This is a genomic window from Pseudomonas sp. QL9, assembly GCF_041409665.1.
Taxonomy (GTDB): domain Bacteria; phylum Pseudomonadota; class Gammaproteobacteria; order Pseudomonadales; family Pseudomonadaceae; genus Pseudomonas; species Pseudomonas knackmussii.
The window spans coordinates 1966999-2024669 of record NZ_CP166971.1; the positions used below are offsets into that span (position 1 = coordinate 1966999).

Genomic DNA, 57671 nt, shown 5'->3' on the forward strand with positions numbered 1-57671 from the left:
GCGACCCTGGGACATGGAACGTACGTCGGTAGCGTAGCCAAACATCTCGCCCAGCGGAACTTCGGCGCGAATGACTTTGCCGGAGACGGAGTCTTCCATGCCCTGGATCAGACCACGACGACGGTTCAGGTCACCCATCACGTCGCCCATGTAATCCTCAGGAGTCACTACCTCTACCTTCATGATCGGCTCAAGGACCTTGCCGCCACCCTTCTGGGCCAGCTGCTTGGTAGCCATGGAAGCTGCGATCTTGAACGCCATCTCGTTCGAGTCGACGTCGTGGTAGGAACCATCGAACACCGTTGCCTTCAGGCCGATGAGCGGATAGCCGGCAACAACGCCGTTTTTCATCTGCTCTTCGATACCCTTCTGGATCGCCGGGATGTATTCCTTCGGAACCACACCACCCACGACTTCGTTGGTGAACACCAGGCCTTCGGTGATGTTGCCCTTCTCGTCCACATCGGGAGTGGAGAAGCGAATCCAGCAGTGACCGAACTGGCCACGACCACCGGACTGGCGAACGAACTTGCCTTCGATCTCGACGTTGTCCTTCGAGATGGTTTCGCGGTACGAAACCTGCGGCTTGCCGATGTTGGCCTCTACGCCGAACTCGCGCTTCATGCGGTCGACGAGGATGTCCAGGTGCAGCTCACCCATACCGGAGATGATGGTCTGGCCGGTTTCTTCGTCGGTCTTCACGCGGAACGACGGGTCTTCCTGAGCCAGCTTGCCGAGGGCAATGCCCATCTTCTCCTGGTCAGCCTTGGTCTTCGGCTCAACAGCTACCGAGATTACCGGCTCCGGGAAGTCCATACGCTCGAGGATGATCGGCTTCTCGATGTCGCACAGGGTGTCACCAGTGGTGACGTCCTTCATGCCGATCAGAGCAGCGATGTCACCAGCGCGTACTTCTTTGATCTCGTCACGCTGGTTGGCGTGCATCTGCACCATACGACCAACGCGCTCTTTCTTGCCTTTCACGGAGTTGACGACCGATTGGCCGGACTCCAGAACGCCCGAGTAAACGCGAACGAAGGTCAGAGTACCTACGAACGGGTCGGTAGCGATCTTGAACGCCAGAGCGGAGAACGGAGCAGCGTCGTCAGCCGGACGCTCGTCGTGGATTTCGTTGTCATCAGTGCTGTCCGGATGGACGCCCTGAATCGCCGGAATCTCGGTCGGAGCAGGCAGGAAGTCAATGACGGCGTCGAGAACCAGGGGCACGCCCTTGTTCTTGAACGAGGAGCCGCAGACCGCCGGAACGATTTCGCAGGCGATGGTACGCTGACGCAGGCCGGCCTTGATCTCTTCGATCGACAGCTCACCTTCTTCCAGGTACTTGTTCATCAGCTCTTCGTTGGCCTCGGCAGCAGCCTCGACCATGTTGTTGCGCCACTCGTTCGCCAGGTCCAGCAGCTCAGCAGGAATTTCTTCCTCGCGGTAGCTGGTGCCCTTGTCGTCTTCGTTCCAGTAGACGGCTTTCATCTTCATCAGGTCGATCTGACCCTGGAAGTCGTCTTCTGCACCGATGGCCAGCTGAACAGGAACCGGGGTGTGACCCAGGCGGTTCTTGATCTGGCCGACAACGCGGAGGAAATCAGCGCCGGCGCGGTCCATCTTGTTCACATAAACGATACGCGGAACGCCGTACTTGTTGGCTTGACGCCATACGGTTTCGGACTGCGGCTCAACGCCGGAAGTGCCGCAGAACACAACGACAGCGCCGTCCAGTACGCGCAGGGAGCGCTCAACTTCAATGGTGAAGTCTACGTGGCCGGGGGTGTCGATGACGTTTACGCGGTACTTGTCGTACTGGCCGCGCGAACCTTCCCAGAAGGTCGTGATCGCAGCAGAGGTGATGGTGATACCACGCTCTTGCTCCTGCACCATCCAGTCGGTGGTAGCAGCGCCGTCGTGTACCTCACCCATCTTGTGGCTGAGACCTGTGTAGAACAGGATCCGCTCGGTAGTGGTGGTCTTGCCCGCGTCAACGTGGGCACAGATACCAATGTTCCGGTAGCGGTTAATTGCTGTAGTACGAGCCATAAAGCCCTCGCAAAAATTTGGAAGCCGCGATTAGAAGCGGTAGTGGGAGAAGGCCTTGTTGGCTTCAGCCATACGGTGCACGTCTTCACGCTTCTTGACGGCGGCGCCTTTGCCTTCAGCGGCATCGAGCAGTTCGCCAGCCAGGCGCAGGGCCATGGACTTCTCGCCACGCTTGCGGGCGTAGTCCACCAGCCAACGCATGGCGAGGGCATTACGACGGGACGGACGTACTTCGACCGGAACCTGGTAGGTAGCACCGCCTACACGGCGCGACTTCACTTCGACCAGCGGAGCGATGGCGTCGAGAGCTTTCTCGAAGAGTTCCAGGGGGTCACCTTTACTGCGCTCTTTGACCTTGTCCAGAGCACCGTAAACGATACGCTCGGCAACGGCTTTCTTGCCGCTTTCCATCACGTGGTTCATGAACTTCGCCAGAATCTGGCTTCCGTATTTCGGATCGGCCAGGATCTCACGTTTGGCCGCTACACGACGTCTTGGCATTGATAAGCCCTCAAACGGTCTTCAGGTTAGCCCGGGACTGTTACAGCCCGACCTTACTCTTATCGACTCAGCAAAAAGAAAAATGGATTACTTCGGACGCTTCGCGCCGTACTTCGAACGACCCTGCTTACGGTCTTTAACGCCGGAGGTATCCAGCGAACCGCGCACGGTGTGGTAACGCACACCCGGAAGGTCTTTTACACGACCGCCACGGATCAGCACTACGCTGTGCTCTTGCAGGTTGTGACCTTCACCACCGATGTACGAAGTCACTTCGTAGCCGTTGGTCAGACGTACACGGCAAACCTTACGGAGTGCAGAGTTCGGCTTTTTCGGCGTGGTGGTGTAAACGCGGGTGCAAACGCCGCGACGCTGCGGGCAGTTTTGCAGCGCAGGCACGTCGCTCTTGTCGACCATGCGCTTGCGCGGCTTACGCACCAGCTGGTTGATAGTTGCCATCTATAGCTCCACTGATTGTCTTACGACACTTAAACGAAATGGCAGAGCAAGCGCCCTGCCAATTTTCGGGGTACAAAATACTAAAGAGCTTCCAGCACCCCGTCAAGACAAAGCCCCGGCTGTCAAGACAGCCGGGGCTTTTATCAAGGCTTAGTTGCCACTCAGGTTGAGCGCTTCTGCCAGCGCTGCTTCGGCTTCGCTGGCGCTCACACGCTGCGGTTTGCCGAGTTCGCGCTGACGCTTGCGCTCGCTGTGATAGGCCAGGCCGGTACCAGCCGGGATCAGACGACCCACGACCACGTTTTCCTTCAGGCCGCGCAGGAAGTCGCGCTTGCCGGTGACCGCCGCCTCGGTGAGGACGCGGGTGGTCTCCTGGAAGGACGCCGCGGAGATGAACGACTCGGTCGACAGCGATGCCTTGGTGATACCCAGCAGCACGCGCTCGTACTTGGCCGGGAACTTGTCCACGGTGGCCAGCACTTCGTTCTCTTCCAGTACGTGTACCAGTTCGACCTGATCGCCCTTGATGAAGGAAGAATCGCCCGACTCGGCCACTTCGACCTTGCGCAGCATCTGACGCAGGATGGTCTCGATGTGCTTGTCGTTGATCTTCACGCCCTGCAGGCGGTAAACGTCCTGGATCTCGTTGACGATGTACTTGGCCAGCGAGCTGACGCCCAGCAGACGCAAGATGTCGTGCGGGTTGCTCGGGCCGTCGGAGATCACTTCGCCACGGCTTACCTGTTCACCTTCGAACACGTTCAGGTGACGCCACTTCGGAATCAGCTCCTCGTACGGATCGCTACCGTCGGTGGGAGTGATGACCAGGCGGCGCTTGCCCTTGGTTTCCTTGCCGAAGGAGATGGTGCCGCTGATTTCCGCAAGGATCGAAGGCTCTTTCGGACGACGAGCTTCGAACAGGTCGGCAACGCGTGGCAGACCACCGGTGATGTCGCGGGTCTTCGACGTTTCTTGCGGGATACGCGCGATAACGTCACCGACACGCACCTTGGCGCCGTCGTTCAGGTTGACCAGCGCGTTTGCCGGCAGGAAGTACTGCGCCGGTACGTCGGTACCCGGCAGCAGCAGGTCCTTGCCTGCAGCGTCGATCAGCTTCACGGCCGGACGGATGTCCTTGCCGGCAGCCGGACGGTCTTTCGGATCCATCACTTCGATGTTGGTCAGACCGGTCAGTTCGTCGGTCTGGCGCTTGACGGTGATGTTCTCTTCCATGCCGGCGAAGGCAACGGTACCGTCCATCTCGGTCACGATCGGGTGGGTGTGCGGGTCCCACTTGGCGACGATGGCGCCCGGATCGACCTTGTCACCTTCCTTCACCGAAATGACCGCACCGTACGGCAGCTTGTAGCGCTCGCGCTCGCGACCGAAGTCGTCGGCTACGGCCAGCTCGCCGGAACGGGAAACCGCCACCAGCGCGCCATCGGCACGCTCTACGTGCTTCAGGTTGTGCAGGCGGATGGTACCGCCGTTCTTGACCTGTACGTTGTCCACGGCGGAGGTCCGGCTGGCCGCACCACCGATGTGGAAGGTACGCATGGTCAGCTGGGTACCCGGCTCACCGATCGACTGTGCAGCGATAACGCCGACAGCTTCACCGATGTTCACCTGGTGACCACGGGCCAGATCGCGGCCGTAGCACTTGGAGCAGATGCCATGACGGGTTTCGCAGGTGATCGGCGAACGAACCAGAACTTCGTCGACGCTCATTTGCTCGAGGAAGTCGACCCACTTCTCGTCGATCAGGGTACCGGCCGGAACGATGACGTCATCGGTACCCGGCTTGAACACTTCACGTGCAACCACACGGCCGAGCACGCGCTCACCCAGCGGTTCAACCACGTCGCCGCCTTCGATGTGCGGGGACATCAGCAGGCCGTGTTCGGTGCCGCAATCGATCTCGGTCACTACCAGGTCCTGGGCCACGTCGACGAGACGACGAGTCAGGTAACCGGAGTTCGCGGTCTTCAGCGCGGTATCCGCCAGACCCTTACGAGCACCGTGAGTGGAGATGAAGTACTGGAGTACGTTCAGGCCTTCACGGAAGTTCGCAGTGATCGGGGTCTCGATGATGGAGCCGTCCGGCTTGGCCATCAGGCCACGCATACCGGCCAGCTGACGGATCTGGGCCGCGGAACCCCGCGCACCGGAGTCCGCCATCATGTACATGGAGTTGAAGGACTCCTGGTCGACTTCCTTGCCCTCGCGGTCGATGACCTTCTCTTTCGAGAGGTTGGCCATCATCGCCTTGGACACTTCGTCGTTGGCCTTCGACCACAGGTCGATCACCTTGTTGTACTTCTCGCCCTGGGTTACCAGGCCGGACGCGTACTGGCTCTCGATCTCCTTCACTTCTTCAGTGGCGGAGTTGATGATGCGCGCCTTCTCATCCGGGATGACGAAGTCGTTCACGCCGATCGACACACCGGAGATGGTCGAGTAGGCGAAGCCGGTGTACATCAACTGGTCGGCGAAGATGACGGTGTCCTTCAGACCTACCACGCGATAGCAGTGGTTGATCAGCTTGGAGATCGCCTTTTTCTTCATCGACTGGTTGACCACGTCGAACGGCAGACCGGCCGGCACAACCTGGAACAGCAGCGCACGGCCGACAGTCGAGTCGACGATACGGGTGTTGGCGGTCAGGCTGCCGTCTTCGTTCTTGATCTTCTCGTTGATGCGCACTTTCACGCGGGCGTGCAGGGACACTTGGCCGCTGCGGTACGCGCGGTCAACTTCCTGCAGGTCAGCGAAGGCCATGCCCTCGCCTTTCGCGTTGATGGCTTCACGGGTCATGTAGTACAGACCCATTACCACGTCCTGCGACGGCACGATGATCGGCTCGCCGTTGGCGGGCGAGAGGATGTTGTTGGTCGACATCATCAGCGCGCGAGCTTCCAGCTGAGCCTCGAGGGTCAGCGGAACGTGCACGGCCATCTGGTCACCGTCGAAGTCGGCGTTGTACGCGGCGCAGACCAGCGGGTGCAGCTGGATGGCTTTACCTTCGATCAGGACCGGCTCGAACGCCTGGATGCCCAGACGGTGGAGGGTCGGCGCACGGTTCAGCAGCACGGGGTGTTCGCGGATGACTTCGGCGAGAACGTCCCATACCTCGGGCAGCTCGCGCTCGACCATCTTCTTGGCCGCCTTGATGGTGGTGGCCATGCCGCGGGCCTCGAGCTTGCCGAAGATGAACGGCTTGAACAGCTCGAGGGCCATCTTCTTCGGCAGACCGCACTGGTGCAGGCGCAGGGTCGGACCTACGGTAATTACCGAACGGCCGGAGTAGTCAACGCGCTTACCGAGCAGGTTCTGACGGAAGCGACCTTGCTTACCCTTGATCATGTCGGCCAGGGACTTCAGCGGACGCTTGTTCGAGCCAGTGATGGCGCGACCGCGACGGCCGTTGTCCAGCAGGGCGTCGACAGCTTCCTGCAGCATGCGCTTTTCGTTGCGCACGATGATGTCCGGAGCAGCCAGGTCGAGCAGGCGCTTCAGACGGTTGTTACGGTTGATCACGCGACGGTACAGATCGTTCAGATCGGAAGTCGCGAAGCGGCCGCCATCCAGCGGAACCAGCGGACGCAGGTCCGGCGGCAGCACCGGAAGGACGGTCAGCACCATCCACTCCGGATGGTTGCCGGAGCCCTGGAAGGCTTCCATCAGCTTCAGGCGCTTGGACAACTTCTTGATCTTGGTTTCCGAGTTGGTCTGCGGAATCTCTTCGCGCAGGCGGCCGATCTCGTGCTCCAGGTCGATCTGGTTGAGCAGTTCGCGAACGGCTTCGGCGCCCATGCGCGCGTCGAAGTCATCACCGAACTCTTCGAGGGCTTCGAAGTACTGCTCATCGTTCAGCAGCTGGCCCTTCTCCAGGGTAGTCATGCCCGGGTCGATAACGACGTAGCTCTCGAAATAGAGCACGCGCTCGATATCGCGCAGGGTCATGTCCAGCAGCAGACCGATACGGGACGGCAGGGACTTCAGGAACCAGATGTGGGCGACCGGCGAAGCCAGCTCGATGTGGCCCATGCGCTCACGGCGCACCTTGGCCAGTGCGACTTCAACGCCGCACTTCTCGCAGATCACACCACGGTGTTTCAGGCGCTTGTACTTACCGCACAGGCACTCGTAGTCCTTCACCGGGCCGAAGATCTTGGCGCAGAACAGGCCATCGCGCTCCGGCTTGAAGGTACGGTAGTTGATGGTCTCCGGCTTCTTAACTTCGCCGAAGGACCAGGAACGAATCATCTCGGGGGACGCCAGACCAATACGGATGGCATCGAACTCCTCGATTTGACCCTGGTTTTTCAACAGATTGAGCAAGTCTTTCAAGGCCTTTCCTCCTCACGGACCCGGTGCGACGGCCTCGGCCGCCGCACCGTTCTAGCGTCGCGTGTTATTCGGTTTCCAGTTCGATGTCGATGCCGAGCGAACGGATCTCTTTGATCAACACGTTGAAGGACTCGGGCATGCCGGCCTCCATGCGGTGATCGCCGTCCACGATGTTCTTGTACATCTTGGTCCGGCCGTTCACGTCGTCCGACTTCACGGTCAGCATTTCCTGCAGGGTGTAGGCGGCGCCGTAGGCTTCCAGTGCCCAGACCTCCATCTCCCCGAAGCGCTGGCCACCGAACTGCGCCTTACCACCCAGCGGCTGCTGGGTAACCAGGCTGTAGGAGCCGGTGGAACGTGCGTGCATCTTGTCATCGACCAGGTGGTTCAGTTTGAGCATGTACATGTAACCAACGGTGGTCTCACGCTCGAACTGATTGCCGGTGCGGCCATCGAACAGGCGCATCTGGCCGCTCTCCGGCAGATCGGCCAGCTTCAGCATGGCCTTGATCTCGCGTTCCTTGGCACCGTCGAAGACCGGGGTAGCCATGGGCACGCCGCCCTTGAGGTTGTTGGCCAGAGCGATGATCTCGTTATCGTTCAGCTCGTCCAGGTTCTCCTGGCGGCCACCGATCTCGTTGTAGATCTCGTTCATGAACTGGCGCAGTTCGGCGATCTTGCGCTGCTCTTCGAGCATGCGGTTGATCTTCTCGCCCAGCCCCTTGGCCGCGAGGCCCAGATGGGTTTCGAGGATCTGACCGACGTTCATACGCGACGGTACACCCAGCGGGTTGAGAACGATGTCCACCGGAGTGCCATTGGCATCGTGCGGCATGTCTTCGACCGGCATGATCACCGAGACCACACCCTTGTTACCGTGACGGCCGGCCATCTTGTCGCCCGGCTGGATGCGGCGCTTGATGGCGAGGTAGACCTTGACGATCTTCAGCACGCCCGGAGCCAGGTCGTCGCCCTGCTGGAGCTTGCGCTTCTTGTCCTCGAACTTGTCGTCGAGCATCTGACGGCGATCGCTGATGTAGGCCTGAGCCTTCTCCAGCTGCTCGTTCAGCGCGTCTTCAGCCATGCGCAGCTTGAACCACTGGCCGCGCTCGAGACCGTCGAGGTACTCGTGGGTGATCTCGGTGCCTTTCTTCAGCGCCGGGCCGCCATCGGCAATGGAACCGACCAGGGCGGAACGCAGACGCTCGAAGGTGGCACCTTCGACGATGCGGAACTCTTCGTTGAGGTCCTTGCGGATCTCGTCCAGCTGCATCTTCTCGATGGACAGGGCACGGCTATCGCGCTCGACGCCATCGCGAGTGAAGACCTGAACGTCGATCACGGTGCCCTTGGTGCCAGTCGGCACGCGCAGGGAGGTGTCCTTCACGTCGGACGCCTTCTCACCGAAGATCGCGCGCAGCAGCTTCTCTTCCGGAGTCAGCTGGGTCTCTCCTTTCGGGGTGACCTTGCCGACCAGGATGTCGCCAGCCTGCACTTCGGCGCCGACATAGACGATACCTGCCTCGTCCAGCTTGTTCAGCGCAGCCTCACCCACGTTCGGGATGTCCGCGGTGATTTCTTCTGGGCCGAGCTTGGTGTCACGGGCAACGCAGGTCAGTTCCTGGATGTGGATCGTGGTGAAACGATCTTCCTGGACCACGCGCTCGGACAGGCAGATGGAGTCTTCGAAGTTGAAGCCGTTCCAGGGCATGAACGCAACGCGCATGTTCTGACCCAGGGCCAGTTCACCCATATCGGTGGACGGACCGTCGGCGAGGATGTCACCGCGAGCGATCACGTCACCCTTGCTCACCAGCGGACGCTGGTTGATGCAGGTGTTCTGGTTGGAGCGGGTGTACTTGGTCAGGTTGTAGATGTCGACACCGGCTTCGCCAGTCTCGACTTCGTCGTCCGCCACGCGCACCACGATACGGCTGGCGTCGACCGAGTCGATCACGCCGCCACGACGGGCAACCACGCAGACACCGGAGTCACGGGCGACGTTGCGCTCCATGCCGGTACCTACCAGCGGCTTGTCGGCGCGCAGGGTCGGTACAGCCTGACGCTGCATGTTCGAACCCATGAGTGCACGGTTGGCGTCGTCGTGCTCGAGGAACGGAATCAGCGAGGCAGCAACGGAAACGACCTGCTTCGGCGAAACGTCCATGAGGGTGACGTCTTCCGGCGCCTTCACGGTGAATTCGTTCAGGTGACGTACGGCTACCAGCTCGTCGACCAGACGGCCTTGCTCGTCCAGGGTCGCGGAGGCCTGGGCGATCACGTGATCGGCCTCTTCGATCGCGGAGAGGAAGACGATGTCGTCGCTGACCTGACCTTCCTTGACCACGCGGTACGGGCTTTCCAGGAAGCCGTACTTGTTGGTGCGGGCGTAGGTCGCCAGGGAGTTGATCAGACCGATGTTCGGACCTTCAGGGGTTTCGATCGGGCACACGCGGCCGTAGTGGGTCGGGTGTACGTCACGAACCTCGAAGCCCGCACGCTCGCGAGTCAGACCGCCCGGGCCGAGTGCGGAGACGCGGCGCTTGTGGGTGATCTCGGAGAGCGGGTTGTTCTGGTCCATGAACTGCGACAGCTGGCTGGAACCGAAGAACTCCTTGATCGCGGCAGCCACCGGCTTGGCGTTGATCAGGTCCTGCGGCATCAGGCCTTCGCTTTCGGCCATCGACAGACGTTCCTTGACCGCGCGCTCTACGCGCACCAGGCCAACGCGGAACTGGTTCTCGGCCATCTCGCCGACGCAACGAACGCGACGGTTACCCAGGTGGTCGATGTCGTCGACGATGCCTTTGCCGTTACGGATAGCGACGAGGGTCTTCAGAACCTCGACGATGTCTTCCTTGCTCAGCACGCCCGGACCTTCGATCTCGGTGCGGCCGATACGGCGGTTGAACTTCATACGACCGACGGCAGACAAGTCGTAACGCTCGGCGCTGAAGAACAGGTTGCCGAACAGGGTCTCTGCGGCTTCCTTGGTCGGCGGCTCGCCCGGACGCATCATGCGGTAGATCTCGACCAGTGCTTCCAGCTGGTTGCTGGTGGAGTCGATCTTCAGGGTGTCCGAGATGAACGGGCCGCAGTCGATGTCGTTGGTGTACAAGGTCTCCAGGCGCACGACCTGGGCCTTGGCGATCTTCGCCAGAACGTCGACCGACAGCTCAGTGTTGCACTCGGCGATGATCTCGCCGGTAGCCGGGTGCACGACAGCCTTGGCCACGGTACGGCCAATGAGGTAGTCGAAGGGCACTTCCAGCTCTTTGATGCCGGCCTTCTCGAGCTGATTGATGTGGCGCGCGGTGATACGGCGGCCCTGCTCGACGATGACCTTGCCGGAAGCGTCCTTGATATCGAACGCGGCGATTTCCCCACGCAGACGTTGCGGCACCAGCTCCAGATTGAGGGTCTCGCCCTTCACCTGGAACAGGTTGGTGTCATAGAAGGCGTTGAGCACTTCTTCAGTGCTGTAACCCAGCGCGCGCAGCAGGACAGACGCCGGCAGCTTGCGGCGACGGTCGATACGCACGAACACGCAGTCCTTCGGATCGAACTCGAAGTCCAGCCAGGAACCGCGGTAAGGAATAATGCGCGCGGAGTACAGCAGCTTGCCGGAGCTGTGGGTCTTGCCACGGTCGTGGTCGAAGAACACACCCGGGGAACGGTGCAGCTGGGAGACGATGACGCGTTCGGTACCGTTGATGATGAAGGTACCGTTCTCGGTCATCAGGGGGATTTCCCCCATGTAGACTTCCTGTTCCTTGATGTCCTTGATCGCTTTGCTCGACGATTCTTTGTCGAAAATGATCAGGCGCACTTTCACACGCAGCGGGACAGCGAATGTCACGCCGCGCAGCACGCACTCCTTGACGTCAAATGCCGGCTCGCCCAGGCGATAACCGACGTATTCCAGGGCAGCATTGCCGGAATAGCTGATAATCGGGAAAACGGACTTGAAGGCCGCATGCAGACCGATGTCACGGATCTGATCCTTGCTTGCACCTGCCTGCAGGAATTCGCGATAGGAATCCAGCTGGATGGCCAGCAAATACGGCACATCCATGACGTCCGGCAACTTGCTAAAGTCCTTGCGGATACGTTTTTTCTCAGTGTATGAGTAAGCCATCAGCGTTCCCCAGCTTGGTCACCTGCTTGTTTGGCCTCTCCCACGGGAGCAGCCGAAAAATCGTGCAAACCTGACGTTTGCGCCACCGCGCGCGGTGGGACTTTCGCGTTAAGGGAGGGGGCCAATCGGCACCCTTCCCATAACGGAAAAAGGCCGGTGGCAAAAGCCACCAGCCATCAGCCTGTCGCTTAACGCTCGGGCTGTAGACGCAAGGCGCGAACTTACTTGAGTTCGACCTTGGCGCCAGCTTCTTCCAGAGCCTTCTTGGCAGCTTCGGCTTCTTCTTTCGAAGCGCCTTCCTTGACCACGCCCGGGGCGCCGTCAACGACAGCCTTGGCTTCTTTCAGGCCCAGGCCGGTCAGCTCGCGGACGACCTTGATCACGTTCACTTTCTTCTCGCCAGCTTCGGCCAGAACGATGGTGAACTCGGTTTGCTCTTCAACAGCAGCAGCGGCAACAGCCGGGCCAGCAGCAACAGCAGCGGCAGCGGTTACACCGAATTTCTCTTCCATTGCCTTGATCAGTTCCACCACTTGCATGACGGACATTTCGGCTACGGCGTTGATGATGTCTTCGTTGGTCAGAGCCATGACTCTAATTCCTGTATTGGGCGACGGCGCTCGCGCCATCTATTAAACAAAAAAGGTTGAAAGCGAACCGGATGCCTTAGGCAGCGGCTGCTTCTTTCTGGTCACGAATTGCCGCCAGAGTACGAGCCAGCTTGCTGGTAGCGCCTTGGATCACGCTCATCAGCTGTGCAACGGCTTCGTTGTAGGTCGGCAGGGTTGCCAGAACGTCGATCTGATTGGCTGCGAGGAATTGACCCTCGAACGCGGCCGCCTTGATCTCGAACTTGTCCTGACCCTTGGCGAACTCCTTGAAGATACGAGCGGCAGCGCCCGGATGTTCGTTGGAGAAAGCGATCAGGGTCGGGCCCTTGAACGTGTCGTTGAGCACTTCAAATTGAGTGCCTTCAACGGCGCGCTTGAGCAGGGTGTTACGTACGACTTTCACGTACACACCAGCTGCGCGGGCCTCTTTACGGAGTCCGGTCATTGCGCCGACAGTCACGCCACGGGCATCAGCCACGACAGCGGACAGACCGGCTTTGGCAGCCTCGTTGACTTCAGCGACGATGGCCTTCTTGTCTTCGAGTTTGATTGCCACGGGTTTACTCCTGGATGTTACCGATTCGTCCAGCCGGAGCCGGACGGCGTTTTGGTGTCTGATTCGGTAAACGAATCGGGAGCACCATCTGCGTAGGCTTGAGGTTTAAGGCTTGCGCCGCCTACGGTCTTGGATAGCCCCCGCCAGGCAGGGACCCCAATACCTGCGGGTGATGGGCCAGGCCCACCACCCGACTTTGTCTTATCAGCCTTCCAGAGAAGCCTGATCGATCTGCAGACCCGGGCCCATGGTGGTGCTCAGGGTCACGCGCTGAACGTACACGCCTTTCGAGGAGGCGGGCTTCAGGCGCTTCAGGTCAGCCAGCAGAGCTTCGACGTTCTGCTTCAGCTTGACCGGCTCGAAATCGATCTTGCCAACGGAGGCGTGGATGATGCCGTTCTTGTCGGTACGGAAACGAACCTGACCAGCCTTGGCGTTCTTGACGGCAGTGGCTACGTCCGGGGTAACGGTACCCACTTTCGGGTTCGGCATCAGACCGCGCGGGCCCAGCACCTGACCGAGTTGACCAACGACACGCATCGCGTCCGGGGAAGCGATGACCACGTCGTAGTTCAGGTCGCCTGCTTTCATCTCGGCAGCCAGTTCATCCATACCGACCTTGTCAGCGCCAGCAGCCAGAGCGGCTTCGGCACCCGGGCCTTGGGTGAACACGGCAACGCGGACAGACTTGCCAGTGCCGTTCGGCAGAACGGTGGCACCGCGAACGACCTGGTCGGATTTACGCGGGTCAACGCCGAGGTTGATGGCGATGTCCACGGATTCCTTGAACTTGATGGTCGACAGCTCGGCCAGCAGTTTGGCGGCATCTTCGAAGCCGTACTGTTTGCCAGCTTCGACTTTCTCGGCGATAGCCTTTTGACGCTTGGTCAGCTTAGCCATTACACACCCTCCACGTTGAGGCCCATGCTACGAGCGGAACCGGCGATGGTGCGCACGGCCGCTTCCATGTCAGCTGCAGTCAGATCAGCCTGTTTAGCTTTGGCGATATCTTCCAGCTGAGCACGGGTAACGGTGCCTACTTTCTGGCTGTTCGGGCGGCTGGAACCGCTGGTGATGCCAGCAGCTTTCTTCAGCAGCACGGAGGCCGGGGTGCTCTTGGTTTCAAAGGTGAAGCTGCGGTCGCTGTAAACGGTGATGATCACAGGAGTCGGCAGACCAGGCTCCATGCCCTGGGTCTTGGCGTTGAACGCCTTGCAGAATTCCATGATGTTCACGCCGTGCTGACCCAGAGCGGGACCAACCGGCGGCGACGGGTTGGCTTGACCAGCCTTTACCTGCAGCTTGATGTAAGCCTGAATTTTCTTAGCCATTTGCTACTCCAGTTACGGGTTCTAACGCCCCGAAGGGCTCCCCGGTTGCTTTCGCGTTTATCCCAAGGACGACAAAACCCCGCAGCCTAGGGCTGCGGGGTGTGGGATGAATTTTGCCAGTCAGACTTTCTCGACTTGGCTGAACTCCAGCTCCACCGGAGTGGAGCGACCGAAAATGAGCACTGCGACCTGGATCCGGCTCTTTTCGTAGTTGACCTCTTCAACCACGCCATTGAAGTCCGCAAAGGGACCATCGATGACGCGAACGGTTTCGCCCGGCTCGAAGAGCGTCTTCGGCTTGGGCTTGTCGCCGCTATCTGCGACGCGACGAAGGATGGCCTCAGCCTCCTTGTCAGTAATCGGAGCCGGCTTATCAGCAGTACCGCCGATGAAACCCATGACACGAGGAGTGTCCTTGACCAAGTGCCAAGTACCCTCGTTCATGTCCATCTGGACCAGCACGTAGCCAGGGAAGAACTTGCGCTCACTCTTGCGCTTCTGGCCACCACGCATTTCCACGACTTCTTCCGTGGGAACCAGAATCTCGCCGAAGCCATCTTCCATGCCGGCCAGTTTGACCCGCTCGATCAGCGAGCGCATGACATGCTTCTCGTAGCCCGAGTAGGCATGCACAACGTACCAACGCTTAGCCACGGAACACCCTTAACCTACAATCATGGAAACGAGCCAACCCAGCAGGGAATCGAGCCCCCACAGCAGCAGCGCCATCAGCAGCACTACAGCGACCACGATCATGGTGGTCTGAGTGGTTTCTTGGCGAGTCGGCCATACGACCTTGCGAATCTCGGCACGCGCTTCTTTCGCCAGGGTAAAGAAGGCGCGACCCTTGACGGTCTGCAGAGCAACGAAGCCAGCAACACCCGCCAGAACCAGAATGCCGAGCACGCGATAGAAGAGCGGCTGCGCGGAGTAGTACTGATTGGCGACAACACCAACCACAACAACAACTGCAACCAAGAGCCACTTCACGACATCGAGCCGCGAGTCTTTGGCTTCTGCCTTCGCATTCATCTGCTAGGAATCCCGTTGAAGAAATGCCAGATCCATTTTTGAGAATCTGGCAGGCCAGGAGGGAATCGAACCCCCAACCTGCGGTTTTGGAGACCGCCGCTCTGCCAATTGAGCTACTGGCCTAGAACAAAGTCAGGCCGACCATTATGCCGGCCTGATAGGGAAAGATCAATCGATTATTCGAAGATCTTGGCAACCACGCCGGCACCAACGGTACGACCGCCTTCGCGGATCGCGAAGCGCAGGCCATCTTCCATGGCGATCGGAGCGATCAGGGTGACAACCATTTTCACGTTGTCGCCCGGCATTACCATCTCAACGCCTTCCGGCAATTCGCAGTTGCCGGTTACGTCGGTGGTACGGAAGTAGAACTGCGGACGGTAGCCCTTGAAGAACGGGGTGTGACGACCACCTTCCTCTTTGGACAGCACGTACACTTCGCACTCGAACTTGGTGTGCGGCTTGATGGTGCCCGGCTTGGCCAGAACCTGGCCACGCTCTACGTCTTCACGCTTGGTGCCGCGCAGCAGGGCGCCGATGTTCTCGCCAGCACGACCTTCGTCGAGCAGCTTACGGAACATTTCAACGCCGGTGCAGGTGGTCTTGGTGGTCGGACGGATACCGACGATTTCGATTTCCTCGCCCACTTTGACGATGCCGCGCTCAACACGACCGGTCACCACGGTGCCACGACCCGAGATCGAGAACACGTCTTCGATCGGCATCAGGAACGGCTGGTCAACAGCGCGAACCGGCTCAGGGATGTAGGCGTCCAGGGTTTCTACCAGCTTACGCACGGCGGAAACGCCCATCTCGTTGTCGTCCTGGCCGTTCAGGGCCATCAGAGCGGAACCGATAACGATCGGGGTGTCATCACCCGGGAAGTCGTAGGTGCTCAGCAGGTCGCGAACTTCCATCTCGACCAGTTCCAGCAGCTCGGCGTCGTCAACCATGTCGGCCTTGTTCAGGAACACGACGATGTAAGGAACGCCTACCTGACGGGACAGCAGGATGTGCTCACGGGTTTGCGGCATGGGGCCGTCAGCAGCCGAGCAGACCAGGATCGCGCCGTCCATCTGGGCAGCACCGGTGATCATGTTCTTCACGTAGTCGGCGTGGCCGGGGCAGTCAACGTGCGCGTAGTGGCGAACAGCCGAGTCGTACTCTACGTGCGAGGTGTTGATGGTGATGCCGCGAGCTTTTTCTTCCGGAGCGTTGTCGATCTGGTCGAAAGCGCGAGCGGAACCGCCCCAGGTCTCGGAGCAGACTTTGGTCAGAGCAGCGGTCAGAGTGGTTTTACCGTGGTCAACGTGACCGATGGTGCCAACGTTGACGTGCGGTTTGTTACGTTCAAACTTCTCTTTAGCCATTTTGACCATCTCCCACTAGGAATTGAGAAAGCCACATCACCGATAAAACAAAGGCAGATACTTTCATATCTGCCTTTGTGAAGTGGAGCTCATGAGCGGATTTGAACCGCTGACCTCACCCTTACCAAGGGTGTGCTCTACCAGCTGAGCTACATGAGCAAGACATCAGCAACAAACTTGGAGCGGGTAGCGGGAATCGAACCCGCATCATCAGCTTGGAAGGCTGAGGTTCTACCACTGAACTATACCCGCGGAGCTTGCGGCTCACGCTTGAAACTGGTGGAGGGGGAAGGATTCGAACCTTCGAAGTCTGAGACGTCAGATTTACAGTCTGATCCCTTTGGCCGCTCGGGAACCCCTCCGAGTGAGGCGGCATTCTACAGTCTGCCACCGCGCTGTCAAGAGTTTTTCTTTAAAAAACTTGAGCTTAGCTCCTTAACAGCGACTTCGAGAAAATCCCCTTTCGGGTCCCCCCTGCGAAGCGGGCGCCATTCTATCAAACTAATTTCCCGATGCAACACTTTTGCACGGCATTGTTTGCTGTTGCACTTCAGGGAAGTCGGAGACCAGCTGATGGACCAGTCCATCATCGGCAAGACGACGGCTCTCGGGGGATATCTGGATCCAGATATCGTGCTGGTTGCGCGCCATTTCCCGGACTTGCGCCTCGTAGCCCACCCCCTTCAATCGCTCCACCACGGCACCAGCCGAATCCTGGCTTTGGAAGAAGCCAAGAGAGATCCCGTCAGTCAGATCACCTTCGGTAATGATGTAGCTGTCGATTTTGCGCGCTTGCAACTCGCGTAATTGAAGGAGGGAGGCCTGGCGCGATGCGAGGGGAGGCAGATACACCCAGTAATCCGCACCCACCCCGCTATCGACCTTCTGCCTGCTGGCCTGGATGTCCAGGCTGGTCAGGCGCTGCTCCAGAGCCTTGGCGCGACTTTCGTCATAGAACGGCCCGAAGTACAGGCATGCGCCCGCCTGCGGCGCGCCGACCTGCGCCTGCGGCGCTGACGGCCGCTTAGGCGCAGATTCAGGCGACTCGCTTAGCAGACGAATATTCTTCTGCTCGCTTCGATAAAGGGCGAGTGGCGCGATTTCTTTCGCGCGCAACGGTGTCTGCTGCTGGTGCCAGACGAAATAGAAGACGTTCAGCACCAGGAGGAACAGGAAGAACCAACGCATCTGAGGCACTACTCCAGCGGGCAGGCGAGCGCCAACCCGGCAAATACCAGATCGGAGAGAACCTGCGCTTGCGGCAACTCATCCTTGACCAACTCAGCATCCCCACCAGTCAAAAAGACAGCGCACTCGCCTCCTAACAAGTCCCGTGCAAGCAAGTACTGCTCACGAACGAAGCCACGCAACATCAGCAGGCAGCCACGTTCGACCGCCTCAGCAGTCTCCCGCCCGGGAGAAAGCTCCTGGGCTGCCACTTGAGCCGTTGCATCGTCATAGCGAATTCGTCGGGTATGAGTGCGCAGTTGGCTGCGCATCAGCGGCACGCCGGGACAGATATAGCCACCAAGGTGCCGCCCCGCGGCATCCACCAGATCGGATGTCACCGCCGTCCCCAGGTCGAGCACCAGGCAAGCCCCACCGGCGATGCGGTAACCTGCAACCAGAGCCAGCCAGCGATCAAGGCCAAGCCTCTGGTAGTCGCGATAGCCGTTGCGTACGCCAGCCAGCTCTTCCGCCGACTCTGCAACGCGAACGTCGATGGCAAAAGCCTGATTCAAGCTCGAGACCAGGGACTGGGTCTCCTGCTCACTGCGCACGCTGACCATCCGCCCGCGCGCCAATGCAAGACCGGCTTGCCCCTGCAGCTGCTCAAGCAGAGCAGCATCAGAATCAGCCACCCCCGCAGCCAAAGACTTCTGATCGCGCGCATCAATGACACGCCACTTGATCAGGCTATTGCCACAGTCCAGTTCAAGAATCATCAGACAACCTCAGGCTCAACTCACCACCGCTGAAGCGGCTCTCGACACCGTCGACTTCCAGACGCAACGCGCCCTGTTCATCAATCCCGAGGGCACGACCGACAATCTGCTTGGAAGCAGTGGACAGACAAACTTCACGCCCTTGCCAGAGATGGAAACACTCCCACTCAGCCTGGCTGGCTGCGAAACCCTGCGCGCGATGACGAGCCAGATGCCGTTCGAGCTCCCGGCTCAGCGCCGACAGCAGCAGATTGCGATCCACAACCATACCGGACGATGCCCGCAAGGATGTCCAGGGCTGGTCAATGGCGTCGGCCGCACGCATGTTCACATTGATACCAATGCCTATGGCGACACTGCATAGATCAGCGGGATCACCCGTAAGCTCAAGCAGAATTCCGGCAAGCTTTCGCCCATCGAGCAGAATGTCGTTGGGCCACTTGAGCCCTACCCCACCGATACCGAGCGACTGAATAGCGCGCACGACGGCTAGACCGACAACCAGGCTCAAACCTTCGAGCTCTTTAGGCCCACCCCGCACCGAAATACCCAGCGTGCAATACAGATTGGCGCCGAAGGGGCTAACCCAGGCGCGACCTCGCCGACCTCGGCCAGCCGTTTGCCGCTCAGCAACTACAGCGAACGGCGTGGACGCCCCCGCATCCAGACGCCGCATCACCTCGGCATTGGTGGAGTCGACCGAGAACTGCACCTCTATCGGCCAGGGCGCTTGCACCTGCTGCGGGTCAATGGGGATTAACGGCTCAGCCAGACGATAGCCGCGTCCGCGCACCGACTGCACAACCACGCCGTATTCGCGCTCCAGGTTCTGCAGCCGCTTCCAAACCGCGCTGCGACTGACCTGCAAGGCCGCCCCCAGCTCCTCGCCGGAATGGAACCTTCCATCGCCCAGCAATTTCAGCAATGTCTGCATGTCATGCCCCATTACAACCAGGCGCAAATAATATAGAGGTGCTACCGCCTTGCCTATGCACAAGACAGGGAGGTATTCGTGCCGTTCCGTCGCCGCATTCCAGCAATGCAAACACGAGCTCGCGCCTTGCGCTTCGACACTCGAAATTTTTCCGCGCGCAAAAGCAAAACCCCCGACCAGCTTTCGCTGATCAGGGGCCTTGGGATAGGTGCTTGACGATGACCTACTCTCACATGGAGAAACTCCACACTACCATCGGCGATGCATCGTTTCACTTCTGAGTTCGGGATGGGATCAGGTGGTTCCAACGCTCTATGGTCGTCAAGCAATTCTTTCGGATACTCGTGGCTTGCGCACACGCTCATCCCGATTCGGGTATGTGACAGGTAATTTGCGGTTCTCACGAACTTTCGGTTCGTCGACTTCACCGTCTAACACACAAATTGTTTGGGTGTTATATGGTCAAGCCTCACGGGCAATTAGTATTGGTTAGCTCAACGCCTCACAGCGCTTACACACCCAACCTATCAACGTCGTAGTCTTCGACGGCCCTTTAGGGGAATCAAGTTCCCAGTGAGATCTCATCTTGAGGCTAGTTTCCCGCTTAGATGCTTTCAGCGGTTATCTATTCCGAACATAGCTACCCGGCAATGCCACTGGCGTGACAACCGGAACACCAGAGGTTCGTCCACTCCGGTCCTCTCGTACTAGGAGCAGCCCCTCTCAAATCTCAAACGTCCACGGCAGATAGGGACCGAACTGTCTCACGACGTTCTAAACCCAGCTCGCGTACCACTTTAAATGGCGAACAGCCATACCCTTGGGACCGGCTTCAGCCCCAGGATGTGATGAGCCGACATCGAGGTGCCAAACACCGCCGTCGATATGAACTCTTGGGCGGTATCAGCCTGTTATCCCCGGAGTACCTTTTATCCGTTGAGCGATGGCCCTTCCATACAGAACCACCGGATCACTAAGACCTACTTTCGTACCTGCTCGACGTGTCTGTCTCGCAGTCAAGCGCGCTTTTGCCTTTATACTCTACGACCGATTTCCGACCGGTCTGAGCGCACCTTCGTACTCCTCCGTTACTCTTTAGGAGGAGACCGCCCCAGTCAAACTGCCCACCATACACTGTCCTCGATCCGGATAACGGACCAGAGTTAGAACCTCAAGCATGCCAGGGTGGTATTTCAAGGATGGCTCCACGCGAACTGGCGTCCACGCTTCAAAGCCTCCCACCTATCCTACACAAGCAGGCTCAAAGTCCAGTGCAAAGCTACAGTAAAGGTTCACGGGGTCTTTCCGTCTAGCCGCGGATACACTGCATCTTCACAGCGATTTCAATTTCACTGAGTCTCGGGTGGAGACAGCGCCGCCATCGTTACGCCATTCGTGCAGGTCGGAACTTACCCGACAAGGAATTTCGCTACCTTAGGACCGTTATAGTTACGGCCGCCGTTTACCGGGGCTTCGATCAAGAGCTTCGCTTTCGCTAACCCCATCAATTAACCTTCCGGCACCGGGCAGGCGTCACACCCTATACGTCCACTTTCGTGTTTGCAGAGTGCTGTGTTTTTAATAAACAGTCGCAGCGGCCTGGTATCTTCGACCGGCATGGGCTTACGTAGTAAATACTTCACCCTCACCGGCGCACCTTCTCCCGAAGTTACGGTGCCATTTTGCCTAGTTCCTTCACCCGAGTTCTCTCAAGCGCCTTGGTATTCTCTACCCAACCACCTGTGTCGGTTTGGGGTACGGTTCCTAGTTACCTGAAGCTTAGAAGCTTTTCCTGGAAGCATGGCATCAACCACTTCACGTTCTAAAAGAACGCTCGTCATCAGCTCTCGGCATTAAGATCCCGGATTTACCTAAGATCTCTGCCTACCACCTTAAACTTGGACAACCAACGCCAAGCTGGCCTAGCCTTCTCCGTCCCTCCATCGCAGTAACTAGAAGTACAGGAATATTAACCTGTTTCCCATCGACTACGCTCTTCAGCCTCGCCTTAGGGACCGACTAACCCTGCGTCGATTAACGTTGCGCAGGAACCCTTGGTCTTTCGGCGTGGGAGTTTTTCACTCCCATTGTCGTTACTCATGTCAGCATTCGCACTTCTGATACCTCCAGCAAGCTTCTCAACTCACCTTCACAGGCTTACAGAACGCTCCTCTACCGCACATCTTGCGATGCACCCGTAGCTTCGGTGTATGGTTTGAGCCCCGTTACATCTTCCGCGCAGGCCGACTCGACTAGTGAGCTATTACGCTTTCTTTAAAGGGTGGCTGCTTCTAAGCCAACCTCCTAGCTGTCTAAGCCTTCCCACATCGTTTACCACTTAACCATAACTTTGGGACCTTAGCTGACGGTCTGGGTTGTTTCCCTTTTCACGACGGACGTTAGCACCCGCCGTGTGTCTCCCACGCTGACACTTCCAGGTATTCGGAGTTTGCATCGGTTTGGTAAGTCGGGATGACCCCCTAGCCGAAACAGTGCTCTACCCCCTGGAGTGATACGTGAGGCGCTACCTAAATAGCTTTCGAGGAGAACCAGCTATCTCCGAGCTTGATTAGCCTTTCACTCCGATCCACAAGTCATCCCCTACCTTTTCAACGGGAGTGGGTTCGGTCCTCCAGTCAGTGTTACCTAACCTTCAACCTGCTCATGGATAGATCGCCCGGTTTCGGGTCTATACCCAGCGACTAAACGCCCTATTAAGACTCGCTTTCGCTACGCCTTCCCTATTCGGTTAAGCTCGCCACTGAATATAAGTCGCTGACCCATTATACAAAAGGTACGCAGTCACCTAACAAAGTAGGCTCCCACTGCTTGTACGCATACGGTTTCAGGTTCTATTTCACTCCCCTCTCCGGGGTTCTTTTCGCCTTTCCCTCACGGTACTGGTTCACTATCGGTCAGTCAGTAGTATTTAGCCTTGGAGGATGGTCCCCCCATATTCAGACAAAGTTTCTCGTGCTCCGTCCTACTCGATTTCACTTCCAAGAACCTTTCACATACGGGGCTATCACCCACTATGGCCGCACTTTCCAGAGCGTTCTGTTAGATTCAAAGAAGCTTAAGGGCTAGTCCCCGTTCGCTCGCCACTACTAAGGGAATCTCGGTTGATTTCTTTTCCTCAGGGTACTTAGATGTTTCAGTTCCCCTGGTTCGCCTCTTACACCTATGTATTCAGTGCAAGATACCCAGCTTATGCTGGGTGGGTTCCCCCATTCAGAGATCTCCGGATCAAAGTCTGTTTGCCGACTCCCCGAAGCTTATCGCAGGCTACCACGTCTTTCATCGCCTCTGACTGCCAAGGCATCCACCGTATGCGCTTCTTCACTTGACCATATAACCCCAAGCAATCTGGTTATACGTCTCGAACGTGAAGACGACATTCGCCGAAAATTCGCGCTTGAACTCGCAAATTTTACCTTGACTTGAATAATCACCAGTGAAAGAGATTATTCAGTCTACTTCTATCACATACCCAAATTTTTAAAGAACGGTTCCGGTACAAAGACCAGACATCAATGTTCCATTACCCTGAACATTCATGTCTGAACTTTCGCGACGTGGATGGTGGAGCCAAGGAGGATCGAACTCCTGACCTCCTGCGTGCAAAGCAGGCGCTCTCCCAGCTGAGCTATGGCCCCCTCTTTTCCAACGATTGGTGGGTCTGGGCAGATTCGAACTGCCGACCTCACCCTTATCAGGGGTGCGCTCTAACCGACTGAGCTACAGACCCATATAGGGTTGCCTAACCGTCGCTTTACCAGTGAATCAAGCAATTCGTGTGGGAGCTTATGAGAAAGCCGGGATCTTCGATTAAGGAGGTGATCCAGCCGCAGGTTCCCCTACGGCTACCTTGTTACGACTTCACCCCAGTCATGAATCACTCCGTGGTAACCGTCCCCCTTGCGGTTAGACTAGCTACTTCTGGAGCAACCCACTCCCATGGTGTGACGGGCGGTGTGTACAAGGCCCGGGAACGTATTCACCGTGACATTCTGATTCACGATTACTAGCGATTCCGACTTCACGCAGTCGAGTTGCAGACTGCGATCCGGACTACGATCGGTTTTATGGGATTAGCTCCACCTCGCGGCTTGGCAACCCTCTGTACCGACCATTGTAGCACGTGTGTAGCCCTGGCCGTAAGGGCCATGATGACTTGACGTCATCCCCACCTTCCTCCGGTTTGTCACCGGCAGTCTCCTTAGAGTGCCCACCATAACGTGCTGGTAACTAAGGACAAGGGTTGCGCTCGTTACGGGACTTAACCCAACATCTCACGACACGAGCTGACGACAGCCATGCAGCACCTGTGTTCCGATTCCCGAAGGCACTCTCGCATCTCTGCAAGATTCCGGACATGTCAAGGCCAGGTAAGGTTCTTCGCGTTGCTTCGAATTAAACCACATGCTCCACCGCTTGTGCGGGCCCCCGTCAATTCATTTGAGTTTTAACCTTGCGGCCGTACTCCCCAGGCGGTCGACTTATCGCGTTAGCTGCGCCACTAAAATCTCAAGGATTCCAACGGCTAGTCGACATCGTTTACGGCGTGGACTACCAGGGTATCTAATCCTGTTTGCTCCCCACGCTTTCGCACCTCAGTGTCAGTATCAGTCCAGGTGGTCGCCTTCGCCACTGGTGTTCCTTCCTATATCTACGCATTTCACCGCTACACAGGAAATTCCACCACCCTCTACCGTACTCTAGTCAGGCAGTTATGGATGCAGTTCCCAGGTTGAGCCCGGGGATTTCACATCCATCTTACCAAACCACCTACGCGCGCTTTACGCCCAGTAATTCCGATTAACGCTTGCACCCTTCGTATTACCGCGGCTGCTGGCACGAAGTTAGCCGGTGCTTATTCTGTTGGTAACGTCAAAACAGCAAGGTATTAACTTACTGCCCTTCCTCCCAACTTAAAGTGCTTTACAATCCGAAGACCTTCTTCACACACGCGGCATGGCTGGATCAGGCTTTCGCCCATTGTCCAATATTCCCCACTGCTGCCTCCCGTAGGAGTCTGGACCGTGTCTCAGTTCCAGTGTGACTGATCATCCTCTCAGACCAGTTACGGATCGTCGCCTAGGTGAGCCGTTACCTCACCTACTAGCTAATCCGACCTAGGCTCATCTGATAGCGTGAGGTCCGAAGATCCCCCACTTTCTCCCGTAGGACGTATGCGGTATTAGCGTTCCTTTCGAAACGTTGTCCCCCACTACCAGGCAGATTCCTAGGCATTACTCACCCGTCCGCCGCTGAATCAGAGAGCAAGCTCCCTTCATCCGCTCGACTTGCATGTGTTAGGCCTGCCGCCAGCGTTCAATCTGAGCCATGATCAAACTCTTCAGTTCAATACTGATTGGGTTTTGAGAAAACCCTAAACTTGGCTCAGCAATCGCAAAAAACTCTCGAATTCACGAGTGTTACTTGTGATGCTGATAATCTTGCGACCACCAGTCTTAACTCACAAGCACCCACACGAATTGCTTGATTCAACTTGTTAAAGAGCGTTTCGGCGAAGTCTTTCGTCTCAACCGAGGCCGCGCATTCTACAGCAGCCTTTCTTACTGTCAAGCTGTTTTTCGAAAATCTCTTTTCTACTCAACCGCTTGCGCTTTCGAGTAGCAGCGCTTCTCGTCAGCGGGAGGCGCATATTACAGCGTTGAATTTCGCTGTCAAGCACCTCGATGATCTTCTTTCACCGAGCCCACCGAAGCGAACAAGAGAAAGCAGCAAGCGAGTCGCCTGCCGGACCACCACTCTCAGCTTCGATAATCTGTAAGTGCTTGATTTTCAAGCTCTTTCAGCGCCTCGTCGCTGGGAGTGGTGCGCATTATAGGGACTTAAAAATGCCCGTCAACGACTTTCTGACACTTTTCTTACTCAGCCACCAGGGTGACCTTGGCGAAAGCCTTCTTACCAGCCTGGATAACGTGGGTAGCGCCCAGCTTGCATATATAGCTGCGGTCCACGACCTGACCATCCACACGCACCCCACCGGAGCCCAGCAAGTCACGAGCGACTGCCGAGTTCCTCACCAGGCCCGCACGGTTCAGCACAGCGCTGATGGGCAGATCTTCGCCAGCGGCCACTTCCACTTCCGGCAGATCTTCCGGCAGCTCGCCTTCCTTAAGGCGATTGCCAGCTGATTTGTGAGCATTGGCCGCGGCCTCTTCGCCATGGAAGCGTGCAACGATCTCTTCGGCCAACTTGATCTTGATATCCCGCGGGTTCGCACCTGCCTCGACATCCTTCTTGAAGGATTCGATCTCATCCATCGAGCGGAAGCTGAGCAGCTCGAAGTAACGCCACATCAGCGTATCCGGAATGGAAACGAGCTTGCTGTACATGACGCCCGGCGCTTCCTGGATACCGATGTAGTTACCCAGGGACTTGGACATCTTCTTCACCCCATCCAGACCCTCCAGCAGCGGCATGGTCAGGATGCACTGGGGTTCTTGCTCATAGGCGCGCTGCAGCTCGCGCCCCATCAGCAGGTTGAATTTCTGATCGGTACCACCCAGCTCGACGTCCGCACGTAGCGCCACCGAGTCATAGCCCTGCACCAGCGGATAAAGGAACTCGTGGATGGCGATCGACTGGTTGCTGGCATAGCGCTTGCTGAAGTCATCGCGCTCGAGCATGCGCGCCACGGTGTACTGGGAAGCCAGACGAATGAAGTCGGCCGGCGTCAGCTTGTCCATCCAGGTGGAGTTGAAGGCGACCTCGGTCTTGGCCGGGTCGAGGATCTTGAATACCTGGGTCTTGTAGGTTTCGGCGTTATCCAGCACCTGCTCGCGGGTCAGCGGCGGGCGCGTGGCGCTCTTGCCGCTGGGGTCGCCGATCATGCCGGTGAAGTCACCGATGAGGAAGATGACGTGATGACCGAGCTCCTGGAACTGACGCAGCTTATTAATAAGCACTGTATGCCCAAGGTGGAGATCCGGCGCGGTCGGGTCGAAACCAGCCTTGATCCGCAGCGGCTGACCACGCTCGAGCTTGGCGACCAGCTCGGCCTCCACGAGAAGTTCATCCGCCCCACGCTTGATCAGCGCCAGCTGTTCTTCGACCGACTTCATCACAGTTCCCGTTCCGTTTTTCGGTATTCAAAAAAGGGAACCAACCATACAAGATCGGGCACTAAAAACAAGTTTTGCCCGGCGTACGGGGGCTTGACGTCAAAGCCTGGGCGACAGGCTTGATTCGAAGGAAATTTGGTTATATTTTAGGCAGTTATTTCACATTCCAAAAACACCACTCACGCCATGACGCAATCGAATCAGAAAGCGCCCTACTACCCGAAGAGCCATCTGCTGGCCGCAAGCGGTGTAGCAGCGCTCCTCAGCCTGGCTCTGCTGGTGTTCCCCTCGAGTGAAGTCGAGGCGAAGAAGACCACGCTCAATCTGGAGCTGGAGAACGGTGCCGATCGCATCGTTCAGGAAAAAGACGACCTGCGAAGCACGCCGGTCACCGAGAACACCGACTCGCCCTTCGCGCAGATCGAAGGCCAGTCCGATAAAGACAGCGCCGGAAAAGACGCGGAAAAAGAAGAAAACAAAGCACTCACCGCCACCAACGAACAGAAACCTGCCACTCCCGCCGAGCCGGCCTGGAAGGGCGTGACCGTGGGCAAAGGCGACACGCTGTCTACCGTTTTCGCCAAGGCAGGCCTGCCGGCTGGCGTCGTGCATGACGTCCTGGCGAGCAGCAAGGACGCCAAGCAGTTCACTCGCCTGGACGTCGGCCATGAAGTCGAGTTCCTGGTTTCGCACAAGGGTGAGCTGGAAGGTCTGCGCATCAAGCAGAGCGATCTGGAAACCATCAGCCTGAACAAGACCGCCAAGGGCTACGTCTTCAAGCGTGACCTGGTCAAACCGGACCTGCAGACCGCCTACGCGCACGGCCGCATCGACAGCTCGCTGTTCACGGCGGGCAAGGAAGCCGGGCTGTCGCACGACCTGATCATGGCCATGGCGAACATCTTCGGTTACGACATCGACTTCGCCCTCGACCTGCGCGAAGGCGACCAGTTCGACGTGATCTACGAAAAGAAAGTGGTCAACGGCCGCCAGGTGGACACCGGCAACATCCTCGCCGCTCGCTTCATCAACCGTGGCAAGGAATACACCGCCGTCCGCTTCACCAACAAGACCGGCAACACCAGCTACTACCGTGCCGATGGCACCAGCATGCGAAAAGCCTTCATTCGCACGCCGGTGGACTTCGCTCGGATCAGCTCGCGCTTCTCCATGGGGCGTCTGCACCCGATCCTGAACAAGATTCGTGCACACAAGGGTGTCGACTACGCCGCGCCCATCGGCACGCCGATCAAGGCGACTGGCGACGGCAAGGTGGTCGAAGCTGGCCGCAAGGGCGGGTACGGTAACGCGGTGGTCATCCAGCACGGCTCGACCTACCAGACTGTCTACGGCCATATGAGCCGCTTCGCCAACGGCATTCGCTCCGGCGTTCCGGTCAAGCAGGGTCAGATCATCGGCTACGTCGGCATGACCGGCCTGGCCACCGGCCCGCACCTGCACTACGAGTTCCACGTCAACGGCCAGTATGTCGACCCGCTCAGCGCCAAGCTGCCCATGGCCGACCCGCTGGCAGGCCCCGAGCGCAAGCGCTTCATGGCGCAGACCCAGCCGCTCATGGCTCGCATGGAACAGGAGAAGTCCACTCTCCTGGCCATGAACAAGCAACAACAGCAGCAGCGCTAAGCCATGCCGCTGTATCTGGGAGTGATGTCCGGCACCAGCCTAGATGGTCTGGACATCGCCCTGGTCGAGCAGGGTGACCACACCACTCTGCTCGCTTCCCACTACATCCCCATGCCCGAAGGCCTACGCGCCGATCTCCTGGCTCTATGCGCCAGCGGTCCCAACGAGATTGCCCAGAGCGCCTGCGCAGAGAACGACTGGGTTCGCCTGGCCGCCCAGGGCATCAAGGAGCTGCTGACGAATCAGCAGCTCTCTCCCGCACAGATCCGCGCCATTGGCAGCCACGGGCAAACCGTGCGCCATGAGCCGCAGCGTGGATTCACGGTGCAGATCGACAACCCCGCCCTGCTGGCCGAACTGACCGGTATCGACGTGGTTGCCGACTTCCGCCGCCGCGACGTCGCCGCCGGCGGCCAGGGCGCCCCGCTGGTGCCAGCGTTCCACGCAGCCCTGTTCGGTGATCAGCGCCAGCGCGCGGTGCTCAATATCGGCGGGTTCAGCAATGTCTCCCTGCTCGCCCCCGGGCAACCTGTACGCGGTTTTGACTGCGGCCCCGGCAACGTGCTGCTGGATAGCTGGATCCATGACCAGCGCGGCGACGCCTATGACCGCGACGGAACCTGGGCGGCCAGCGGCAAGGTGAATGACGAGCTCCTGCGCCGCTTCCTGCGCGACGACTTCTTCGCCGCTCGCGGACCGAAGAGCACCGGCCGCGAGCGCTTCAATCTGCTCTGGCTGAAGGCCAAGCTGGCCGAAGGCCCTGCCCTGCCGGCCGAAGACGTACAGGCGACGCTACTCGAGCTGAGCGCCAGCAGCATCGCCGAATCGCTGTTGCATGCGCAGCCGGACTGCGAAGAAGTGCTGGTTTGCGGTGGCGGTGCCTTCAACCCCGAGCTGATGGCACGTCTGGCTGCACACCTTCCGCGGGCCCGCGTGGGCAGTACGGCCGATTACGGCGTACCGCCGGAGTGGATGGAGGCCATGGCGTTCGCCTGGCTGGCGCATCGATTCCTCGAACGTCTGCCCGGCAACTGCCCCGAGGTGACCGGCGCCTCCGGGCCACGCATTCTCGGCGCGCTCTACCCCGCCTGAGGCAGAAACAAAAACGCCGCGCAGATCAGACTGTGTGAAAACCTAGCCGTCTGAGCACAAGCCAAAGACAATGCCCGTATCGATCGATACGGGCATTGTCGTTCATGGGCTATATCCGCGGTGAAGGCCGTGATCAGGGCAGCTTGTTTCCAGTGTCGCTGGATGAGTGGGTTCCCGAAGAACATCTGGTCCGCGTGATCGAGGCCTATGTGGCGCGGTTGGATCTGCAGCGACTGGGCTTCAGCAAGGCGCAGGCGAGCAGGGTCGGACGCCCGGCCTATGATCCGGCCGACTTGCTCAAGCTGTACCTGTATGGCTACTTCCAGCGAATTCGCTCCTCGCGCCGACTGGAAGCCGAATGCCAGCGTAATGTCGAAGTGATGTGGCTGCTGGGCCGCCTGGCGCCGGACTTCAAGACCATTGCCGACTTCCGCAAGGACAATGGCGCGGCGCTTCAGGCGAGCTGTCGTGCCTTCGTACAGTTCTGCCGCCAGGTCGGGTTGCTCGGTGGTCAGTTGGTGGCCATCGATGGCAGCAAATTCCAGACGTGCAAGGATGCGGGCATCACGGCGTATGTACCGCCGAACCGTGGTGTCAACAATCACGGCAATGGCACGGCACTGTTCGACCGCAGCGCCTTCAACTACGACGCGGAGCACGACCGCTATCAGTGCCCGGCAGGCCAGTGGCTCCCATTCAAGCAGGCACGAGGCACAGAGAGGCTTTATGCGATCGCCGGCGACTGCCGCGCTTGCCCTTTGAAGGCGCGTTGCACGAATAGCCAGCGTCGCCCTCTCAGCCGTCATTCCCATGAGTCAGCGTTCGAGCGCATGCAGCAACGCCTGAAGGCCCGGCCGGAGATGATGGCCAGGCGCCGATCCATCGTCGAGCACCCTTTCGGCAACTTGAAACAGTGGATATTCGGCAACTGCCGCTTCCTGCTGCGGCAGTTAGCGGGTGCCAGGACAGAGATGGCCCTGGCCGTGCAGGCCTACAACCTCAAGCGCGCGATCCAAGTGCTCGGCGCTCGGCGCCTGATCGAACTGATGGCCTGAGGCTCCCCAGAAACACCAACGCCCCGAATCGGTCGGGGCGTTGGTATGGCCTCGCTCTCAGCGTGTTCTCACACAGTCTGATTCGCGGGCCTTTTTATTTTCGCGTGACTCAGTCCGGGTCGGCGCCCAGTACTACGCCACGGCGCTCGGGGAAGAACAGGCGGCGCAGCTCGGTGCCCGGCTCATCGGCGCGCATGAAGGCCTCGCCTACCAGGAACGAGTAGACCTCGCTGACTTCCATCAGCTCGACATCGGCGCGGTTGAGGATGCCGCTCTCGGTCACCACCAGGCGATCGCGCGGGATTTCCGGCAGCAAGTCGAGGGTGGTGTCCAGGCTCACTTCGAAGGTGTGCAGGTTGCGGTTGTTGATGCCGATCAGGCGGGTGTCCAGGGTCTTGAGCGCGCGCTCCAGCTCCTCGCCGTCGTGCACCTCGACCAGTACGTCGAGGTTCTGCTCCTTGGCCACCGCGGCCAGTTCGGCCATGCGCACGTCATCCAGCGCCGAGACGATCAGCAGGATGCAGTCGGCGCCGATGGCACGGGCCTCGACCACCTGGTAGGGGTCGATCATGAAGTCCTTGCGGATCACCGGCAGCGAACAGGCCGCACGCGCCTGCTGCAGGTAGGCGTCGGCACCCTGGAAGAAATCGATATCGGTGAGCACCGACAGGCAGGTCGCCCCACCCTCTTCGTAGCTGCGGGCAATCTCCGCTGGCTGGAAGTTCTCGCGCAGGACGCCCTTGCTCGGCGAAGCCTTCTTCACTTCGGCGATCACCGCCGGTTGCTTGCGTGCAGCCTGCGCCAGCAGGGCCGCGGCGAAACCGCGCGGGGCATCGGCGGCGCGCGCCTGCTGCTCCAGCTCGGCGAAGGAAACACGGGTGCGACGCTCGGCGACTTCCTCGGCCTTGCGGGCCAGAATCTTCTGCAGAACCGTAGGCACAGTCACTGTGCATTCTCCTCTCGGTAAACGGCGGTGAAGGCCGCCAGTTCGTCCATCTTTTCCCGGGCCAAGCCGGTGTGCAGGGCATCATGGGCCAGCTGCATGCCTTCGTGCAGCGAGGTCGCCAGGTCCGCCGCGTACAGCGCAGCGCCAGCATTGAGCACGATCAGCTCGGCGGCTTTCTGCCCGGCCTCGGTCTTGCGACGGCCAAGGGCATCGCGGATCAGCTCCAGCGATTGCTGCGGGCTGTCCACGGTCAGGCCGATCAGGGTCTGGCTGCGGATGCCGAAGTCTTCCGGCTTCACTTCGTACTCGCGCACTTCGCCGTCCTTGAGTTCGGCAACGTGCGTAGCGGCGGCCAGGCTGAACTCGTCCAGGCCGTCACGCGAATGCACCACCAGCACGTGCTTGCTGCCCAGGCGGTTGAGCACCTCGGCCAGCGGGCGGCACAGCGCCTGGTTGAACACACCGACCACCTGGTGCTTCACGTCGGCCGGGTTGGTCAGCGGGCCGAGCATGTTGAACAGGGTGCGCAGGCCCAGCTCACGGCGCGGGCCCGCGGCATAGCGCATGGCCTTGTGGTGGACCTGGGCGAACATGAAACCCACGCCGACGCTCTCGATGCAGCGCGCGACCTGTTCGGATTTCAGGTCCAGGTAGATGCCGGCAGCCTCCAGCAGATCGGCGCTGCCGCTCTTGCCGGATACCGCGCGGTTGCCATGCTTGGCCACCTTGCCTCCGGCAGCGGCGACCACGAAGGCCGATGCCGAGGAGACGTTGAAGATGTTCGCGCCGTCGCCACCGGTGCCGACCACGTCGACCACATTGTCCAGGCTCTTCAGCTTCACGCCGTCGGCGAGCTCGCGCATGACCGACACGGCACCGACGATCTCGTCGATGGTCTCGCTCTTCATGCGCATACCCATGAGGAAGGCACCGATCTGCGCGTCGGTGCAGCCACCGGTCATGATCTCGCGCATGACCGCCTGCATTTCCTCGGTGGAAAGATCGAGCTGGTTGACTACCCGATCGAGGGCTTCCTTGATGTTCATGCGCGCACCCCGCCCTGCTGCTTGAGGAAGTTGGCCAGCATCTCGTGGCCCTGCTCGGAGAGTATGGATTCGGGATGGAACTGTACGCCCTCGACGTTCAGGGTCTTGTGGCGCAGGCCCATGATCTCGTCGATCGAACCGTCTTCGTGGGCGGTCCAGGCGGTGATTTCCAGGCAATCCGGCAGAGTTTCGCGCTTCACCACCAGCGAGTGGTAGCGGGTCTGGGTCAGCGGGTTGTTGAGGCCGGTGAAGACGCCCTGGTCGAGGTGGTAAACCGGGCTGGTCTTGCCGTGCATGACCTGGCGCGCACGCACCACATCACCGCCGAAAGCCTGGCCGATGGACTGGTGGCCCAGGCAAACGCCCAGGAGCGGCAGCTTGCCGGAGAAGCGCTCGATCACCTCAAGGGACACACCGGCTTCGTTGGGCGTGCACGGACCGGGCGAAAGGACGATGCGCTCGGGCTTCAGCGCGGCGATCTCGTCGACGCTGAGCTCGTCATTGCGAATGACGTGGATGTCGGCCTTCAGCTCGGCGAAGTACTGCACCAGGTTGTAGGTAAAGGAGTCGTAGTTGTCGATCATCAGCAGCATTTTAGCTTTAACCTATTGATTTCTTTAGCTTTCACCGCAACTCGCCCTTTTTGATACCCGCACATATACCCACTTTTTCTCGCACTGGGGAACACGGGCTAGGCATTACGCCAATGGCAGGGCGGAACAGCATTAAGACCCGACCGAAGCCGGCAGGAGATGAGTCAGGCGCGCCAGCGCCAACGGGCGAAAGCCTTGATCAGGGAGGTGATGATGCTGCGGAGGTGGATCAAAGTAGCCGTCTCTCTTAGCTATGGGCGGAACAGTAGCCCACCACAGAGGCACGGTGCAATATCACTATATCGAGTAGACGCGGCCTGCATGCCCGTTTGGCACACCTCTCGACCCGCCGCGGAACCACACCTAGCAACTTGCCACGCCCTCGATATACTGTATATAAAAACAGTATTCCATTGACACATGCCTCACCCTGCTCTCATCGCCTGGCGTCGAACTCTCGACGACCATCGCCTGCGCCTGACCTCGCCGACAGGCTACTTGGAAGCCACAAGTGCGCTCGTCCGCCAGGCCGTTGCCGCTGGAGCAGTTGGCGAGGCTGAAGCGGTGGAGATGTACGAGGCAGCAGAGGCCGCACACATGGCAGCGTTAGAGCAGCTTGCGCATCAGCATTACCACCTGGCCAGCGTATACGACATGGCAGCAGAAGACGGGGCAGAGCCACCAGGCTTTGTCTCGCGCGGGACACTCCTGTCGCAAGAGAATGAGCACAGCAGAATCATCGGGCGGATTACCTATCACGATGATGGAAGGCTGGCGATGTACAGCCATACACCAGCCACCTTCCTTGGCTACATCGACGGCCTTGTATGGACTGACCTGCAGGGGCATCAGGTGAAGCTGGTAGAGAGAGGGCGATACGTCGAGGGGAAGTTGGTCGAGTCGATCAGCGATGCGGACACATTTCGGCTTGCGCTTGATGCATTCGCCGTTGCGCGGGAAGCGGGGGATCAGGCACGGATGCGAATCCTAGCCCTTCGGATAAGGCTGGCAAGGTTCCGAATATGCCCGGCGTGCGGGGATAGTTTTGCGATTCGGGAGGACTGCACGCAGTGCGCAGGCCTTGGATTCAGGACAACTGAAGAATGGAGCAGATGATGACGGAGAACATCGTAGATATTCAGAAAGTTCGACAACAGCGAGTACGAGCGATCATGACCGCGATGATGCGGTCGGACGACTTCCCCCTCAGCTTCTCGGCGGAGCACTGCGCTCCAGCCAGGGCAATGCTTGGCTGGAGCATCGAGGCGTTGGCGTTCAAGTCTGGAGTATCGCCTACGGCGATCCGAGATCTGGAGCAGAGGGCGCGACCTCTGCGAAGGGTGACCATGCAGGCCCTGTCCTACGCCTTCGAGCGCGAACAGCTGGTGTTCCTACCTGGACAACCGCCACTGAAGGGAGCCAACTGCGGAGGCGCCACCCTCGACCCAAGGACGCGCCCCGACTATCACCTCATCGAGTGATTGATAGCAAAAACCTCAGCCTTCCCTATCGTCTGATGCAGCGAGCGAGGGAATAGCGAGCGCGCCGCAAGCAGCCAACAAGTCGTCGTAACTGTTGGGCATTTTCCCGCTCGCTAGCATCGCCTTGAAAACCTCGTAGACATCGCGTCGATCACCATCACGCCGGATACAGGTCTCGTCATTTATCCATGCGTAGATGATCGTTTTCGGCGCCTGCGACATGAACTGGAAAAACAGCCGGTAGCGATTCGGCAAGCTGTGCCTTTTCACACGGAACCAATGCTGATACTTCCGCCCCAAGGTGCTGCCTTGCCTGAAAGAGGGATGCGCCGGGTTTGCAGGCACGTTCACCCTGATATTGCTCACAATCGCTTCAAAGAATTTGAAGTCCTGGTGATGATGAAATCCAGTGGGATCGCTCTCAATCAGCTTCCGTACCGCTTTGACGATATCGACTAGCCGCGTCAAAAAGAAAGGGTGGGCATAAAGGGCCCACCCGTTCTCAACCATTACCGCGCGTTCCGTCAACGATTAGCCCTCAAGCAATTCACGCTGACGATTCGCTTCCGCGAGCTTCTGGATCTCATCGATCTCATCGAAAATGCTACGAGGGATCGGCTGAATACGCCCAGGATTGGTCTTGATATCAGCGTCAAGCATCTCGAAGAAAGCGCCTTTGGCGTTGATATCGTGTCGACGGGCAGCAAACGCCTCAAAGCTCACGACTTTTGCCTTCGACATATTTTTTCTCCTCAGGCTCTGCCTGTCATCTTAGGTCCGGTACCACCGAACCCCACCCCAGACTGAATCGTTTATTTAGGGCGCAAAAAACCACGCAGCGCGTGGTGAGTACGTACAGTTTCAATGCCCAGCCTGGGAATCCGCATGCTTGCGAGCCAGCTAGCCCTTACATGCGAACGCTACAAATGGAATGTAGCTGTTACTGATTTAAACACCAACGCGCGACATAGGTTCATTGAAAAAATCAATTGCGAGGTGCCACTAGGCTGCACCTGATCCCCAGCACAGCGTTTGCTCCGCAAACGCTGTGCTGGGGATCTGTTGCAGCGTGTGTGCATTGGGGAAAGGCATTCTAGCAAAGCCAGTCAAGAGCCTCCAGAGCTAAATCAGCTAATTTTTATTACCCAGCGCCCTGAACCATGCCTGTAAGCTACTCAGCCTTATGGCGCAGGCATCTGCGTCGGCAGCGAGACGGGCAAGATCCGCTGCAGCCGCTGGCTGAAGTTCGGCGTACTGGGCTCCATCATCCAAGCCGGTGCCGCTGCCGGCGGTGGACATTCCGCCGCCGGCACAACTACCGGCAACGACTGGGACCCGCATCCGCTGCTGAGCAGCAGCAAGCTGAGCAGACAGCCGGTCATTAACTTCCTGCGCATGGCGTAACTCTCCGTACCGCTGTTGATCGATGCCGTCGAACTGCAGCTGCAGCTCCTGGCGTTGCTTCTCGCGCTTGGCCAATTCGACAGCCACCTCCTGGCTGATCTGGCCGCGCTCTTTCTCGAACTGCAGCTGAACCGCCGCAATATCCGCTGCGGCAGTGCTGCCACGCCACGACCAGGCCAACCAGTAGCCGCATCCGAACGCGATCAGCACGGATAGCGCGCCCGCAGCTAGGGTGGCTCGGCTCATGCCATCACCCCGCCAGCCGCGCGATACACACGAATGCAGTCATCGAGCGAGCGCATGCGCTGATCCTTCTGATTCGAGCCTGGGAGGCTGGCCCACAGCGGCGCGCATCGCGCGATGGCCTGCCGGATGCGACCGGCTTTCACGTCGTCCAGCGCACGGAACTCGCGGATCAGCTGGATTGCCCAGCGATCCTGCGAACCCGGGCCAAAGTCGGGCAGGCCAAGCTGCCCCTTGTAGTGCGCCCAGTCCTTGAGCATGAACTGATAACGCCCCGAGGCGTTCGAGGTCAGGCCCTTGCGGTTGATCTGCTTGCTCGGGCGCCCCTTAGCGAACGGGTGGTCGCTGTAATCGGTAAAGACCTCCGGCAGACCGTTTACGCCGGTCACGATCACGTCGTAACCGTCATTCTTCGTCGCCGGGCTAATGCTCGTCCCTTCACACCAGGCGAGCATGTCGAGGAAGGCGCGCACATTCTGGCCGCCTGCAGCGGCCGCAGAGAGCATCGGCATAGTGCTATCTCCTGAAAGCAAAAGGCCCGCGCTAGGCGGGCCGGGTGGCTGAAATTTGCTATCCTTCGGCCGCCAACAGGAGGGCGACCGATGAAGGAACAACGGAAGCTGCGCGGGCTGCGCGCACACGTCGACGATCTACTGAGCCAGGGCTGGCGGATCACAGCCCGCGAGCCGCTGGCCCTGAAGCGAGGCCAGCAGCGCCTGCACTACCGACACGGGATGCTGATCAGCGTCGCCTGATCAAACCTCGAAGTCGTACTGCGGCAAGTCCGGCGCCTGCCCCATCACCTGGCCGTCGACCAGGAAGGCGATCTGCCCGGCCGCCACGCTGGTGCCACGCGCGACGACCTGGCTGCCCGTGCGCAGCTGCAACACGCTGGTGCCGGCGGCGGTGTCGACGCTGACCACCTCCCCGACCGTCTTGGCGCCGCCCGGCAGCAGGCCGATGAAGCGTTTCCAGGGGTTCACCGTAGCCATCAGTTGCTCCCGTAGTGGCGTTCGATTTTCAGCGTCTGCCAGACCTTGCTTGCCCCGACGCCCTCAGCGGTGATATCGCAGCCCAGGCATAGGCCGCGCCAGGTGGCGTCGGGGTCGCGAAACTCCACCAGCATGCCCGGCTGTACCAGCCCCGGTGCGCTGCCGCCCAGTTCGAAGAGCGGGATGCGCCGCGTCTCGATGGCCTGGCTGCCGCCCTTGGACAGCTCGCAGATCCCACGCGAGCGGCCCACGTCGGTCCCGGTCATCCAGTCATCCATGACATCGGGCGCCGGCTCTTCACCGGCCGTACCGGCGCGGCGCACCTGCACGCTGACCCCGTAGTTGGTGCCGCTGACGTAGACGAAATTCCACTGCGGCTGTGGGCTCCACTCGCTGCCCCACTCCGCGACGATCTCCGCCGGCACGATGCAGTCAGGCACCGCCGTGCTCCAGAACCAGGTCGCCTCCCGGTAGCGCGGCAGGATAGTCAGGGAGTCGTCGGCAAGTCCCGGCCGCACGATGCCGCCCGCCACCTCGGCCAGGCGGTGGATCACCTCCATGGCCGTCATGTCGGTGTAGCTGAAGGCGCCGGCCGGCAGCGTCCAGTCCGGCGGCCCCATGGCCACCGTGTCCCAGCTGGCGGAAAACCCGGTGTACTCCAGCTGGTCGTCGACCACGTTGCGCGCGTTCACCTGCGAGGCGTTCATCCCGCTGCGCTTCGGCGCGTAGGGCGTTGCCAGCAGCTGCGTGCGGCTGCCGCCGCTGATCGAGTAGCGCTCGCTCGGGTGCTTGCCGCTGCCGCTGTAGCGCTCCATCAGGAAGCGCCACACCCAGCCATTGATTGTCAGCTCCAGGGTCTTCGGGCCGTCCGCATCCGGCAGCACCAGATTCAGCGAGGTGCGGCCGAAGAGATCCGCAGAGAAGGTCCAGGCGAAGCTGTCGATGTCCAGGCCGATGCGGATGTTGGTGGCATCCAGGGGCGTGCCGCTGGGCAGCACCGTGAGCGTCACGGTGTTGGCGATCATGTAGGTCTCCAGAATGTCGGGCTCTTGCGGCGGATCGATCACCACCACAGGCCCCGGGTAGTCCGGGTAAACGATGCCGGTCGGCTTCGGGTCGGTCGGCGTGCCCCAGCCCCACGGCATGGTGCGCATCTGGTCGATGATCCGCGCCGGGGTGAAGCGCACCACCGTGCCGCTGTCCACCGGCTGGATGGCATGCGGCCGTGCGGTGTAGCGGAAGTCGAAGAACACTGCAGCCGTGGTACTGGGGATGTAGCGCTCTCCCGAGAAGGAGAACTCCACCACTCCGGCCTTCGGGATGTAGAGGCTGGCGGCTCGCTCGGCTGCCGCATCGAAGCGCTGACCCAGCTCATCGCTGCGGAACCAGGCCTGCCCACTGGCGGTGTCCTTGCGCGCCGGCTTCGGGTTGTAGATCAGCCGTAGGCGGACGTCCTGCCGCTTGATCGAGTGATCCCAACCCAGGCGCTGGGCCAGGTCCTTCAGCGCGACGGTGCCCCAGCTGCAGCCGCCGGCCGCGTCGAGGCCGCTTCCCTCATCCCAGCTTGATCCATGCCCTTGATCGGCCGCAGCCACGGTGTCCCAGCGGGCAGCCAGAGAGGCGCTCCGCTCCTCGCCCTGGCCCCAGGGTGCTGCGGGGGCCACTTCCTTCGCGGCTACCGTCCCCCACATCGAGCGGCGCTCAGGATCGAACTGGCGGCGGGCCTTGCTCCAGCCCGCCACTGCGTCATGGGTCAGCATTAGGTGAACTCCACAGGAATGGGGCCGCGCCCTTGCGGCGGGTAGTAGCGGTGAACCTCGGCGCGCGCCGTACCCAGCGGCTGCGGCCCCAGCAGGCTGTCATCCCACCAGGATGGCTCCGCAGCGGGCAGTTGCCCGACCTGGGTGATCCGATAGATCCAGCCCATGAAGACCGTGGGCCGAATCAGGTCGCCCTCGGCGACGTTCAGCGACGGCTGGAACACGGTCCCCCAGGCATCCATCGCCACGACGTACACCTGGCCGGAGCCAGCAACGCGCAGATCCATGTCTAGATCGCCGGCCACCGTGGCGCCAAACCCCGCCACCCGCCACTCGCCACTGGGCACTCGCTCAAGCGCCACGATGTCCCGGTTAGCCGGCACACCGTCTACTTTCACCGTCGCCAACAGTCCTGCCGGAGTCCCGCCACCGCTACCCGATCCGTCGTTGAGGTCCATTGTCAGCACAACGTCCTCACTGATCACGGGATAGCGAGCGGCAGCACGCGCCGGCGCGACCTCGTCCTTGGCCAGCAGCAAATGGGGAATATCGACAGCTGTCGACAGGAACTTCTGCGATGCCGACGCCACATCCCGGCAGATGAAGAGTGCCCGGACCGTCAGAGTGTCAGGCGACAGCAGCATCGCCAGCTTCGGCGTAGCGGTCGCCTCTCCATCGCGCGTCAGCCGCACCGAGAGCGTGCGCAGAGCCAACGTCAGCGGATAGGGGATAATTACAGGGTCAACGTAGATCATGACTCACCCCCAGTCCGCCGCATCTAGGCTCGCGAAGAAGCCCAGGTCCTGGGTATACCCGAAAATCGGCAGCCACTGCCGCCCGCCCGGAATGTTGATAGGCCTTACTCGGCCCTGCCAGGTATTGGTCAACCCCAGCGTCACAAGCACTTCAGACAGTGGCGAGATCGACAGGCAGGGTTCGGTGATGAGCCCGCGCAGATACCCCGCAATCGCGGCCTGGCTGCTGGTTGTCGCCCCATTCAACCCCGACCCGAAGCACGCCAGAGCAGCGCGAACAGGCTGCAATCGAGCCGGATACACCTTGGCGCGGAGATTCTGATAGAAGCCTGCAATACGCGAGTCGCCGAAGTTCGCCCCCGGAGCAAAGTAGCGTGGTGCAGCCCCCTGGTCGACAACCCCAGTGAAGGGATTCCGAAGGCAGCAGCCATAGGCCTGTGTGAACCAGCCATTGCCCGAAGTGTTGTAGCCGTTGCCGACTGAACAGAACTCCGCGGGACCGCTCAGCCCCATCGCATTGATGTATCGCCCGAAATACTGCGCCGAATAGGTGATGGCCGAAATGGCATTGGCGGACGTGGTGCTGGTCACGTACCCCGCTTGATAGATGCAGGTTTTCTCGTCGGCGACGACCATCCAGTGGTTGATCAACGAATTCTGCAGATAGTGAAATCCGCGGGTGGTCTCAGAGGAACCGTCGTACCAGTAGGCGGAACGACGGTTCACCCCACCCGCCAGGCCTGTCGTGCCATCGGTGACCGACTCCATGATGTAGATGCCGACGAACTCTGCAGAGCTATTGCGGACATAGTTGACGAAGCCATCACCGTTGCCGAGGCTGAAGCCGGCGGGGATGTCGTGCCCAACCGTCCATCCAGCACCTGGCTTGCCGCCATAGCCCGTCACCAGGCAGGCCATCAGGATCGTGCGGATCTTGTCGAAGTGGTCGCCGGTCAGCGCCGGCGCCCCCGTGTCCAAGCTCGTATAAACACGAACAGTCATCAGTCAGCATCCCCTCGAATCTGCAGGCGGAACTGGTCGTCATCGACCGTGCCCTGACCGCTCAGCACCGTGCGCGCCAGCCACACGGGCCCCAGCGCCGAGTCGGTGTCGAAGCGCACCGCATTGGCCGCCGCCCAGCCGATCCCCCACCCTTCTTTCTTGATGGTGAAGTACGGCGTATTGGTCTGCGGGTTGATCGGCGCGCAGTCCGCCGCCGTGTTGCCGGTGGTGATTACGCCTAGCTTTTCCTCGACCACCTGGAACTGCGACGCGCTGGTGAACACCAGAGCCCACTTCGCGTCGATCGCCCCCATGTTGGTGATGATCGGCGGATAGCTGAGCTGGTCGTAATTGGCCGTGGTGGTCTCACCGATAGGCGCGGACGTCCAGTTCGGTGCACCGGTGTTCCACGCCTTCTGGGTAAACCAGTGGTGATAGCGTGACTGCAGGTCGCCCCAGCTCAGCGCGCTCGACACCGTCGTCTCGTTCGCCGGCAGGCTCCACGGCACCGGCGAAGCCAGGCCGAGATCACCGCTGATCTGCACCTCGGTGCACATGGTCATGTGCTCCACCCGGTCCTGAATCACCAGCGGCAGGGTCAGTGGGTTGCCCGACTCATCCTGCAGCACCAGAGGATTGGCCCAGGTCACCCGCCCCTGAACACGGTCCACGCCGTAGCTCGCGGCGCGCAGGGCCAGGCCGTTGGCATCCACGACCTCGATGGCCGCCTGCTGCTGCCGCGCCAGGTTCACCGTTCCGCCGGCCGATGGGCTGGTCACAGTCGTCTCGGCGACATGGCGAATCACCAGCACGTCGGCCTCACGGAACTGCGGCACCCGCCCATCCGCTGGCAGGCGCACCGGGTCCAGGCCGATCAGGTTGGCGTCCAGCGGCAAGGTCGAATAGACCACACCGTTGTAGCGCAACAGGATCGGGATCACCGGGATGTCGCTGGCCCCGGTCTGGTCGTTCAGGTTCGAAGTGAAGCGCAGCCGCACGATGCCGGTAGCGATGTCGACGGTGCCCTTGATCACCGCGCCGTTGAACACCCCGTTGGCATCCGCCGTCGCCGTCTCCACTGCCGCGGTGTCCACGCGCACCGCCGTGACCTGCAGGCTTCCCGCGCGCAGCGGCGCCCCCGGCGTGCGGAAGGTCATCGCGTTGACGCTGAAGCCGGCGTTGGTGGTCAGGCAAGCCAGCAGCGTGACCGCCGACGCGGCACCGGCGCCGTAGGTACTCAACGTCGCGGTGCGCCCGGCGTAGTCCACCGAGCCCACCGCCACCCCGGCGTTCGTCGTGCTGCTGATGTTCTTGTACAACACACCGGAGCGGTCGACGTAGGTCTCACCGGCGAAGGTGAACAGCAACGAGCCCGGCAGGATGCTCTCCGCGATACCCGGCAGCAGATCGAGCGTCACCGGCGCCAGGGTCTGCACGTCGGTCTGCGCGCCGTAGCTCTGGCCGTTGGCCTGCGCGCGGATGGTCAGCGTGCCGCCGAACGACTCGCGCATGCTGGTGTTGGTGGTGACCAGCTGCAGCGTGTCTGCCTTGAAGCCGTTCTTCTTGGTGGCGTAGGTGTACTCCTTGAAGGTGTAGAGGTTGGCGACCTGCAGGCTGAAGGCGCCGGTGGAGTAGTTGATGCTCCCGGCACGACCGCCCGACCAGGCCCCGGAGCCGTTATCGGTGACGGTGTTGCTCACCTGCACCTGCGAATCGTAGACCGGCAGCGTGTTGCCGCTGTTGGTGACGCCCTTGTCGATGGCCGGCACCGACTGCCGCTGCGTGGTGAGCCAACTGATCTGCACGCTGCCCGGTTTCAGCGGGGCGCCGGGGATGGTGCCCGAGCACATGCCGCCGCTGTCCGAGGTCACCGCCAGCGGGCTGTCGGTGAACGTGCCTTGCTGGTAGGCATGGGTGATCGCGGTGCCGGCATCCGGCGTCGCGCTCAGCTCCATGCTCACCGTGCCGGCGGCGTAGTTGATCACCCCCGAACCACCCGAACCGCTCAGCGTGCCGTTGCCGGCATCGGTGATGGTCTTTGTCACCCCACCGACCTTGAAGGTCGCCGAGTAGGAGCCCGGCAGCAGGCCCTGGTGCGGCAGCGTGCGGTTGATCTTCGCCTTGGCCTGCACGCTGACGCCGGTGCGCTGGGTGAAGGCCGCGCTGTTCTGGCCGACGTAGGCCCAAATCACCGAGCTGCCGACATCCGGCAGCGCGTTCAGGGTCAGCGACACCGAACCGGTGGCGAAGGTCACCGTACCCGTGCCCTCCCCGGTCAGCTCGCCGTTGCCCGGATCGCGCAGGGTCTGCCACTTGCCGAGGGCCATATAGCTGACCTCCAGCGTGCCCGGCAGCGGCGGCGCATCGGACAGGCTCAGGGTGTACACGTAGCCGCGGTTGGACAGGTCAATCGGGATCTCCCCGGTAACCGTTTCGCCGGTCGCCGCGGCGCCCGGCTGATGGGTCGCACTGGCCGCGCCGGTATAGCCGGTGCCCGTGCGCACTAGGTTGATTTCGCCCGTCTCGTAGTCGATGGTCCCGCTGACGATCCAGTTGCTGCCGGAGACGAAGCGCAGGCCACCTTTGCTGTCGTCGGCGAAGGTGCCGCTGTTCACCGTCAGCGACAGCGAGCCAGGCGCACAGCCAGTGCCCAGGAAGGCGCGCGACTGGCCGCCAGTGACCAGAGCGAAGGTCAGGCTGAGCGTCCGGGCCGGGCCGGTGGCCAGCACCAAGCGCCGCTGATAGCCGCCCAGTTGATCGATCAGGGCGTTTTCGCGGGTGCTGCTCGGCACGAGCTGGGCATACACCGACTTGACCTTGACGTTCAGCGCGCCCGCGCTGATCGCTTCCGCGAGCGGGCTGATGCCGTAATAGTGCGCCGCGTCCGCCACCTGAGTGGTCAGCACCTGGGTCTTGGTAACGTTCGCCGCGACCACGGTGCCGGCCGGGGTTGGCGTACCACCGGCGAAGGTGCTGCTCAGTGGCGAGCTGATCTCCAGATCGAGCCGGCGGCGGGTGAAGTTGACGAAGTTGCCATTGCCGTAGTCGTAGGTGAAGGACTCCAGGCGGTACTCCACCGACGTGAGGCGCACGTACTGCGACAGCGAGCCATTCACCAGCTGATAGACCTCGCCGATCTCCGGCAGCTTCTGCTCCTCGCGCTGGATGCAGGCAATCGCGCGCTGGCCCTGCAGCTGGTTGCCCAGCAGCTCGAACGCCGCTGGCACCGCCGGCACCACGAACGACTCGATGGCGTTGCGGGCATCGGCACGCTCGTCGGTCTGAGTGCCGCCGAACAGCAACACCGACACGCGCGGGTCGGCCGGGGCCTTGGTCAGGATGACGTGTGCGCCCAGGTACTGATCGGCATTGCTCGACACTACGCCGGCAAAGGCCTTGCGCAGGTTGATCCGGCCGATGGTGCGATCCAGGCGCGAGATGTCCGGGAAGAGGTTGTTGACCTCGCTGTCGACCACGGCAGTGCCGGTGGCACGGCCACCGCCGTCTTCCTCGTCGGTCAGGCGTTGGGACTTGAGCAGCTTGATGTCGCTGTTGCTGATTGCCATGAGCACTCCAGCCAGAAATGAAAAACCCCGCCTAGGCGGGGTCTGTGGGTCAGGTGACGGTCGGTGCGACCGTGATTAAGCGAAGGGTGATCTCATAGTCCCAGTCGGAATCGGGATTCACCTTGCGCCAGAGAGGCTTGGCATCGAGCGGTGCCTGGCCGTCTGCGCGGTTGAACATCACCGAGAACTCCCGGCCGTCCGGCAGCACCAGCTGCATCACCTTCAGCCGCTCCTCGCGCAAGGCCTCCAGCTGGCGAACCACCAACAGCGGCGTCCAGGCGCCGCCGCCGGATTCCAGGGTGATCGGGCGCCCGTACAACTTGACGCCCTCCTGCACCAACAGCGCCCCGGTGATGGAGCGCTCCTGATCCTGGGACACGGGGTCCCAAGCGAACTCATCGGTCCATTCGATCTGGTCGTCCAGCTCGATGGTGTCGAGCGTCAGTGGCATCAGCTGGTCCTCTTTCCTGCCTGTTCAAGAATCCCCAGCAGCCCAGTGGCGTTCTGGTCGCTGTCCACCGCGACCCGCACCGGCCCGCTCGCCGTCCGCAGTTCGATGATCTGCGTCGGCACGAAGGGCGGCGCCTGAGGCGTGGCGGCCGGTACTGCTGCACCAGCCGACGTTCCGTTCTGCGCGTCGACCCGCTTCTGCTGGTCGGCCTGCTGCCGCTGGAAGTTGGTAACTTCCTCGATCTGCTTGAGCGTCCCGAGGGCCTCCATAAGGTTCTGCACCGCATTCAGGTCCCCGCCAGCCTGCGCGTCCGCGAGCTGCTGCTGCAGATCCCGCTGCCGGCTGGCGAACTTACTGCGGTCGACCGCGTCCTGCTCGCCGCGCAGGCCGGCCAGCTCCTCCTGCAGGCTCACCAGGGTGTCGCGCGAGCCCTTGGACAGCTGCTCCATGCGCTGCTTAGCCGAGTCGATGGTGCTTTCCAGCTGTCGCAGGTCGGAGTCGTTCAGCAGGTTCATGCCGTTGCGGGCCGCCTTGGCCTGCTCTACGAATGAGGCAGCACTGATCTCGCCCTTGTCGTACCCATCGAGCAGACTGAGCAGATCCCGCTTCTGCTCCAGGAACGACACCGCCACCGCATCGCTGTCGGCCTTCATCGTCAGCGCCCACTTGCCGAGCGACGACACCCCCGGCAGCGAGGCGGCGCCTTGCAGCCGCCCCATCTCCTCGCGCATACGCTCCAGCGACTGCGTCGTGCTCTCGACCGAGCTGGTGTCGATCTTCAGGTCAGCCGAGGACAGCCCGCGCATCGTGTCGAAGGCCGCCAGGGCCTCCTGACTGAGCTGCGCCAGGGGCTGCCGGGCCGAAGTCATCACGCTGGCGAAGAAGCCCGCGAAGGCGGTCATGTCTTCCTTCACGAAGCCGGACGCCTGGCGCTGCGCCTCCATGGAGTCACCGATAGCCTTGCGCTGCTCCTCCAGCGAGTCGGTCGCCTTGTCGGTCGACTCGCTGAGGGCATCCATTCCCTCGGCGCCCTGGACGCCGGCCGCCTTCATTTCGGCGATCTTGTCGCTGAGCGCCTTCTGCGACTGATTGAACTCGTCCGCCTTGATCTTGCCGTCGTTGTACAGCTTGTTCAGGGCGGTGCGGATGTTCTGGATGTCGGCGGAGGTCTTCGCGCTGGCGATGGCATTCTGCACATCCTTCAGCGACTCCAGGCCATCGCTGAGATCAGACACCCCAAGGGCAGCGCCGCCGGCCGCCTTGCCCATGTCCTTCAGCTTGGCATTGAGCACGCTGGTCGCGTTGGCGTAGTCATCCTGCGAGAGCTTGCCGGCCTGGAAGGCCTTCAGCAGCACGGTGCGGAACTGCTCCAGCTGCTCCCGCGTCTTCGCCGTACTGATCAGGTCGAGCGCCTGCGCCATGTCGGCGAGGCCCACCTTGCCCTCGCTGATCAGCCGCATCAGCGCATCGTTTGCCGTCTCGACTCCCTTCGCCGCGCCAGTCCCTGCCGCCTGTACCGATGCCGCAGCCTGCGTGCCCACCTCCTTCAAGCGCGAACCGAGCAGGCCGGTGGCCTGGCTGAACTGTTCCTGCGTGAGCGCACCGTCCTGGTAGGCCTTCAGCAGGGCGCCGCGCAGGGCCTCGACTTGCTGCGTGGTCTTCGCCGAGGCGATCAGCTCCATCGCCGAGGACAGGCTACCGATCCGCAGCTTGCCCTCCTCCGCGAGCTTGAGCAGTGCCTGATTCACCGCCTCGGCGGCATCCACTGCGGCGGCGGCCGACTTCTCGGCGCCCGACTTCGCCGCCTCGGCCTGCTTCTCCGCCGAAGACGCAACATCGCCGGACAGCTTGTCCCAGGTGTTTTTCAGGTCTTCCGCGTCCTGCTTGACCTGGTCGACTGCGCCCGAGGCGATGCCGGCAAGTTTCTGGCTGGCCGTATCGAAGGCCTTCGTGAGCTTGTCCCCGCCCAGCGCATCCGGCACCGCCTTGGCCATCGAAGCGATGACCTTGAAGGTCTTGGAGAAGATCCCCGTCATCGCCGCCGCGACGCCCGAAGCGGCCAGCGTCAGTACGTTGAACGCCACCCGCACCGGCGTGGTGACCAGCTGGATCTGCCGGACAGCCTTGTCGACGTTGTCGCCGAAGTTGCTCAGCCAGGTGGCGCTGTCGTCGGTCAGTTTCTTGAAGTCGACCTCGCCCAGCTTCTTGATGAACTGCTCGACCTTCTCCACCCCCTGGACGAAGGCATCCGACAGGCCCTTGGCCAATCGATCAAGGCTGCCGTCCTTGTCCATCTCGGCGATGGTGTCGGCAAGCTCCTCCAGCTTGCCCTTCACGAAGTCCAGCGCGCCCGACTTGGCGATCCGGTTGAGGAAGTTGGTGGCGGTGTCCTGCAGGTTGCTGATCAGGCCGCTCAGGCGGCTCATGTTCGCCGCCGCAGCGCCGGCCGACGAGCGCTCCATCTCGCCGATCAGTTCCTTGATCACGTCGCGGCCGAGCTTGCCCTTGCTCGCCAGGTCCTGCAGCTGCACCACGTTCTTGCCGGTGACCTGGGACAGCATGTCCCACACTGGCACCCCGCGCTCGACCAGCTGCAGGATCTCCTCGGTCTGCAGCTTCTGCTTGGCCCAGGCCTGGCCGACCGCCGTAGCGATGCCAGTCAGGCGATCCATACCGCCGCCCAGCTTCTCCGACTGATCCTCCAGGGCCTTGAACGTCCCGTCCATAGGATCGAGGCCGTAGGCCTTCATCAGCGCGAAGGCATCGGTGACCTCGGACAGCTGCAGTGGCGTGTCCTTGGCAAACTTGGTGATCCAGGCCGTCGCCTGCTCGCCAGCCTCGACCGACCCCATCAGCGCAGTCAGGCGCGTCTGCAGGCCCTCGAACTCGTCGCCGGTCTGCAGCATCGAGACGATGCCACCCTTGATCGCGTCGAAGCCCCGACCGAGCAGCCCCAGCGCGGCATTCACCCCGACGAAGGCGGCGGCATAGGCGACGATCTGGCGCACACCGGAGGCCATGGCGCCACGCACACCGTCGACGCGCTGCCGGTGCTCCTCGGCCGCCTTCGCTGCGGCCTTCTCTTCCGCAGCAACGCGGCGCATCTCGGCGCGGGCCTCTGCCAGCGCCGTCTTGCCCTGGTCGACCGCCGCACCAAGGCGCTGCTCTTCGGCGCTCAGGCTCTTCGTGTCGACGCCCAGCGACTTCAGCTCGCCGGAGAGATTGCGCAGCGCGGTCTGGTTCCGCTTGTAGGCGCGCTCGGCATCCTCGGCCGTCTTGCGCGCCTCGCGCAGGGCGATCCGCTGGCCGGCAGTGGCCGTCTCGTTTTCGCCGATCTCACTGGTCAGATCGGCCAGGTTCGCCTCGGCGGTGCGCCAGGCGCGCTCTAGGTCATCGGTGGCGGCGCGCGTATCGCGCAGGTTGCGAGCCAAGGACCGGGCGCGGCTGTCGTCCTCCAGGGACTTCTTCAGCCGGTCGGCCTCCGAGCGGAGTTCGCTCAGGGCGGCACTGCTGCGCTCTACCTCGCCGCTGAACAGGTCGCGCGCCTTGAGGGTCAGCTGGATCAGGCGTTCCTTGATGGCCATGGCGTACTCACAAACGAAAAGACCCCGCCGAGGCGAGGTCTAGGGAATGGTGGGGTGGGCCGTCCCTGGCCCTGCCAGTCAGACGGGGTCCGGCTGGCGGATGGTGTAGAACTGCGACAGATCGCTGGCGACGCGGGTGAAGTCAGCCAGCGCCTCGAAGGTGATCGCCAAGGGCTGGTAATCGGTGCCGGATACCGGCAGCTCCTGCACCACGTCGAACTTCGCGCGCCAGATGGTGACGTCGTAGACGGCGCCATCCTGCACATCGTTCAGGCCCGCGAAGTGCAGCGAATGGAATCCGCTGGTGCCCGCCAACACCTCCATGGCGCTGGCCTTGATCTTGGAGTAGGTGGCCTTGATGCCGGTGTCGTCGATCTTGCCGCCGCCAATAACCTGGATGCCGTAGGGCGTCAGCAGGTAGTCGACACCCGCAGCGCAAGCAACATCCCCGGCGGTCTTGATGGTGACGGGCTGCGTCACGTCCGGCAGGTCGTCGAACACGATGAGTTCGCCAGCGGTGCCAGCAGTCGGTTGCACCTCATCGGTGACGGTCCCGGCCGCCACACCACGGACCTTGGACGAGAGCGCCAGGGCCAGGGTGGACGGGGTCCAGTCGTAGAGGGTGAAGCTGCCAGTGATGCCGGTAACCCGGGTGCGGCTGTTGTTGTTGCCGACGCCGGTACGGTAGTTCGGCAGGGTCTTCTTCTCGGTCGCGTGCTGAATCTTCAGCTCGTTGCTGTTGCCAGTTTCGAGGAAGCCGGACTGGGCCTGGTAGGCCCGCATGCCGATCATGCCGTAACCGATCAGCGAGCGATCAGGAGCGAGGATCATAGGGGTGGTTCTCCTGTGGGAGTGTGTGGGTTACTTGGTGCGCTTGCGTTCGGCCTGGCCGGCTTCGGCAGGCGCCTCGACTTCCGGCTTAGCCTGCGGCTCTACGACGGCCGAGGCCGGTTCAGCCACAGCGCCAATGCGCTGGGCGTGCTCGGCGCAGGCCTGACTCAGGCACTGCTCGCCGGCCTCGACGATTCGGGACTCGCCGCCCTCGCGGAACGCGAACGGCTTGGTGGTAGTGACTTCCGGCATGACTGCCTCCAAAAGAAAGACCGCCCGATGGCGGCCTGATGGTTGATGCAGCGACTACTTGAACTGCTCGACGTAGCCGACCTGGATAACGAGCTGCAGGGCGCCCAAGGAATGGGCGGGCGTGGGATAGTTGAACTCGGCATCCCCGACCGAGAGGCTGAACGCCTTGCCGCCGAGGGATCGGCCATGGATGAAACCGCCCACGGCCTTACACACCGACCACTCCGCGAGGTCGAACACCACATCGCGCTCGATGCCCGGGTACTCGGCGAAGTCCAGCACCAGCTCCAGCACCAGCTGCCGCTCGCGCCGCCCCGGTGCCGTAGGCGCCGAGTTCTGCGACATCGCTTGCCCGCTCCTCGCCGGCATGACCGACACCACTGGCAGCGGGACCTCGTCATCCAAGTCCTCCATGGACTTGCCGCGGAGCACCGTGCGGATCTCGATGGGGTAGCCGTTCGCCAAGGTGATGCTCTGCAGTCGCGCCACCAATTCGTCGGTGACAATGGTCGAAACGATGGTTGGGGGCATCAGAACAGCACCTTATCTAGGTCGATGTTGAACTCCTCCGCGAGGATGTCCGCCGCCTGCGCCTGCCGGCCGTCGTCCATCATCACGCCCATCAGCGCGGCAGCCGACGGCGCCTGCGCGTTCTGTGGCACCGCCCCCCACGAATAGCGGTAGCGCTTGATGTGGGGGTTACGGGTGCCCGCCCGAACGGCCCGTGCTTTCTCGCTGCGCGTGGCCAGCGGCAGTCGCCGCTTGCTGAGCGGGTTGATGAAGCCGGCCGCGACCTTCTCGCCGTTCCACCAGGCCACCAGGATCTTGGCCCGGGTGCCGGTGGAGTCGGGGTCGAAGGATCGATGCCGGAAGCTGCGCGCCGGGATGCCGTGCGAGGACGGCACGATCTTCCCCATCGGGACATTGCTGGTGGCAGGACGGAAGGCGATGCGGTCGTTGAAGATCACCCGCTTCACCCCAGTCGCGGCGGACATGGGTTCGACGAGCAGGTCGCGCTTGATGCGGCGGCCAGCACGGTTGATCGAATTGATCTCCATGCGGGCGTAGGTCTTCGGGTCGATCCCGAAGCGCTCGGCACCGCCCTCAAAGCCGGTAAAGGCGACGTTCATGCTCATGCTTTCTTCACCCACATGCGCCGCACGATGCGGTCGTCGTCATCGTCGACCAGACCCGTCACGCGCCAGGTCACCCCGCCCACCAGGAACTCCGCACCGACCTGCGGCCGGCCGACCTCAATCAGCGCCGCCTCCAGCTGCGTGCTATAGGCGGATAGCCCAACGTTCTCCGCCGGGCGCTTCACCCCATGGGCCAGGAACACACGGCAGGCGGCCGGCTCGGCTGCCGGCGTCGCCGTCATCGTCGCCGGCAACCCCACCAACTCCTCGCAGCTCAGCAGCAGCTCGGCGCGCTCCCCGGTGAAGTCGCGGGCGTCGTTGATGTAGAGCAACCGAGCACCGTGACGCAGGTAGCGCCCGGCGACCAGGTCAGAGCTGAAGCGTGCCCTGACCTCGACCCGCACACTGGCCCGCAGGCCGGCGGCGGCGGGCGCATCACCACTCTCTTTGCTGCGGATGCCCACCCAGCGCCGTGTTATCTCGACAGGCTGCAGCGAGTCCGACAGGGCCAGCACTGTGGCCCGATGACGCAGGTTGCCAGCTCGCATATCAGAACCTCGCCGGGACTTCGATCTCGGTCAGCAGGGAGTCGAGGAACGACGATGGCAGCTCGGCCAGGATTGTCCCCATCACCAGCGTCTCGCGGAACTCGTAGGCCGTCGCCGCGCTCATCAGCAGCCACATCCGCACACCGGGATAGGCGTCAGGGTCCATGCCGGCCTTGTAGCGCACCCGCAGGACACCAGGTGGCCGGCCGCTCGGGAAGTGCAGCCAGCTCTCCCGCTGCCCTTGCTCCAGGTAGTGCGGCACATCGATGTCTTCGGTCGAGCCGTCGGCGCCGACCCGCTGGATAGCGACGATCTCCGTTGCCTGCCCCACGTCCAACGCATGGCCAGAGGCGTAGCGCTCGGGCCAGTCTTCGACGTACTCCGCCGGACGCACTGCGGCGCCGGTCTTGCCCTCGGCCTGCGCGATCACGCCGGGGATGATGACGAGATTGATCAGCTCGGGCTCCAGATCATCGACCTCGACCCGACACTGCCGCGCCACATCCTCCAGGGTAATCGGCGCATCGCCGCTATAAGCGATACGCCGGGCCATGGTCAGGGCTTCTCTTCTTCGTCGTCGCCGGTGCCGGTGCCTTCACCATCGCCACCAGTCTTGTCCTCGTCGTCCTCCGACTCCGGCGGAGGCTCCCGATCCTCAGGGGGCGGGGTCGGGGCAGAAGCGCCGCCAGTGGCAGCAGACTTGGAACCAGACTTCCTACTGGGCTTGCTCTTGGCTGCCGGGGCGGCGGTCGAGCCGGAACCTTCGATGTACTCAGCGACTCCACCGGCTACCAGCTCGTCGGCCGCAGCCTGAGAGAAACCCGCCGTGTCGTCCTTGAAATAGCTGCGCCACGCCTTGAGGAAGCGCACGGATACGTTGTTGCTCATCGCATCACCTGTCGATGTTGATCAGAGAAGAGCCCCGCCGGAATGGCGGGGCACCAGGTCACATGCCCGCGCCCCAGTCGACAGCGGTGGCCACCACGATGGACTCAACGTGTCGCGGCCCGAAGTCGTGCTTGGCGATGACGCGGATCAGGGTCTGATCGCGCTGGAAGGCACTCACCATGTTGCCCGAGCCGTCCTTGTAGGAGGCTTCCTTGCTGAGATCGATGACCAGATCCATGTCCTCGCCGATCATCATGTCGGCGAAGTTGACGAAGTAGATCTCGGTCTCGTCGCCATCGGCGCCGAGGTTGGTCGGGATCTGGTTGCTCAGGCCGAACGGGTAGCCCTTGAGCTTGCCGATCTCGATCTCCGGGTAAGCCTTGTTGCCGTTGCCATCGCGCAGGCTCTGCAGCCAGCGGATCACGCGCGGCGGCATCAGCCAGCCGCACTGCTTCATGTCGACGTTGGCCGTCTCGACGCGGAGCATCATGCCGCCCAGGAACAGGTCGATCTGCTCCAGGGTGATACCGGTTGCGGTCGGAGCAGGCCGCAGGTTCTGCGGCAGCGCCCAGTAGCGCATGCCCTTGGGCAGCAGTCCCGAGCCGCCATCGGAGCGGATGAAGTGCAGATCCTGGGAGAGGCCCATGCTAACCGTGACATCGTCGGCAACCAGCTGATCAACACGCGGATTCACACCGGCCATGCGCAGCAAGTCGTTGGAGACCGGCACCAGGGCCGCCGCTTTCTTCGCGGCCAGCTTGGTGTCGGCGAAGGTCATGCCGGTCAGCGCGATGTCGTCATCGCTACCGATGTAGGTCACCACGGTGTTGCCGGTGATACGCGGCTGGGTCAGGTTGCCGTTGTTCAGCGGCAGGCTTTTCGTACCCATGCGGCGAACAACCGACGCCGGTCGCAGAGCCTCGATGACCTCGCTGGAGAAGTTGGTCGGCACCAGCACGCCACCAGCACCAGGAGTGACCACGGACAGCGCCATCTGCACGTCAGTGCCGAAGCCGCCGTCCTTGGCCATCTGTGCGGCGGCCTGCTGGTTGCCCTGCGCGGCGGCCAACAGGCGCACCATCTGCGCCATCTTGGCGCCCCTGGCAGGCTGGCCGTAGGGGCCTTCCACACGGCTCTCCGGCGGGCCGGTGATGCCGCGGGCGCTTTCGTCGACCGGCACTGCCGCAGCGGCGGCCGCGCGCTCGGCAATCTCGGCGCGGCTGATCTTGTCGGTCAGCGCGGTGATCTGGCTTTCCAGCTGGCCGAACTGGGTCATTTGCTCGGCGGTCAGGGTGCCGCCGTCGGCCTCGATCTTGGCCAGCGCCTGCAGCTGGTCGTTCAGCTCGGCGCGTTCGCGACGCATTTGAAGAACAAGGGACATAGTGCCTCCTGGGCATAAAAAAACCCGCACTAGGCGGGCTGGTTGACTGCCGCGAACGCGGTCAGAGTCGGGATTGAATCGCCATGGCCGCAGCGCGCACGCTGACGCGACCTGGCTGACGTTGCGAGCGGCTGAGGGCCACTGCGCGAGAGAGGTTGTCGACGGCCGCCTGCGGGCTCTCCAGGCGGTCGGCCAGGCCAGCAGCAATGCCCGCCTGGCCGCGATACAGGCCGGCCTCGGTGGCGATCACCTGTTCCGGCGAGAGGCCGCGATACTCGGCCACCGCGCCGACGAACATCTGGTAGCTCTCCTGCACGATGTCCTGCAGAACCTGGAGCGACTGGTCGCTCAGCGGCTCGTGCGGGCTCAGGTCGTTCTTGTGGGCGCCGGCAAACACGGTGGTGACCTTCACCCCCATGCTTTCCTCCAGCTTGGAGCGGTCCATGTGGCTGGCGATCACGCCGACGGAGCCAACACCGCTGGTCTGGCTCACAACCAGCTCGCTGCAGGCCGCGCCGATCAGATAGCCGCCGGAGTAAGCCATGTAGTTGACCAGGCCGGTGATCGGCTTCTGCTGCGCCATGGCGCGAATGTCGGCGGCCAACTCGAAGGCACCGACGGCAGAACCGCCCGGGCTGTCGATGTCGAGCACGATGTGCTCAACCATCGGATCAGCGACGGCCTGCTGAAGCTGGCTGCGCAGCCCTTCATAGCTGGTCATCGTCTCGCAAGCGTTGATGTGGCTCCCGCGACTGACGAGCACCCCATGGACCGGCACCACCTCGACACCGGTCTTGGCGATGGCGGCGCGGCGTTGCTCCTGCATGCGCTCCAGGCGAGCACCGTGGTCGTAGTCGTCACCCTCCATCATGTGCGGCGCCGGAGCGCTGCCGATGTTGATGATGTTGAGGTTCATGGCCTGGTTGGCCCAGCGCACACCCAGGTCGAGCATGTCCGGCGTCACCAGCAGGGGCTGATTGAAGAGCAGGCTGGACGCCCGCAGGAAGCGCTTCATTGGGTCAAGATCCTCTCGATTTCGCGCTGCTGCAGCTCCAGCTGCGCCCGCACGTTGGGGTTGTTCAGGTCGGGCATGCCCTTGCCGGCATCCACCATGTTCAGCGGCTGCAGGTAAATGTCGCCGCCAGCAACCGGCGGCATGTTCTCCAGGCGGCGGATGTCGTTGACCGACAACCAGCCCCATTGGCGGCCAATGGCGTAGGCCTCGTAGCGGCTCTTTTGGTCGCCCCGCAGCAGACCCGACAGGTTGAACTCGATGAAGTAGTCGCGACGATCCCCCGGCAGGAGGAAGTCGCGCATCATCGACTGCTCGTGGCGCTTGACCCACGGCAGCAGGCAGAACACCACGAACTGAATCAGCAGCTGCTCGACGGTGTTGTAGTTGGCCTTGTCCAGGTCGTTCACCATCGGCAGCGGGATCTTGTAGATCCGCGCCACGTCGGAGCCCGACAGCTTGAGGATGTTGACGATGTCGGCGTCGACGTTCGTCATCGAGAGCGGCCGAAAGGTCATCCCCTCCTGCAACAGCGCCACCTTGTGGGCGTTGTCCATGCCGCTGTACTTCTCGGCCCACTGATCGGTAATGCGGTCGACGCTGGCCTGGTCCTTGATGGCCGGCGATTCCTTGGGCCGCTCGATCACGCCCGACACCGACGTGCCGTTGGCGAAGGACTTCCCGGTGTACTGTCGCACCGCCTGGGCCAGCCCCACCGCTTCGGCGTGCAGCTCGACGGGAGAAAGCCCGACGTAGTGGTTCGAGCTGTGCCAGCGCACATGGTGAACCATGCGCATCGGCAGCCGATCCTGGTAGCTGCCCACCTGGTAGTAGGGCAGCAGATCGGCGCCCTTGTAGACCACCACCTTGCTGTTGCACAGCGGCCACAGCGCCGACACGTTGCCGTCGCCGCGCCGCTCGATCAGCTGGAAGGCATTGCCGCGCAGCCCCAGCGCCATCTGGCCGCACTCCCGCAGCTCGTAAGGGGTCTGGAAACCGTTCGGCTGGTAGCGCAGCACATCGTAGAGCGGGTGATTGATGGCCGCCTCACGCTGTCCCGCGCCCTTGCGCTGATACAGCTCCAGCGGCAGCTGCGCGATGCTCTCGGCCAGCAGCGTCACGCAGTTCTGCAGGATCGGCAGGCCCAGCGCCGTTTCCGGTGTTACCACCACGCCACTGCTATTCGAGCCGCGACCAATCAGGCTGCGCCAGACGCCGCCGCCGTCCCCGGTCAGGCTGCTCTGGCCACCGCCGAGGATGTTGGAAAAGAACATGCTCAGCCCCCCTTCGGTTGCCGCGCAGTTGCGGCGGCAGCTTTGTCAGCCAGGCGGGACCAGGCCAGCAGGCCGACGCCCGCGACGATGAACGCGGCCGGCGGATAGATCAGCGCCACGCCTGCGACCAGCAGGGCGAAGCCCAGCAGCCCCGTAAGCCAGGCCAGTAGGAGCAATTTCATATGCCGACACCTTTGTCGTAGATCGATTCGCTCTCGACAGGGGCAGCGGTCCTGCTGATGCCTGTCGCCATGATCGAGGCGACGATGCCGTCGATCCGCCCGATAGCCCGGGCCTTATCTACCTTGCGGTTACCAGCAGGGTCGGAAACCGTTACCGCGTTGCCGGCGTTCCAGGTCAGCACCGGGTTGCCGTCGTGCCGGAGCGTTTCCACTGGCTCGCCGTCGTCCAGCACCTCCCAGTCTTCCGGCTCCAGCTCGATGTCCTCGCCCTCGGCCTTCGGCGGCAGCCCGAGCAGGCGCCGCTCGAACTCGTCGACGGCCGGCCCCATGTCCTTGAAGCCCTGGCCGAAACCGACCAACTCGGGCAGCTCGATGGAGTGCTCCTCCATCAGCGACCGCAGGTCCTCGATCCGCCAGCGGTCATAGGCGATCTGGCGCACGTCGAAGTAAGCGCAGATCGTCGCGAGGCGGCGCAGCACATGCAGCTTGCTGATCGCGCGGCCCGGCGTTGTCTCCAGGTGCCGAGCCTTGATCCAGGCCAGATACGGCACCTTGTCGCGGCGCTCACGCTCGGCCAGCTTGTCGTCGGGAATCCAGAAGTACGGCAGCAACCGCCAGTGGGGGTCCCACTCGACGGGATAGAACAACAGCACGAACGACGTCAGGTCAGTGGTGCTCGCCAGGTCGAGCCCTGCCACCGCCGGCCGATTGCGCAGCAGCCGCATCGGCACGCGCTCCTCGGCCTCGCTCCAGACGTCCCAGCTGATCCACGGCGAATCCGCCTGGGTCCACTCGCAGAAATTGAGGCGGCGGACCACCGCCTCCTTCGCCGGCAGCCCCTTCGCCTCCTCCACCTGCTCGCGCAGGTAGACCCGACCAGGGATGCCGTCGGTCTGGCCCTCTGCGATGAAGTCCAGAGACGGGTTCACCTTCGGCCAGCAGGCCTCGTCCTTGAACGGGTCATCGCCCTTGTCCAGGGAGCAGATGAAGGCGAACAGCGTGTCGCTCTGCTCGGCGCCCGAGCACACGCGCTTGCCTTGCTCGTGGTACTGCCCGGCGACGCTGTTCTTGTCCGAACCGGAGTTGGTGATCATCACCACCATGGCGCGGCGGCGGTTCTTGGTGCCCGCGCGCATCATGTTGACCATCGCCGGAGTACGGTGCTCGTGCACCTCGTCCAGCAGGCTGATGTGCGGGCGCGGCCCGGACTGGCTGTTCTCGTCCGAGCCAATCGAGCGGAAGAAGCTGTTGGTGCTCGGGTAGAACAGGTTCCAGACCTTCTCGTGCTGGCCCGACTGCACCAGGCGCGTGGCCAGCTTCGGCGACATGTTCACCATGCTCACCGCATCGCGGAACAGGATCTGCGCCTGGTCCTTTTTCGTCGCTGCGGCGTAGATCTCCGCGCGCTGCTCACCATCCGAAACCAGGCCATAAAGGCCGATACCAGCGGCGAGCGGCGACTTGCCCGAGCCCTTGCCCGTCTCGATGTAGGCGATCCGAAAGCGGCGATGGCCGGTGTCCTTGTACCAGCCGAACAGGCTACCGACGACGAACGCCTGCCACGGCGCGAGCAGGAAGGGCATGCCCTCGTACTCACCGCCGTTGAGGCACAGCACGTCCTCGAAGAACCCGATGGCTCGGTCGGCAGCTTCCTGATTCCAGATCAGGCCGCGCAGGTGGCCGTCTTCGAGATCCTGCAGGTGGCGGCGCGCGGCGTTGCGAACATCCGGGCCGGCGACGATCTCGCCGGCCAGCACGGCGCGGGCGAAACCCGCCACACGGCAGTCAGCTGAAATATTTGTCTGCAGCGTCTCGCTCTGCATGGTTGAACAACTCCCCTTGAGGCGTCAGCGCCTTCATCGCGCGACGCGCCACCGGGGAGAACCCGAAAAGGGCACCGGCACGGTTCGCTCGCTGCTCGGCATCGTTGGCGAGCTGCCGCCACACCGACAGCTGCTTGGCGCCGCTCTGGAAGGTCTGCACGTCGCCGGCCCCTTCCATCGCTTCATTCAGCTCAGCGATCTTGCGGCGGAAGCGCTGCCAGTCGCCGACCGCCTCGCAGTAGGTGGCGAGCGCCATACCGTCCAGCGTACTGATCCAGCCCAGCGCAAGCAGGGCCTCGACCACGCGATCCCACTCCGCCGAGCCCTCGGCGCTCAGAAACCCCGGCTTCGGCGGAGCC

Annotated in this window: 49 protein-coding genes, 6 tRNA genes and 3 rRNA genes (2 of these 58 only partly in view); 6 read left to right on the forward strand and 52 right to left on the reverse strand. The window is 61.6% G+C overall.

From position 1 onward, the window contains the following. The 25 genes from fusA to tyrS form a co-directional block, all read right to left on the reverse strand. Positions 1-2049, reverse strand: partial view of an elongation factor G gene (gene fusA, locus ACA097_RS09310; protein ID WP_043248930.1) — the 5' portion only. Its footprint begins 81 nt before the window's first position; only the first 2049 of its 2130 coding nucleotides appear in the window; the start codon lies at positions 2047-2049; its stop codon lies off the left edge, out of view. Between the two features lie 30 nt (positions 2050-2079). Further along, positions 2080-2550, reverse strand: coding sequence for a 30S ribosomal protein S7 (gene rpsG, locus ACA097_RS09315; RefSeq protein ID WP_009617132.1), 471 nt, complete (start codon positions 2548-2550; stop codon positions 2080-2082). Positions 2551-2637: 87 nt separating this feature from the next. Further along, the gene (gene rpsL, locus ACA097_RS09320) at positions 2638-3009 is read right to left on the reverse strand and encodes a 30S ribosomal protein S12 (RefSeq protein WP_009617130.1); all 372 of its coding nucleotides are present in this window, start codon (positions 3007-3009) and stop codon (positions 2638-2640) included. A gap of 150 nt (positions 3010-3159) precedes the next feature. Beyond that, positions 3160-7359 (reverse strand): DNA-directed RNA polymerase subunit beta', encoded by a 4200-nt coding sequence (gene rpoC / locus ACA097_RS09325; RefSeq protein WP_043248929.1) that lies wholly within the window; start codon positions 7357-7359, stop codon positions 3160-3162. A gap of 64 nt (positions 7360-7423) precedes the next feature. After that, positions 7424-11497, reverse strand: a complete 4074-nt coding sequence (rpoB, locus tag ACA097_RS09330; RefSeq protein ID WP_043248927.1) for a DNA-directed RNA polymerase subunit beta — start codon at positions 11495-11497, stop codon at positions 7424-7426. Between the two features lie 221 nt (positions 11498-11718). Then, on the reverse strand, positions 11719-12087 hold the full coding sequence (gene rplL, locus ACA097_RS09335) for a 50S ribosomal protein L7/L12 (protein ID WP_043248924.1): 369 nt from the start codon (positions 12085-12087) through the stop codon (positions 11719-11721). Positions 12088-12163: 76 nt separating this feature from the next. Next, positions 12164-12664, reverse strand: coding sequence for a 50S ribosomal protein L10 (gene rplJ / locus ACA097_RS09340; RefSeq protein WP_009617123.1), 501 nt, complete (start codon positions 12662-12664; stop codon positions 12164-12166). Positions 12665-12868: 204 nt separating this feature from the next. Then, positions 12869-13564, reverse strand: a complete 696-nt coding sequence (rplA, locus tag ACA097_RS09345; RefSeq protein WP_043248921.1) for a 50S ribosomal protein L1 — start codon at positions 13562-13564, stop codon at positions 12869-12871. After that, positions 13564-13995: a 50S ribosomal protein L11 gene (gene rplK, locus ACA097_RS09350; RefSeq protein ID WP_043248918.1), complete on the reverse strand. Its 432-nt coding sequence runs from the start codon at positions 13993-13995 to the stop codon at positions 13564-13566. Before rplK ends, rplA begins: the two co-directional genes overlap by 1 nt. Before the next feature lie 120 nt (positions 13996-14115). Then, on the reverse strand, positions 14116-14649 hold the full coding sequence (nusG, locus tag ACA097_RS09355) for a transcription termination/antitermination protein NusG (protein WP_160285720.1): 534 nt from the start codon (positions 14647-14649) through the stop codon (positions 14116-14118). Positions 14650-14658: 9 nt separating this feature from the next. Continuing rightward, complete coding sequence (gene secE / locus ACA097_RS09360) at positions 14659-15027, reverse strand: preprotein translocase subunit SecE (RefSeq protein WP_371369909.1); 369 nt, start codon at positions 15025-15027, stop codon at positions 14659-14661. 47 nt (positions 15028-15074) lie between these two features. Then, positions 15075-15150: transfer RNA gene (locus ACA097_RS09365), tRNA-Trp, on the reverse strand. A 53-nt stretch (positions 15151-15203) separates the two neighbouring features. Further along, a complete protein-coding gene (gene tuf / locus ACA097_RS09370; RefSeq protein ID WP_043248914.1) occupies positions 15204-16397 on the reverse strand; it encodes an elongation factor Tu in 1194 nt (397 codons plus the stop codon). 83 nt (positions 16398-16480) lie between these two features. Continuing rightward, positions 16481-16556 (reverse strand) — tRNA-Thr (locus ACA097_RS09375). 19 nt (positions 16557-16575) lie between these two features. Continuing rightward, positions 16576-16649 (reverse strand) — tRNA-Gly (locus tag ACA097_RS09380). Positions 16650-16674: 25 nt separating this feature from the next. Then, positions 16675-16759 (reverse strand) — tRNA-Tyr (locus tag ACA097_RS09385). Between the two features lie 139 nt (positions 16760-16898). Beyond that, entirely contained in the window at positions 16899-17585 is a 687-nt protein-coding gene (locus tag ACA097_RS09390) for an SPOR domain-containing protein (protein ID WP_371369911.1), read from the reverse strand. Positions 17586-17593: 8 nt separating this feature from the next. Continuing rightward, positions 17594-18343 (reverse strand): pantothenate kinase, encoded by a 750-nt coding sequence (locus tag ACA097_RS09395; RefSeq protein WP_371369913.1) that lies wholly within the window; start codon positions 18341-18343, stop codon positions 17594-17596. Next, positions 18333-19277, reverse strand: a complete 945-nt coding sequence (gene birA, locus ACA097_RS09400; RefSeq protein WP_371369915.1) for a bifunctional biotin--[acetyl-CoA-carboxylase] ligase/biotin operon repressor BirA — start codon at positions 19275-19277, stop codon at positions 18333-18335. The genes ACA097_RS09395 and birA overlap by 11 nt, the downstream gene beginning before the upstream one ends. 210 nt (positions 19278-19487) lie before the next feature. Then, positions 19488-19603 (reverse strand): 5S ribosomal RNA (gene rrf, locus ACA097_RS09405). A 132-nt stretch (positions 19604-19735) separates the two neighbouring features. Further along, a 23S ribosomal RNA gene (locus tag ACA097_RS09410) occupies positions 19736-22626 on the reverse strand. Positions 22627-22857: 231 nt separating this feature from the next. Then, positions 22858-22933 (reverse strand) — tRNA-Ala (locus ACA097_RS09415). 15 nt (positions 22934-22948) lie between these two features. After that, positions 22949-23025 (reverse strand) — tRNA-Ile (locus ACA097_RS09420). Positions 23026-23106: 81 nt separating this feature from the next. Then, positions 23107-24643: ribosomal RNA gene (locus ACA097_RS09425) — 16S ribosomal RNA — on the reverse strand. The 16S, 23S and 5S rRNA genes sit together here with 2 tRNA genes alongside, the layout of an rRNA operon. A 528-nt stretch (positions 24644-25171) precedes the next feature. Then, on the reverse strand, positions 25172-26371 hold the full coding sequence (tyrS, locus tag ACA097_RS09430) for a tyrosine--tRNA ligase (protein ID WP_371369917.1): 1200 nt from the start codon (positions 26369-26371) through the stop codon (positions 25172-25174). A gap of 186 nt (positions 26372-26557) precedes the next feature. Here tyrS and ACA097_RS09435 point away from each other — a divergent pair, with 186 nt between their 5' ends. The 3 genes from ACA097_RS09435 (at position 26558) to ACA097_RS09445 (ending at position 30162) form a co-directional block, all read left to right on the forward strand. Further along, the gene (locus tag ACA097_RS09435; protein ID WP_160285714.1) at positions 26558-28015 is read left to right on the forward strand and encodes a peptidoglycan DD-metalloendopeptidase family protein; all 1458 of its coding nucleotides are present in this window, start codon (positions 26558-26560) and stop codon (positions 28013-28015) included. A 3-nt stretch (positions 28016-28018) separates the two neighbouring features. Further along, positions 28019-29107: an anhydro-N-acetylmuramic acid kinase gene (locus ACA097_RS09440; protein ID WP_371369919.1), complete on the forward strand. Its 1089-nt coding sequence runs from the start codon at positions 28019-28021 to the stop codon at positions 29105-29107. A gap of 104 nt (positions 29108-29211) precedes the next feature. After that, positions 29212-30162, forward strand: coding sequence for a transposase (locus ACA097_RS09445; RefSeq protein WP_371369921.1), 951 nt, complete (start codon positions 29212-29214; stop codon positions 30160-30162). 109 nt (positions 30163-30271) lie between these two features. Here ACA097_RS09445 and trpC read toward each other — a convergent pair whose 3' ends face one another. The 3 genes from trpC to ACA097_RS09460 are packed head-to-tail and all read right to left on the reverse strand — an operon-like array spanning position 30272 to position 32747. Continuing rightward, positions 30272-31108, reverse strand: coding sequence for an indole-3-glycerol phosphate synthase TrpC (gene trpC, locus ACA097_RS09450; RefSeq protein WP_371369923.1), 837 nt, complete (start codon positions 31106-31108; stop codon positions 30272-30274). Next, a complete protein-coding gene (gene trpD, locus ACA097_RS09455; RefSeq protein ID WP_371369925.1) occupies positions 31105-32154 on the reverse strand; it encodes an anthranilate phosphoribosyltransferase in 1050 nt (349 codons plus the stop codon). The genes trpC and trpD overlap by 4 nt, the downstream gene beginning before the upstream one ends. After that, positions 32151-32747: an aminodeoxychorismate/anthranilate synthase component II gene (locus tag ACA097_RS09460; protein ID WP_371369927.1), complete on the reverse strand. Its 597-nt coding sequence runs from the start codon at positions 32745-32747 to the stop codon at positions 32151-32153. The genes trpD and ACA097_RS09460 overlap by 4 nt, the downstream gene beginning before the upstream one ends. A 498-nt stretch (positions 32748-33245) precedes the next feature. Here ACA097_RS09460 and ACA097_RS09465 point away from each other — a divergent pair, with 498 nt between their 5' ends. Then, positions 33246-33863, forward strand: a complete 618-nt coding sequence (locus ACA097_RS09465; protein ID WP_371369929.1) for a hypothetical protein — start codon at positions 33246-33248, stop codon at positions 33861-33863. Continuing rightward, the gene (locus ACA097_RS09470) at positions 33851-34228 is read left to right on the forward strand and encodes a helix-turn-helix domain-containing protein (RefSeq protein WP_371369931.1); all 378 of its coding nucleotides are present in this window, start codon (positions 33851-33853) and stop codon (positions 34226-34228) included. The genes ACA097_RS09465 and ACA097_RS09470 overlap by 13 nt, the downstream gene beginning before the upstream one ends. 15 nt (positions 34229-34243) lie before the next feature. On the opposite strand, the gene ACA097_RS09475 is transcribed toward ACA097_RS09470, so the two are convergent. The 4 genes from ACA097_RS09475 to ACA097_RS09490 all read right to left on the reverse strand — a co-directional run bounded on the left by ACA097_RS09475 (position 34244) and on the right by ACA097_RS09490 (position 36387). Then, entirely contained in the window at positions 34244-34738 is a 495-nt protein-coding gene (locus ACA097_RS09475) for a type II toxin-antitoxin system YhaV family toxin (RefSeq protein WP_371369933.1), read from the reverse strand. 21 nt (positions 34739-34759) lie between these two features. Beyond that, the gene (locus ACA097_RS09480; RefSeq protein WP_371369935.1) at positions 34760-34969 is read right to left on the reverse strand and encodes a hypothetical protein; all 210 of its coding nucleotides are present in this window, start codon (positions 34967-34969) and stop codon (positions 34760-34762) included. 390 nt (positions 34970-35359) lie between these two features. Further along, on the reverse strand, positions 35360-35878 hold the full coding sequence (locus ACA097_RS09485; protein ID WP_371369937.1) for a lysis system i-spanin subunit Rz: 519 nt from the start codon (positions 35876-35878) through the stop codon (positions 35360-35362). Then, complete coding sequence (locus ACA097_RS09490; RefSeq protein WP_371369939.1) at positions 35875-36387, reverse strand: glycoside hydrolase family 104 protein; 513 nt, start codon at positions 36385-36387, stop codon at positions 35875-35877. The genes ACA097_RS09485 and ACA097_RS09490 overlap by 4 nt, the downstream gene beginning before the upstream one ends. Positions 36388-36477: 90 nt before the next feature. On the opposite strand from ACA097_RS09490, the gene ACA097_RS09495 reads away from it, so the two are divergent. Beyond that, positions 36478-36630, forward strand: coding sequence for a hypothetical protein (locus ACA097_RS09495; protein ID WP_371369941.1), 153 nt, complete (start codon positions 36478-36480; stop codon positions 36628-36630). On the opposite strand, the gene ACA097_RS09500 is transcribed toward ACA097_RS09495, so the two are convergent. The 20 genes from ACA097_RS09500 to ACA097_RS09595 form a co-directional block, all read right to left on the reverse strand. Beyond that, positions 36631-36867, reverse strand: coding sequence for a hypothetical protein (locus ACA097_RS09500; protein WP_371369943.1), 237 nt, complete (start codon positions 36865-36867; stop codon positions 36631-36633). It lies immediately after the preceding gene. Beyond that, positions 36867-38627, reverse strand: coding sequence for a hypothetical protein (locus ACA097_RS09505; protein WP_371369945.1), 1761 nt, complete (start codon positions 38625-38627; stop codon positions 36867-36869). The genes ACA097_RS09500 and ACA097_RS09505 overlap by 1 nt, the downstream gene beginning before the upstream one ends. Beyond that, on the reverse strand, positions 38627-39382 hold the full coding sequence (locus ACA097_RS09510; RefSeq protein WP_371369947.1) for a hypothetical protein: 756 nt from the start codon (positions 39380-39382) through the stop codon (positions 38627-38629). Before ACA097_RS09510 ends, ACA097_RS09505 begins: the two co-directional genes overlap by 1 nt. Before the next feature lie 3 nt (positions 39383-39385). Beyond that, the gene (locus tag ACA097_RS09515) at positions 39386-40384 is read right to left on the reverse strand and encodes a hypothetical protein (RefSeq protein WP_371369949.1); all 999 of its coding nucleotides are present in this window, start codon (positions 40382-40384) and stop codon (positions 39386-39388) included. After that, on the reverse strand, positions 40384-43950 hold the full coding sequence (locus tag ACA097_RS09520; protein WP_371369951.1) for a hypothetical protein: 3567 nt from the start codon (positions 43948-43950) through the stop codon (positions 40384-40386). The genes ACA097_RS09515 and ACA097_RS09520 overlap by 1 nt, the downstream gene beginning before the upstream one ends. 49 nt (positions 43951-43999) lie before the next feature. Further along, positions 44000-44401: a hypothetical protein gene (locus ACA097_RS09525; RefSeq protein ID WP_371369953.1), complete on the reverse strand. Its 402-nt coding sequence runs from the start codon at positions 44399-44401 to the stop codon at positions 44000-44002. Beyond that, a complete protein-coding gene (locus ACA097_RS09530) occupies positions 44401-47985 on the reverse strand; it encodes a tape measure protein (RefSeq protein WP_371369955.1) in 3585 nt (1194 codons plus the stop codon). Before ACA097_RS09530 ends, ACA097_RS09525 begins: the two co-directional genes overlap by 1 nt. 78 nt (positions 47986-48063) lie before the next feature. After that, a complete protein-coding gene (locus ACA097_RS09535; protein WP_371369956.1) occupies positions 48064-48816 on the reverse strand; it encodes a hypothetical protein in 753 nt (250 codons plus the stop codon). A 30-nt stretch (positions 48817-48846) separates the two neighbouring features. Beyond that, positions 48847-49068 carry a hypothetical protein gene (locus tag ACA097_RS09540; protein ID WP_371369957.1) on the reverse strand — a complete coding sequence of 74 codons (222 nt, stop codon included), beginning with the start codon at positions 49066-49068 and terminating at the stop codon, positions 48847-48849. Between the two features lie 54 nt (positions 49069-49122). Continuing rightward, positions 49123-49599, reverse strand: a complete 477-nt coding sequence (locus tag ACA097_RS09545; protein WP_371369958.1) for a hypothetical protein — start codon at positions 49597-49599, stop codon at positions 49123-49125. Further along, positions 49599-50204 (reverse strand): hypothetical protein, encoded by a 606-nt coding sequence (locus ACA097_RS09550; RefSeq protein WP_371369959.1) that lies wholly within the window; start codon positions 50202-50204, stop codon positions 49599-49601. The genes ACA097_RS09545 and ACA097_RS09550 overlap by 1 nt, the downstream gene beginning before the upstream one ends. Next, the gene (locus ACA097_RS09555; protein ID WP_371369960.1) at positions 50201-50752 is read right to left on the reverse strand and encodes a hypothetical protein; all 552 of its coding nucleotides are present in this window, start codon (positions 50750-50752) and stop codon (positions 50201-50203) included. The genes ACA097_RS09550 and ACA097_RS09555 overlap by 4 nt, the downstream gene beginning before the upstream one ends. Before the next feature lies 1 nt (position 50753). After that, on the reverse strand, positions 50754-51305 hold the full coding sequence (locus tag ACA097_RS09560; RefSeq protein ID WP_371369961.1) for a hypothetical protein: 552 nt from the start codon (positions 51303-51305) through the stop codon (positions 50754-50756). Positions 51306-51307: 2 nt separating this feature from the next. Then, positions 51308-51640: a hypothetical protein gene (locus ACA097_RS09565; RefSeq protein WP_371369962.1), complete on the reverse strand. Its 333-nt coding sequence runs from the start codon at positions 51638-51640 to the stop codon at positions 51308-51310. Between the two features lie 58 nt (positions 51641-51698). Continuing rightward, the gene (locus ACA097_RS09570) at positions 51699-53021 is read right to left on the reverse strand and encodes a phage major capsid protein (protein WP_371369963.1); all 1323 of its coding nucleotides are present in this window, start codon (positions 53019-53021) and stop codon (positions 51699-51701) included. A gap of 61 nt (positions 53022-53082) precedes the next feature. Then, positions 53083-54036, reverse strand: coding sequence for a S49 family peptidase (locus tag ACA097_RS09575; RefSeq protein ID WP_371369964.1), 954 nt, complete (start codon positions 54034-54036; stop codon positions 53083-53085). Continuing rightward, positions 54033-55307 (reverse strand): phage portal protein, encoded by a 1275-nt coding sequence (locus ACA097_RS09580; protein WP_371369965.1) that lies wholly within the window; start codon positions 55305-55307, stop codon positions 54033-54035. The genes ACA097_RS09575 and ACA097_RS09580 overlap by 4 nt, the downstream gene beginning before the upstream one ends. A 2-nt stretch (positions 55308-55309) precedes the next feature. Further along, on the reverse strand, positions 55310-55489 hold the full coding sequence (locus tag ACA097_RS09585; protein WP_371369966.1) for a hypothetical protein: 180 nt from the start codon (positions 55487-55489) through the stop codon (positions 55310-55312). Then, entirely contained in the window at positions 55486-57312 is a 1827-nt protein-coding gene (locus ACA097_RS09590) for a terminase large subunit (RefSeq protein ID WP_371369967.1), read from the reverse strand. Before ACA097_RS09590 ends, ACA097_RS09585 begins: the two co-directional genes overlap by 4 nt. After that, on the reverse strand, positions 57275-57671 hold the 3' portion of the coding sequence (locus tag ACA097_RS09595; RefSeq protein WP_371369968.1) for a P27 family phage terminase small subunit. The gene runs 128 nt beyond the window's last position; the window shows 397 of its 525 coding nt (coding positions 129-525); its start codon lies off the right edge, out of view — the gene reads right to left on this strand; its stop codon occupies positions 57275-57277. Before ACA097_RS09595 ends, ACA097_RS09590 begins: the two co-directional genes overlap by 38 nt.

Excerpts from the sequence above, each read along its gene's own strand:
- rpsG (WP_009617132.1), bottom strand. The coding sequence starts at position 2,550 with ATGCCAAGACGTCGTGTAGCGGCCAAACGTGAGATCCTGGCCGATCCG.
- rpsL (WP_009617130.1), bottom strand. The coding sequence starts at position 3,009 with ATGGCAACTATCAACCAGCTGGTGCGTAAGCCGCGCAAGCGCATGGTC.
- rpoB (WP_043248927.1), bottom strand. The coding sequence starts at position 11,497 with ATGGCTTACTCATACACTGAGAAAAAACGTATCCGCAAGGACTTTAGC.
- rplL (WP_043248924.1), bottom strand. The coding sequence starts at position 12,087 with ATGGCTCTGACCAACGAAGACATCATCAACGCCGTAGCCGAAATGTCC.
- rplA (WP_043248921.1), bottom strand. The coding sequence starts at position 13,564 with ATGGCTAAGCTGACCAAGCGTCAAAAGGCTATCGCCGAGAAAGTCGAA.
- rplK (WP_043248918.1), bottom strand. The coding sequence starts at position 13,995 with ATGGCTAAGAAAATTCAGGCTTACATCAAGCTGCAGGTAAAGGCTGGT.
- secE (WP_371369909.1), bottom strand. The coding sequence starts at position 15,027 with ATGAATGCGAAGGCAGAAGCCAAAGACTCGCGGCTCGATGTCGTGAAG.
- tuf (WP_043248914.1), bottom strand. The coding sequence starts at position 16,397 with ATGGCTAAAGAGAAGTTTGAACGTAACAAACCGCACGTCAACGTTGGC.
- ACA097_RS09390 (WP_371369911.1), bottom strand. The coding sequence starts at position 17,585 with ATGCGTTGGTTCTTCCTGTTCCTCCTGGTGCTGAACGTCTTCTATTTC.
- ACA097_RS09395 (WP_371369913.1), bottom strand. The coding sequence starts at position 18,343 with ATGATTCTTGAACTGGACTGTGGCAATAGCCTGATCAAGTGGCGTGTC.
- birA (WP_371369915.1), bottom strand. The coding sequence starts at position 19,277 with ATGCAGACATTGCTGAAATTGCTGGGCGATGGAAGGTTCCATTCCGGC.
- tyrS (WP_371369917.1), bottom strand. The coding sequence starts at position 26,371 with ATGAAGTCGGTCGAAGAACAGCTGGCGCTGATCAAGCGTGGGGCGGAT.
- ACA097_RS09435 (WP_160285714.1), top strand. The coding sequence starts at position 26,558 with ATGACGCAATCGAATCAGAAAGCGCCCTACTACCCGAAGAGCCATCTG.
- ACA097_RS09440 (WP_371369919.1), top strand. The coding sequence starts at position 28,019 with ATGCCGCTGTATCTGGGAGTGATGTCCGGCACCAGCCTAGATGGTCTG.
- ACA097_RS09445 (WP_371369921.1), top strand. The coding sequence starts at position 29,212 with ATGGGCTATATCCGCGGTGAAGGCCGTGATCAGGGCAGCTTGTTTCCA.
- trpD (WP_371369925.1), bottom strand. The coding sequence starts at position 32,154 with ATGAACATCAAGGAAGCCCTCGATCGGGTAGTCAACCAGCTCGATCTT.
- ACA097_RS09460 (WP_371369927.1), bottom strand. The coding sequence starts at position 32,747 with ATGCTGCTGATGATCGACAACTACGACTCCTTTACCTACAACCTGGTG.
- ACA097_RS09470 (WP_371369931.1), top strand. The coding sequence starts at position 33,851 with ATGGAGCAGATGATGACGGAGAACATCGTAGATATTCAGAAAGTTCGA.
- ACA097_RS09475 (WP_371369933.1), bottom strand. The coding sequence starts at position 34,738 with ATGGTTGAGAACGGGTGGGCCCTTTATGCCCACCCTTTCTTTTTGACG.
- ACA097_RS09480 (WP_371369935.1), bottom strand. The coding sequence starts at position 34,969 with ATGTCGAAGGCAAAAGTCGTGAGCTTTGAGGCGTTTGCTGCCCGTCGA.
- ACA097_RS09485 (WP_371369937.1), bottom strand. The coding sequence starts at position 35,878 with ATGAGCCGAGCCACCCTAGCTGCGGGCGCGCTATCCGTGCTGATCGCG.
- ACA097_RS09490 (WP_371369939.1), bottom strand. The coding sequence starts at position 36,387 with ATGCCGATGCTCTCTGCGGCCGCTGCAGGCGGCCAGAATGTGCGCGCC.
- ACA097_RS09495 (WP_371369941.1), top strand. The coding sequence starts at position 36,478 with ATGAAGGAACAACGGAAGCTGCGCGGGCTGCGCGCACACGTCGACGAT.
- ACA097_RS09500 (WP_371369943.1), bottom strand. The coding sequence starts at position 36,867 with ATGGCTACGGTGAACCCCTGGAAACGCTTCATCGGCCTGCTGCCGGGC.
- ACA097_RS09505 (WP_371369945.1), bottom strand. The coding sequence starts at position 38,627 with ATGCTGACCCATGACGCAGTGGCGGGCTGGAGCAAGGCCCGCCGCCAG.
- ACA097_RS09510 (WP_371369947.1), bottom strand. The coding sequence starts at position 39,382 with ATGATCTACGTTGACCCTGTAATTATCCCCTATCCGCTGACGTTGGCT.
- ACA097_RS09515 (WP_371369949.1), bottom strand. The coding sequence starts at position 40,384 with ATGACTGTTCGTGTTTATACGAGCTTGGACACGGGGGCGCCGGCGCTG.
- ACA097_RS09520 (WP_371369951.1), bottom strand. The coding sequence starts at position 43,950 with ATGGCAATCAGCAACAGCGACATCAAGCTGCTCAAGTCCCAACGCCTG.
- ACA097_RS09525 (WP_371369953.1), bottom strand. The coding sequence starts at position 44,401 with ATGCCACTGACGCTCGACACCATCGAGCTGGACGACCAGATCGAATGG.
- ACA097_RS09530 (WP_371369955.1), bottom strand. The coding sequence starts at position 47,985 with ATGGCCATCAAGGAACGCCTGATCCAGCTGACCCTCAAGGCGCGCGAC.
- ACA097_RS09535 (WP_371369956.1), bottom strand. The coding sequence starts at position 48,816 with ATGATCCTCGCTCCTGATCGCTCGCTGATCGGTTACGGCATGATCGGC.
- ACA097_RS09540 (WP_371369957.1), bottom strand. The coding sequence starts at position 49,068 with ATGCCGGAAGTCACTACCACCAAGCCGTTCGCGTTCCGCGAGGGCGGC.
- ACA097_RS09545 (WP_371369958.1), bottom strand. The coding sequence starts at position 49,599 with ATGCCCCCAACCATCGTTTCGACCATTGTCACCGACGAATTGGTGGCG.
- ACA097_RS09550 (WP_371369959.1), bottom strand. The coding sequence starts at position 50,204 with ATGAGCATGAACGTCGCCTTTACCGGCTTTGAGGGCGGTGCCGAGCGC.
- ACA097_RS09555 (WP_371369960.1), bottom strand. The coding sequence starts at position 50,752 with ATGCGAGCTGGCAACCTGCGTCATCGGGCCACAGTGCTGGCCCTGTCG.
- ACA097_RS09560 (WP_371369961.1), bottom strand. The coding sequence starts at position 51,305 with ATGGCCCGGCGTATCGCTTATAGCGGCGATGCGCCGATTACCCTGGAG.
- ACA097_RS09565 (WP_371369962.1), bottom strand. The coding sequence starts at position 51,640 with ATGAGCAACAACGTATCCGTGCGCTTCCTCAAGGCGTGGCGCAGCTAT.
- ACA097_RS09570 (WP_371369963.1), bottom strand. The coding sequence starts at position 53,021 with ATGTCCCTTGTTCTTCAAATGCGTCGCGAACGCGCCGAGCTGAACGAC.
- ACA097_RS09575 (WP_371369964.1), bottom strand. The coding sequence starts at position 54,036 with ATGAAGCGCTTCCTGCGGGCGTCCAGCCTGCTCTTCAATCAGCCCCTG.
- ACA097_RS09580 (WP_371369965.1), bottom strand. The coding sequence starts at position 55,307 with ATGTTCTTTTCCAACATCCTCGGCGGTGGCCAGAGCAGCCTGACCGGG.
- ACA097_RS09585 (WP_371369966.1), bottom strand. The coding sequence starts at position 55,489 with ATGAAATTGCTCCTACTGGCCTGGCTTACGGGGCTGCTGGGCTTCGCC.
- ACA097_RS09590 (WP_371369967.1), bottom strand. The coding sequence starts at position 57,312 with ATGCAGAGCGAGACGCTGCAGACAAATATTTCAGCTGACTGCCGTGTG.